Source organism: Belnapia sp. AC561, from assembly GCF_979252845.1.
Genome location: NZ_CEEDBP010000019.1, coordinates 1 through 42222, shown reverse-complemented (window position 1 = coordinate 42222; position 42222 = coordinate 1). Strand labels below are relative to the sequence as shown.

Below are 42222 nucleotides of genomic sequence, written 5' to 3'. Positions count from 1 at the left end.
CTGTTCTACCCCGTCCAGTACGAGGGCGAGGAGGAGAGCAAGAACATCTTCTACACCGGCGCCGCCGGTCCGAAGGGCATTATGAAAAAGCTCATTTCAGGGTTCCTCCTGTTGCTGCTGCTGGCCCTGCCGGCCAGGGCGCAGGATGCATTCACCGCCGCCCTGCCCGGCCTGGCCGGCGGCTTCGGCGAGGCGGCGGCAGCGGTGGAGCAGCTCGGCGCCTCGGCCGATCCGCGGGCGCTGCCGGTGCTGCGGGCGATGACCGACGGCAAGCTGCTGAAGACGCCGGAGGGGGCATTGCGCCTCCCGCAGAGCGACGGCTTCGTCGATCCCGCGACCGGCCAGCCGGCCGATGCGGCGGGCGCCGAGACGGTGCGGCTGAACAACCGGGTGCGCCAGGCGCTGCGCGGGGCGCTCGGGCAGCTGCAGATCGTCTCGCCCGATGCGGGGGAGCGCCTCGCGGCCGCCGAGGGCGTGTTCCGCAGCCGCAGCGCCGCCAACGTGCCGCTGCTGGAGGCGGCGCTGGCGAAGGAGAGCGTGCCGCGGATCCGCGAGCAGATGGAGCTGGCGCTGGCCGCCTCCCAGCTCGTCGGCACGGATGCGGAGGCCAAGCGCAGTGCCATCGCCCGGCTGGGCAGCGCGGGCACCACGGAGGCGCGGGCGCTGCTGATCGAGGCGCGCATCGCCAATCCGGAGATGGCGACGGCGATCGGCGTCTCGCTGGCGGCGATCGAGCAGAAGCTGGCGATCCGGCGGGCGGCGGAGACGCTGTTCCAGGGGCTTTCGCTCGGCTCGGTGCTGCTGCTGGCGGCGCTGGGGCTGGCGGTGACCTTCGGCGTCATGGGCGTGATCAACATGGCGCATGGCGAGTTCGTCATGCTCGGCGCCTATGCGACCTTCATGGTGCAGGAGGCCTGCCGCGGCATCCCCTGGCTGGCGCCCTGGTCCTTGCCGCTCGCGGTGCCGGCGGCCTTCCTGCTGGCGGCGGCGGCGGGCGCGATCCTGGAGCGCGGGCTGATCCGGCACCTGTACGGCCGGCCGCTCGAGACGCTGCTGATGACCTTCGGCGTGGGCATGATCCTGCAGCAGGCGGTGCGGACCATCTTCGGGGCGCAGAACCGGGAGGTGACCTCGCCGGCCTGGATGCAGGGCACGATGATGCTGCCGGGCGGGATCGCGGTGACGCAGAACCGGCTCTGGATCATCGTCTTCGGCATCGCGGTGCTGCTGCTGGTGATCGCCGCCATCCGCTACACGCGCTTCGGGCTCGAGATGCGGGCGGTGGTGCAGAACCGGCGGATCGCGGCGACCATGGGCATCCGTACCGGCCGCGTCGATGCGCTGACCTTCGCCTTCGGCTCCGGCATCGCCGGCATGGCGGGCGTCGCGCTCAGCCAGATCGACAACGTCTCCCCCAACCTCGGCACCGGCTACATCATCGACAGCTTCATGGTGGTGGTCTTCGGCGGCGTCGGCTCGCTGGCCGGGACCCTGGTGGGGGCGCTGACGCTCGGCGTGGTGAACAAGATGCTGGAGCCCTATGCGGGGGCGGTGCTCGCCAAGGTCTTCGTGCTGGTCGCCATCATGCTCTTCATCCAGCGAAGGCCGCGCGGGTTGTTCGCACTCAAGGGACGGGCCGCGGAATCATGAGCGCGACACTCGCCGCGCCGGCGCCCTCGGGTGCCGGCCGCATGACCCTGCGGCTGCTGCTGATCGCCGCGGTGCTGATCCTGGCGATGCTGCCGGTGCTGAACCGGCTGCCGCAGGACAGCGCCGTCTACGTCTCGGACTTCATCGTCAGCATCACCGGCAAGTGGATCACCTATGCCATCCTGGCCCTGGCGATCGACCTGGCCTGGGGCTATGCGGGCATCCTCTCGCTCGGGCATGGCGCCTTCTTCGCGCTCGGCGGCTACGCGATCGGCATGCATCTGATGCGGCTGATCGGGCCGCGCGGGGTCTATGGGCATCCGACCATGCCGGATTTCATGGTCTTCCTCGGCTACCAGGAGCTGCCCTGGTTCTGGCTGGGCTTCGAGCATTTCCCCTTCGCCATCCTGATGGCCGTCGCGGTGCCGGGGCTGCTGGCGGGGGTGGTCGGGTTCCTCGCCTTCCGCAGCCGGATCACCGGTGTCTATCTCTCCATCATCACCCAGGCGCTGACCTATGCGCTGATGCTGGCCTTCTTCCGCAACGACATGGGCTTCGGCGGCAACAACGGCTTCACCGACTTCAAGGAGCTGCTGGGGATGCCGCTGAACACGCCCTCGGCGCGGAGCACGCTGTTCTACGCCTCGCTGGCAGTGCTGCTGGGCTCGCTCTGGATCTGCGCGAGGGTCACGCAGTCGAAGCTCGGGCGGGTGCTGGTGGCGATCCGCGATGCGGAGAGCCGGACGCGCTTCCTCGGCTACGACGTGACGCAGCACAAGCTCTTCGTCTTCGTGCTCTCGGCGATGATCGCGGGGATCGCCGGGGCGCTCTACGTGCCGCAGGTCGGCATCATCAATCCCGGCGAGTTCAGCCCGGGCAACAGCATCGAGGCGGTGATCTGGGTGGCGGTCGGCGGGCGCGGCACGCTGGTCGGGGCGCTGCTCGGCGCCTTCTCGGTCAATGCGCTGAAGACCTGGCTGACGACGGTGGCGCCGGACCTCTGGCTGTTCGCGCTCGGCGGGCTGTTCGTCGCGGTGACGCTGTTCCTGCCGCGCGGCCTGATCGGCCTGTTCCACAAGGCGCCCAAATGAGCGACGCGGTCCTCTACCTCGATGGCGTCTCGGTGGTCTTCGACGGCTTCCGGGCGCTGAACAACCTCTCGCTCATCGTCGAGGCGGGCGAGCTGCGGGCCATCATCGGCCCGAACGGCGCGGGCAAGACGACGATGATGGATGTCATCACCGGCAAGACCCGGCCGACCGCGGGGGTGGTGCGATTCCACGACCACGATCTGACCAGGCTGGACGAGGCGACGATCGCCAATCTCGGCATCGGGCGGAAGTTCCAGAAGCCGACGATGTTCGATGCGCTGACCGTCTTCGAGAACCTGGAGCTGGCGCTGAAGGCGCCGCGCGGGCCGTTCTCCTGCCTGCGCTGGAGGCTGGACCGCACCTCCCGCCAGAAGATCGAGGCGACGATGGCGGAGGTGGGGCTGACGGCGCGGGCGCATGACCGGGCGGCCATCCTCAGCCACGGCCAGCGGCAATGGCTGGAGATCGGCATGCTGCTGATGCAGGACCCGGAGCTGCTGCTGGTGGATGAGCCGGTCGCCGGCATGACCGACCAGGAGACCGAGCATACCGCAGCGCTGCTGGTGCGGATCGCCGGCGCCCGCAGCGTCGTCGTCGTCGAGCACGACCTGGAGTTCGTCCGCGCGCTGGGCTCCAAGGTGACGGTGCTCTGCGAGGGCGCGATGCTGTCGGAGGGCAGCATCGACCATGTGCAGAACGACCCGCGGGTCATCGAAGTCTATCTGGGGCGCTGAAGCATGCTGCGGGTAGAGAACATCGACCTGTCCTATGGCGCCTCGCGCTGCCTGCGGGGCGTCTCGCTGGAAGCCGACCCGGGGCGCATCACCTGCGTGCTGGGGCGGAACGGCGTCGGCAAGTCCTCGCTGATGCGGGCGATCGTCGGGCTGGAGAAGGTGCAGTCCGGGCGCATCCTCTGGGAGGGCAAGGACATCGCCCGCATGGCGCCGGCCGAGCGGGCGCGGGCCGGGATCGGCTACGTGCCGCAGGGGCGGGAGATTTTTCCGTTTTTGACGGTGCAGGAAAACCTGGAGACGGCGCTGGCGGCGGCGCCGCGCGGGTCCAAGGTGCCGGAGGAGATCTTCGTGCTCTTCCCCATCCTGAAGCAGTTCCTGGCGCGGCGGGGCGGTGACCTTTCGGGCGGGCAGCAGCAGCAGCTGGCGATCGGCCGGGCGCTGACGGCGCGGCCGCGGCTGCTGATTTTGGATGAGCCGACCGAGGGCATCCAGCCCAACGTCATCAAGGACATCGCCCGGATCATCCGGCTGCTGGCGCGGGAGAAGACGCTGGCGGTGGTGCTGGTGGAGCAATACTACGAATTCGCCCGCGACCTGGCGGACCGCATCGCGGTGATGGTGCGGGGCGAGGTGGCCCTCGGCGGGCCGGTGGGGGAGCTGGAGGATGAGGCGGTGCGGAAGCTACTGACTGTTTAGGCCACCGCGCAGCACCACCGGGATCTTCATGTAGCGGACGCCATTGGCCTCCGCCGGCGGAAACCGCCCTGCCCGCATGTTCACCTGGATGCTCGGCAGCAGCAGCAGCGGCGGTGCCAGCTTGGCATCCTTGCCCTCCCGCATGGTGACGAATTCCTCCTCCGTCATGCCGTCCCGCACATGCGGGTTGCGGGCGCGCTGCTCCGCCACGGTGCTTTCCCAGGCGAATTCGTCGCGGCCGGGCGCCTTGTAGTCGTGGCAGGTGAAGATGCGGGTCGCGGGCGGCAGGGCCAGCAGGCGGCGGATGGAATGCCAGAGCTGGCGGGCATCGCCGCCGGGGAAGTCGCAGCGGGCGGTGCCGTAGTCCGGCATGAACAGGGTATCGCCGACGAAGACCGCATCGCCGATCAGGTAGGCGACGCAGGCGGGGGTATGGCCGGGCACGTGCAGCACCCGGACCGTCAGGCCGCCGATGGCGAACTGCTCCTCGTCGGCGAACAGATGGTCGAAGTCGCCGCCATCCGGGGCCAGGTCGGCGGCATCGAAGACCGGGCGAAATATGGCCTGCACGTCGCGGATATGCTCGCCGATGCCGATGCGGGCGCCGGTGCGGGCCTTGATATAGGGCGAGGCGGTCAGGTGGTCGGCATGGACATGGGTTTCCAGCACCCAGCGAAGGGTGATGCCCGCCGCCGCCGCAGCCTGCAGGATGGCATCGGCGCCGGCGGTATCGGCGCTGCCGCTGCGGTTGTCCCAGTCCAGCACCGGGTCGATGACCGCGCCCTCCATCGTGGCGGGGTCCCAGACCAGGTAGCTGACGGTATTGGTCGCGGCGTCGAAGAAGGCGCGGGTCTCAGGCATCGCTGGCTCCATCATCGCGGCAGGATGATGGAGCCGCGGGCCTGAAATGTCAGCCTGGGACGTCGCGATCGGCCTCGCCGATGCCGCGCTGCATGAAGACGAGGTCGACCCAGCGGCCGAACTTCAGCCCGGCCGCCCGCAGCACCCCCGCTTGGCGGAAGCCGAGCGAGAGATGCAGGCCGATGGAGCCGACGTTGTCGCTGTCCCCGATGAGGGCGAACATCTGGCGGAAGCCGGCCTCCGTCGCGCGCGCGAGCAGCGCCGCGACCAGCGCCTTGCCCACCCCCTGCCCGCGCACGTTGTCGCGGACATAGATGCTGTCCTCCGCGGTGTAGCGGAAGGCGGAGCGGTCGCGGAACTGGGCGTAATAGGCGAAGCCGATGATCCCCTGGCCTTCGTCCTCCTCCTCGGCGACCAGCCAGGCCCAGCCGCTGTCCTGCACCTTGGCGAGGCGTTCGGCCATGGCGGCCTGGTCGGGCGGCACCTCCTCGAAGGTACCGGCGCCGTGGAGGACGTGGTGGGCGTAGATGGCGGTGATTGCCGGCAGATCCTGCGGCCCGGCATCACGGATGATCATGCGGCATCCCTCGGTTGCGGCGGCTGGCGGAGGACCCGTCCTAGACGGCGGCGGCGCCGGGTACAAGCACGGCCGGCCTCAGGTGGCGCTGCCGAGCGCCGCCGCAAGCCGCCCGGCGAGCGCCAGCAGGGCGCGGTCCCGCCCGGCGGCGGCGACCAGGGAGAGGCCGACCGGCGCGCCCTCGGCCCGGCCGAGCGGCAGGGAGACCTCCGGCAGGCCGGCAAGGCCGGCGATGGCGGTGACGCCCATGGTCCGCTCCCGCACCGCATTCTGCTCCGCCATGGAGGCATCGAGCCGCGGCGCCGGCACCGGCGAGGTCGGATAGGCGAGCACCGCGCCGCCGGCCAGCAGCGCCCGCATCCGGGCCTGGAAGCCGCGGCGGAAGGCGCGGCCGGCGGCGGCCTTGGCCGGATCCATGGCGCGGGCGGCGGCGAATCGCTCGCCGACGCCGGGGCCGAAGGCGGGCCTGGTCGCCTCCACCCAGCTGCCGAGGGTGGCCCAGGCTTCCTCGGCCTGGGTGCAGCGGAAATGCTCGTACAGGGCATCGAGGCCCTCGGGCGCGATATCGACCCGCATGGCGCGGCCGAGCAGGCCTTCCAGCACCAGCATGGGCTCGGCCAGCGCGACCACGGTGGCGGGGACGGCGTTGATCCAGGCCTCGTCCACCCGCAGCAGCGGGCCAAAGGCAGAGGCGCCGGTGTCCTCGGGCAGCAGCACGGCGCCGACGCGGGCCAGGATCTCCGGGTCGCGGGCGAACCAGCCGGGGGTGTCGAAGCTGGGGCCGAGGCCGCGGGCGCCAGCGAGGCTGACGGCGCCCCAGCTCGGGCGGATGCCGAAGACGCCGCAATAGCTGGCCGGGATGCGGACCGAGCCGCCGGTATCGGAGCCGAGGGCGAAATCAACCAGCCCGGCGGCGACGGCCGCGGCCGAGCCGCAGGAGGACCCGCCGGGGAAGCGGTCCGGCGCGGCGGGGTTCAGCGGGGTGCCGTGCCAGACATTCTCCCCGGTGAGGCCATAGGCGAGCTCGACCGTTTTGGTCTTGCCGCGCAGGCCGGCGCCGGCCTGGAGCAGGGCCTGGACCACCGGGGCGGTGGCGGCGGCGGGCGGGTTGGTGCGGGCCCAGTCGGGATTGCCGTAGGTGGTCGGGTGGCCGGCGACGTCGAAGAGGTCCTTGACCGCGAAGCCGAGGCCGGCGAGCGGGCCGGCCGGCGCGCCGGCGATCTTGACCCGGGGGCCGGGGACGAAGGCGCCCGCGGTGTCGTTCCCCGCGTGGTCGGTGATGGGCTCCGGCATGGTGGCGCTCGATCCATGGCTGCTGTGCTGCGGGGCGACAGAGTAGCGCGGCGGGGCGCCGGCGCATGCCGCGGCGCGACGGCGGGCCCGGGGGTGGCGCGGACCGGCCGGCTGCGCGCCATCCCGGACAGTGACGGGTTATTTTATTGTAATGCTCGGGTTCGGCCGGATAAATCCGGTGCGGAAGCCGTCCCTGCCTGTTGCCCGGCGTGAAGCGGGAGCGGACTTCACGGAAACGTGAACATGGGTCCTGCCAGGCAGCGGCCGGTCGCGTGCGGTGCATGGCAATCCCGCGCCACAAGTGGTTGCGCTTTTCACCGCAGCGCAGCATCTAGCTGGTCCATGGACGCCCTCGCCCCCCGCCCGAAGCCGACGATTCCGCCCGCCTTCTTCGGCGAGACGGTGACCTGGATCCATCACTGGACCGACCGGCTGTTCTCCTTCCGCTGCACGCGGGACCCGAGCTTCCGCTTCGTGGCCGGCCAATTCGCCATGATCGGCCTGATGGCCGAAGGCAAGCCGCTGGTGCGCGCCTATTCGGTGGTGAGCCCGCCCTGGGACGAGGAACTCGAATTCCTCTCGATCAAGGTGCAGAACGGGCCGCTGACCTCGCGGCTCCAGCATATCCAGCTCGGCGATACCGTGCTGATCGGCAAGAAGCCGACCGGAACCCTGCTGACCGAGAACCTGCTGCCGGGCAAGACGCTGTGGCTGCTGGCGACCGGCACCGGGCTCGCCCCCTTCATGTCGCTGATCCGCGAGCCGGATGTCTATGAGCGCTACGAGCATGTCGTGGTCGCCCATACCGTGCGGGAGGTGAAGGAACTCGCCTACCGCGACGTCATCAGCAAGGAGCTGCCCGAGCACGAGTTCCTGGGCGAGATGCTGCGCGGCAAGCTGCTGTATTACCCGAGCGTGACGCGGGAGCCCTTCCCCACCCAGGGCCGCATCACCACGCTGCTCGAATCCGGCAAGGTCTGCACCGACCTCGGCCTGCCGCCGCTCTCGGTCGAGCGGGACCGGGTGATGCTCTGCGGCTCCGAGGCGATGAATGCCGATGTGAAGGCGCTGCTGGAAGCACGGGGCTTCACCGAGGGCTCCAACAACGCGCCCGGCACCTATGTCGTCGAGAAGGCCTTCGTCACCAAATAGGGGCGGCGGCGAACCGGCTCGTTACTTCGCGGCCACAGCGGGCGGCGAATTGCGGGTGGCGGCCGGAATGATGAATTCGCTGATAGAATTTGGTAATTTGCGCCGGCGCATTGTACCGCCTCGTTAACGCCTTCCCGGGCCGGATGTCCGGGGGCATGGGCGACCTGACGCTGCCGCTCCGACGGCATCCCGGGCGGCGGCGGCCTGCCTTCCGCCGGGCCGGGCGGGCCGCAGGGGTTTCCGTTGCGAAAACCGGCGCGGACCTGACCCTCGGCGAAGGTTTCTTGCGCCCAGATAAACTCGTTGTCATTTTCTTAATAGTTGAGTAGCGCTGCGACCTTCCGGAGATTGCGTTGCAGGGGGGAAACCAGATCGTCAGGGATCGCGTGATCCAGCCGGCCAAGGCCCCCCGGGATGACGTGAACCCGGTGCCATACGGCCGGGAGAAGGGCAGGAAATGAGCGCATATACTGCATCGCCGCAAGCCGCGGACAAGACGCGACCGATGACCAAGGAAGAGCGGAAGGTCATCATCGCATCTTCGCTCGGCACGGTCTTCGAATGGTACGACTTCTATCTGTTCGGCTCGCTGGCCGTGGTGATCGGGGCGAATTTCTTCAACCCGCTCGGCGCCGATGGCCAGCCGATGTTCAACGAGGCGACGCGCAACATCTTCGCGCTGCTGGCCTTCGCTGCCGGCTTCCTGGTGCGGCCCTTCGGCGCCCTGGTCTTCGGCCGGCTCGGCGACCTCGTCGGGCGTAAGTATACCTTCCTTGTCACCATCCTGATCATGGGCGGTTCGACCTTCGTCGTCGGCATCCTGCCGACCTCGGCGGATATCGGCATCTCGGCCGCGGTCATCCTCATTGTCCTGCGCATGCTGCAGGGCCTGGCGCTGGGCGGCGAATACGGCGGTGCGGCGACCTATGTGGCCGAGCATGCGCCGCATGGCCGGCGCGGCTTCTACACCAGCTTCATCCAGATCACCGCGACGGCCGGCCTGTTCCTGTCGCTGCTGGTGATCCTCTTCACCCAGCTCGCGGTCGGGCCGGATGCCTTCAAGGCCTGGGGCTGGCGCATTCCCTTCCTGCTCTCGGTGCTGCTGCTTGGCATCTCGGTCTGGATCCGTCTCCAGATGGAGGAAAGCCCGGCCTTCGTGAAGATGAAGGCGGAAGGCACCGGCTCCAAGGCGCCGATCGGCGAGGCCTTCGGCCAGTGGAAGAACGCCAAGATCGCCCTGCTGGCGCTGATCGGCCTGACCATGGGCCAGGCGGTGGTCTGGTATACCGGTCAGTTCTACGCGCTGTTCTTCATGGGCAGCGTGCTGAAGGTGGATGGCTTCACCACCAACATGCTGATCGCCTGGTCGCTGCTGCTGGGCTCGGGCGGCTTCGTGCTGTTCGGCTGGCTGTCCGACAAGATCGGCCGCAAGCCGATCATCCTCGGCGGCTGCCTGCTGGCGGCGCTGACCTACTTCCCGCTGTTCAAGCTGATGAGCGCGGAGGCCAATCCGGCGCTGCACAAGGCGCATTCCGAGATCTCGGTGCAGGTGATCGCGGACAAGTCCACCTGCTCCTTCCAGTTCAACCCGACCGGCACGGCGAAATTCACCCAGCCCTGCGACCTGGCCAAGGCGGCGCTGGCCCGCGCCTCGGTCAACTACACGGTCGAGGAGGCCCCGGCCGGGACCGTCGCCGGCGTCCGCATCCAGGGCGCCGCGCCGATCATGGCGGACTCGCCGACCTTCGCGCGGGACCTGGGCACGGCACTGACGGCGGCGGGCTATCCGGCGGCGTCCAACCCCTCGGTCGTGAAGATGGCGAGCCCCTTCGACATCTTCCGCGAGCAGCCGGCGGTGCTGATCGGCATCCTGACGATCCTGGTGATCTACGTGACCATGGTCTACGGGCCGATCGCCGCGGCGCTGGTCGAGCTGTTTCCGACCCGCATCCGCTATACCTCCATGTCGCTGCCCTACCACATTGGCAACGGCTGGTTCGGCGGGCTGCTGCCGGCGACCTCCTTCGCCATGATCGCCCAGACCGGCGATGTCTATTACGGGCTCTGGTACCCCATCGTCATTGCGCTCATCACCGTGGTGGTCGGTGCGCTCTTCGTGCCGGAGACCAAGAACGTCGACATCTTCTCCGAGGATGGCGCCGGCTCCGCCCGTCGCTGAACCGCGGCGGGTCCGAAAGGGCGCCAGGGGCAACCCTGGCGCCTTTTTTGTGTGGGGCGACGCTTGCCGCCGGCCGGCGGCCTTGCGAGCCTGCGGCCAAGAAATCACGGGGAGCGACAGCATGACGGGCTATGACGCCACCTATGCGGCCTGGCGGGCCGACCCGGAACAGTACTGGCGCGATGCGGCGAAGGGCATCGACTGGGACCGCGCGCCGGAGCGGATCTTCGATGCCGACGCCGGGGTCTATGGCCGCTGGTTCCCCGATGCCCGGCTGAACACCTGCCACAATGCGGTGGACCGGCATGTGGCGGCCGGGCGCGGCGGGCAGCCCGCCATCATCTACGACAGCCCGATCACCGGCCGGGCCGCGACGCTGACCTATGCGCAACTGCTGGAGCGGGTCTCGAAGCTGGCCGGGGCGCTGGCGGCGCTGGGCGTCGGCCCGGGCGACCGGGTGGTGATCTACCTGCCGATGGTGCCTGAGGCGCCGGTGGCGATGCTGGCCTGCGCCCGGCTCGGCGCGGCGCATTCGGTGGTCTTCGGCGGCTTCGCCGCGGCGGAGCTGGCGGCACGAATCGCCGATGCGCAGCCGAAGGTCGTCGTCAGCGCCTCCTGCGGGATCGAGCCCGGGCGCGTCGTCGCCTACAAGCCGCTGCTGGATGCGGCGATCGCGCTCTCCCCGCACAAGCCGCTGGGCTGCCTGATCCTGCAGCGGCCGGAGCTGGCCTGTGACCTGATCCCCGGGCGCGACCAGGACCTGCTGGCGGCGGAGGCGGCGGCCAAGCCGCACCCCTGCGTACCGGTCGCGGCGACGGACCCGCTGTATATCCTCTATACCAGCGGCACGACGGGCAAGCCGAAGGGCATCGTGCGCGACAACGGCGGCCATGCCGTGGCGCTGCACAACTCCATGGGCATGCTCTATGGCGTCGGGCCGGGCGAGGTGATGTTCACCGCCTCCGACGTCGGCTGGGTCGTCGGGCATTCCTACATCGTCTATGCGCCGCTGCTGATCGGGGCGACGACCGTGCTGTACGAGGGCAAGCCGGTGGGGACGCCGGATGCCGGCGCCTTCTGGCGGGTCTGCGCCGAGCACCGGGTGAAGGTCTTCTTCACCGCGCCCACCGCCATCCGCGCCATCAAGCGGGAGGATGCCGAGGGCAGGCTGTTTGCCGCCTACGACCTCTCACGGCTGGAGGCGCTGTTCCTGGCGGGAGAGCGCTGCGACCCGCCGACCGCGGAATGGGCGGCGGCGCTGCTGGGCAAGCCGGTGATCGACCACTGGTGGCAGACCGAGACGGGCTGGCCCATCACCGGCAACTTCCGCGGGATGGGGCTGTTCCCGGCGCGCTTCGGCAGCGGCGGCAAGCCCTCCCCCGGCTATGAGGTCGCGGCGCTGGACGAGGCGGGGCAGCCGCTGCCGGCCGGGCAGACCGGGACCCTGGCGATCCGCCTGCCCATGCCGCCGGGCTGCCTGCCGACCCTGTGGCATGCCGACGACCGCTGCCGGGAGGCCTATCTCGAGGCCTTTCCGGGTTGGTACAATACCTCGGACGCCGGGGTGGTGGATGCCGATGGCTATGTCTCCGTCATGTCCCGCACCGACGACATCATCAACGTCGCCGGCCACCGGCTGAGCACCGGGGCGATGGAGGAGGTGCTGGCGGCGCATCCGGATGTGGCGGAATGCGCGGTGGTGGGGGTGAAGGACAGCCTGAAGGGCCAGCTGCCGCTCGGGCTGGTGGTGGTCAAGGCGGGGATCACCAAGACCGAGGCCGAGCTGGCGCGCGAGCTGGTCGCCATGGTCCGCGAGAGGATCGGGCCGGTCGCCGCCTTCAAGGATGCCCGGATCGTCTCCCGCCTGCCGAAGACCCGCAGCGGCAAGATCCTGCGGGCGACGCTCCGGAAGATCGCCGATGGCGAGGATTACGTGGTGCCGCCGACGATCGACGACCCGACGATCCTGGAGGAGATGCAGGGGACCCTGGCGGCGGCGATGAAGTAGGGAAGGAAGGTTGGGGAGAAGGTATTCTCCCCAAGCCCCTCATCTGTCTTTCTGAGCAAGAAAAAGGGCAACCGGGATTTTGGGAGGGCGTTGGCGAGGCTGCAGCAGACAGGGCCAAGCCATGAGCGACAAGAAACCCGGCAAGCCGGCCACCGATCCGACCCCGGCGGACAACGAGGACGACCGCGCCGCGGGCACCATCGACAACCCGGTCTCCCCCGGCGAGGTCCAGCCCGGCGAGATGGGCGAAGCCGCCGCCGCCCGCGGCGGCCCCGTCGACATCACCCCGACCCGCAAGCACCCCCTGCGCGACGAATAGAAATAGATGAGGGTTTGGGAGAATACCTTCTCCCAACCTTTCTTTTTCCTAGGCCGCCGGCATCACCTGCGACAGCCGCCCGCCGAGCCGCAACGGCTCGATCCGCGTCGCCAGCCCGGTCGCGTCGTCGGTCTCGACGAAGACCCCGCAGAGCGTCGCCTCGCCCTCCGCCGGGGCCAGCTTCTCGCCCGGCATCTTGCGCCAGAAGCGCAGCGCCGCGCCGCCCTTCTGCATGCCGATGACGCTGTCGTAGTCGCCGCACATCCCGGCATCGGACTGGAAGGCGGTGCCGCCGGGCAGGATCTGGTGGTCGGCGGTGGGCACATGGGTATGGGTGCCGACGACCAGGCTCACCAGCCCGTCGAAGCTGTGGCCGAAGGCGCATTTCTCGCTGCTGGCCTCGGCATGGATGTCGAGCACGGAGGCCTGGATGGTGCCGCCGAGCCGGTGCTTCTGGATCTCGGCCTGCACCGCGCGGAAGGGGTCGTCCAGAGGGTCCATGAAGAGCCGGCCCATGACCTGCATGACCAGGGCCTTCCGGTTGCCGGGGACATCCACCACCACGGCGCCGCGGCCGGGGGTGCCGGGCGGGAAATTCGCCGGCCGCAGGATCCGCGGCTCCTGCTCCATGTAGGGGATGATCTCCTTGCGGTCCCAGCTATGGTTGCCGAGGGTGATCACATCGGCCCCGGCGGCGAGGAAGGCCCGCGCCATGTCGGGCGCCAGGCCGAAGCCATGGCTGGCATTCTCGCCGTTGACGATGACCAGGTCGGCGCGGAGCCTGGATTTCAGGCCCGGCAGGGCCGTGGTCAGCGCATCCCGGCCGGAGCGGCCGACGACATCGCCGAGGAAAAGAATTCTCAACCGATCAGGCCCCGCATGTGATCACACCCTGTTCCGTCGCCACCTGCCGCAGGCGGAAGTCCAGCGGCCCGGCCGGCACCTCGGCCGCTTCCTGGGCGGCATAGCCGACGCCCATTGCCACGGCATGGGGCAGCCTGGCCAGGGTGCGGTCGTAATAGCCGCCGCCGTAGCCGAGCCGGCGGCCGGCGCGGTCGAAGGCCAGCAGCGGGACCAGCAGCCAGTCGGGGTCCAGCTCCTCCCCGGCGGCAGGCTGGCGGGTGCCCATGGGGCCGGCCGCGAGCGGGTCGCCCCAGGCCCAGCGGCGGAAGCGCAGCGGCTGGCCGCGCTTCGGCGTCACCGGCAGCAGCAGCGGATGGCCGCGGGACTCGAGCGCCTGGAGCAGCGGGCGGATGTCGATCTCCTGGCCCATCGGCCAGAAGCCCGCGACCACGGCCCCGGGCGGCGGCGGCGCCTCGGCCAACAGGCGGGTGGCGAGTTGGGTGCCGAGCGCGGGGTCGCAGGCGGCGCGGCGGGCGAGCGCGGCACGGCGGGCCTCGGCCTTCAGCCCGGCCAGCAGCTCGGCGCAGAAGGCGGTGTCGTCTGAGTGCGGAGCCACCATGGCCGTCGGTGCCTTATCCTCCCAAGGCCTGCGTGAGCAGGTGGGCACCGGGTATCCGGACCAAGATCCGGACAGAGCCAGCTCCCGGAGGATGCTTATTGGCCCTGGGGATAAATGACCTGACGCACCGGGCAGCCCCGCGCCGCTGATATAGGGGGCGGCGAAGCCCGGGGCTAGGGGTGGAGGCCAGGGGTATGGTGGCTAGGGTGCGGCATCCAGGGACTGGGTATCCAGGGACTGGGCGAGGCCCTCGATCCGTTCGGCGATGCGGGCCAGGCGCTCGGCCAGCTGCGGGTCGACCGGCACGGCGCCGGGGTTGGCGGATCGCAGCCGGGCGACCTCGCCGCGCAGGTCGCCGCCCTCGTCGGCCAGCAGCAGCGCGACATGCAGCAGCATGCGGGCTTCGGAGAATTGCCCGCCCATCCCGCGGATGAGCTTCACCTTCTCCTCGATCTGCGCGGCCAGGGCGGAGACGTGCTGCTCCTCGCCATCCTTGCAGCCGATGGTATGGCCATAGCCATTGACCCGGACGGTAACCTGCCCCACGCGATGCTCCCTTAATCCGGTTCGCCGGGATTGGTGTCGGGGGCGCGCAATTCCTCGGACAGGGCGGCGCGCAGCCGGGCGATGGTGGCATCGAGCCGTTCCGCCATGGCGGCAACCTCGGCCCGGGGGACCGCATCGGCCTCCTCGGCCAGTGCCCGCGGGCGGGCGACCGCCGCGGCGAGGCGCTCCACCGCGGCCTCCAGCCGTGCCGCCGCCGCTGCCACAGGATCCCTTGCGCCGTCGCTCATGCCGCTCCTGCCAGATGGTGGTGGCCGGAAAGCGCGCTGGACGCCCCCGTTCCGGCATGCTGGAAGCCTTCGCATGAGCGCCGGAGCGGGTCAACGGCCAGCGGATCGAGACGGCGGAATCAGCCCGGCGGTGGTGGTGCATGCGCCGGCGGAGGCCGCGCTGGCGCTGGAACTGGCCGGGCCGGCCGGGGTGGTGCTGCTTTCCGCCTCCGGTGCGGCGGGCAGCCTGGGGCCGGCCTGGTTCCTGGCGCTGGCCGCCGCCGCGGCGGCGGCCCGGCCGGGGGTGCCGCATCTGGCGGTGCTGGATTGCGCGGATGCGCCGGGGCATGCCCTGGCGGCGATCCGGGCCGGGCTGCGGGCGGTGGTGCTGGCCCCCTGCCCCGCCTTCGCCGCCGTCGCCGGCGCCGCGGCGGAATGCGGGGCGGCGGTCTGGCCAACCCGGCCGCCGGCGCTCGACCTCGGCCGGCTCGACCTCGGCAAGCCGGGGGGGCGGGCCAAGCTGGCGGGATGGTTACGGCGGGCCGGGTGACAAGCCGCAACCCCCGCGCTACAGGACGCCATCCGCCAAGAACCGGCTGCAAAGGGCATCCCATGAAACTGTCGCGCAAGGTCAAGGAAATCCTCTCCTGGTACGAGAGCGACAATCCGGGGACCAAGGGCAACCTGTCCCGCATCCTGATGGAAGGTAAGCTGGGCGGCACCGGCCGCATGGTCATCCTGCCGGTCGACCAGGGCTTCGAGCATGGCCCGGCCCGCAGCTTCGCGCCGAATCCGGCCGCCTATGACCCGCGCTACCACTTCGAGCTGGCGATCGAGGCCGGGCTGAACGCCTATGCCGCGCCGCTCGGCATGATCGAGGCGGGTGCCAGCACCTATGCCGGCGCCATCCCGACCATCCTGAAGGTGAACAGCAGCAACAGCCTGTCCACCACCAAGGACCAGGCCGTCACCGGCACCGTCTCCGACGCGCTGCGCCTCGGCTGCGCCGCCATCGGCTTCACCATCTACCCGGGCTCCGAGTACCAGTTCGAGATGATGGAGGAGCTGCGCGAGCTCGCCGCCGAGGCCAAGGCCGCCGGCCTCGCCGTGGTGGTCTGGTCCTATCCGCGCGGCCCGAACCTCGACAAGGTCGCCGAGACCGCGCTCGATATCTGCGCCTATGCGGCGCATATGGCGGCGCTCTGCGGCGCGCATATCATCAAGGTGAAGCCGCCGACCGAGGCGATCAGCTTCGAGGCGGCGAAGAAGACCTACGAGAAGTCGCCGGTGCCGAACCTGGGCGAGCTCTCGGGCCGGATCACCCATATCGTGCAGGCCTGCTTCGGCGGCCGCCGGCTGGTGGTCTTCTCGGGCGGCGAATCCGGCACGGTCGAGAGCATGATGAACATGGCGCGCGGCATCCATGCCGGCGGCGGCAATGGCTCCATCATCGGCCGCAACACCTTCCAGCGGCCGAAGGCGGAGGCGCTGCAGCTGCTCTCCGACATCATCAACATCTACCGCGGCCCCGTGGCCTGAGACCTGGCCTGAGCCGAGGCTGATCCCGGCGCAGCCCGAAAGGGCTGCGCCGGACCTTTTTCTACCCCAGCAGCTTCGGCACGCTGGACAGCAGCAGCACCGCGCCGGAGACGGCGAGCAGCCCCAGCACGATGCGCTGGAACCCGATGTCGCCCAGCATCTGATAGGCCCGGGCGCCGAGCAGCGCCGAGGCGATGACGATCGGCACCATCAGCGGAAACAGCCAGGCCGCCTGGGCGGAGATCGTCCCGGTCAGCAGGTAGCCGGTCATCGTCGTGACATGCATGGTCAGGAAGACCAGCTGGAAGACGCTGCGCTGGGTCATCCGGTCCCAGCCGCGCAGCACGCACCACAGCGTCGGGATCGGCCCCGGCAACCCGCCGATGCCGCCCATGATGCCGCCGAGCGCGCCGGCGACGCCATCGGCCAGCTTCCCGCCATGGGAGACGCGCGGCAGCTTCGTCGCCAGCAGCATCGCCGGGCACCAGACCAGCAGCAGCAGCCCGAGCCCGGCCTGGAAGATCTGCGGATTGACCCGCGGCAGCAGCACCACGCCGAGCGGCACGCCGACCAGCCCGCCCAGGATGAAGGGGATGGCCCGGGGGATCGCCGAGAGCTTCAGCGACCGCATCCCCATGCCCTGGCCGATGATCGAGCAGAAGACCACCAGCGGCCCGGCCACCGAAGGCTCCAGCGTCCAGGACCAAAAGGCCATGGCGACCAGGCCGAAGGCGAAGCCCGACATGCCCTGGACGAAGCCGGCCACGGCGGCCCCCAGCAGGATAACCGCCATTCCCAATGTCACGCGCCCCGCCCCTGCCATGTCAGTGGCCCGGGTTTTCGCGCGAGGGGCCGCGGGATACAACCGGGGCAAGGCTGACAACGAGGAAACCCAAAGCATGTCCGAACCGCGCCGCTTCAAGGTCGGCTACCTCTCCTACGTGCCGCATCCCTCCTTCCTGGAGACGCTGGCGCGGCATCCGGAGGTGGAGGTGGTCCGCATCCCGCTCGACCAGCCGGAGGCGGCGGTGCTGGCCGGGCTGCAGGGGGTGGATGCCTATTACTGCATGGCCTCCCGCGACGAGCTGCCGAAGCCCTTCCACGTCAGCGCGGCGCTGCTGGCGAAGCTGCCGCGGCTGCTGATGGTGGGCAGCACCGGTGCCGGCTACGACCCGATCGACCCCCTCGCCTGCACCGCCGCCGGCGTGCTGCTGGTGAACCAGGCCGGCGGCAATGCCGAGGGCGTGGCGGAACATGCGGTCGGGATGATGCTGGCGCTGCTGAAGCGGATGCCGGAGGCCCAGGCGGCGATGCGGGCCGGGAAGGCGAAGGACCGCAATGCGCTGATGGGCCGGGAGCTGCGCGGGCGGACGGTCGGGCTGGTCGGCATCGGCAACGTCGGGACGCGCGTCGCGGAGATCGTCCGCCTCGCCTTCTCCTGCCCGGTGCTGGCCTGCGACCCTTACGTGGATGCGGCGACGGTCGCGGCGCGCGGCGCCCGCAAGGTGGAGATGCCGGAGCTGCTGGCCGAGAGCGACGTGGTCAGCCTGCACCTGCCGCTGGCGCCCGACAGCCGCGGGCTGATGAATGCCGGCAGCTTCGCCCGGATGCGGAAGGGCGCGATCTTCGTCACCACCGCGCGCGGCAACATCCACGAGGAGCCGGCGCTGCAGGAGGCGCTGGCCTCCGGCCATATCGCCGCCGCCGGCCTCGACGTCTGGGAACAGGAGCCGCCGCCGCCCTCGCATCCGCTGCTGAACATGGACAACGTCATCGTGACGCAGCACACCGCCGGCGTGACGCATGAGAGCCGCAGCAACATCACGACGATCGCGGCGCTGGCCTTCGTCGATGCGGCGAACGGGCGGCTGCCGCCGCGGGTGATCAATCCGGAGGTGATTGGTCGCTTCGCGGCGCGCTACGAGGCGGCCTTCGGGCGGAAGCTGGCGGTCTAGTTCAGGGCGTCATCCACGGGCCCCGGCCCGTGGATCGGGCGGCGGTGGCGCGGTTCAGGCCAGGCTGTCCCAGGCCCAGGGGCGGGCGGCGCGGTCCTTCGCCTGCCATGCCAGGATCTCCGCCTCCCGCTGCTTGGTCAGGGCGATGTCGTCCAGGCCTTCCGCCAGCGCCTGCTTCTTCCGCGCGTCGATGGCGAAGGGCACCGCCTCGCCCCAGGGGGTCACCACCTCCTGCCGCTCGAGGTCGACGGTGACGCGGGCATTGCCGGGGCTGGCCTCCATGGCCTCGGCGATGCGGCGGATCAGGTCCAGCGGCAGGCGGACCGGCAGCAGGCCGTTCTGGAAGCAGTTGTTGTGGAAGATGTCGCCGAAGCTGGGCGCGATGACGCAGCGGATGCCCATGCCCATCAGCGCCCAGACCGCGCCTTCGCGGGAGGAGCCGCAGCCGAAATTCTCGCCCGCCAGCAGGATCGGCGCGCCGGCGAAGGGCGGCTGGTCCAGCGGGAAGTCGGGCCGGCCGCGGAAGCGCTCGAAGCCGAAGGGGCCGAGGCCCTCCCGCGTCGAGCCGACCAGGCGCTGCACCGGGATGATCATGTCGGTATCGACGTTGGCCCAGATCAGCGGCGCGGCGAGGCCGGTGACGGTGGTGAAGGGCTGCATCACGGGCGCCTCGGATCGGTGATGGCGCCGGCCAGCGCCGCGGCGGCGGCCATGGCGGGGCTGGCCAGGTGGGTGCGGGCGCCGGTGCCCTGGCGGCCGACGAAGTTGCGGTTGCTGGTGGAGACGCTGCGGGCGCCGGGCGGCACCGTCTCCCCGTTGGCGGCGACGCAGAGCGAGCAGCCGGGCTCCCGCCATTCGAAGCCGGCAGCGAGGAATGCGCGGTGCAGCCCCTCGGCCTCGGCCTCGCGCTTCACCGTCTCGGAGCCCGGGACGACCCAGGCGGTGACATGCGGCGCGACCCGGCGGCCGCGCAGCATGGCGGCGGCGTCGCGCAGGTCCGACAGCCGGCTATTGGTGCAGGAGCCGATGAAGACCCAGTCGACCCTGGTGCCCTCGATCGGGCGGCCGGCTTCCAGGCCCATGTAGTCCAGCGCGGCGCGGTCGGCGGCGCTGGCGGGGGCCGGGATGCGGCCGGTGATGGGCAGCACCTGCTCCGGGCTGGTTCCCCAGGTGACCTGGGGGGCGATCTCGGCGGCCTCGATCCGATGGTCGGCGTCGAAGGCGGCGTCGGGGTCGCTGGGCAGGCGACGCCAGTCGGCCAGGGCGGCGTCCCAGGCGGCGCCCTTGGGGGCGAAGCGGCGGCCGGCGAGGTACTCGTAGGTGGTGTTGTCGGGGGCGATGAGCCCCATCTTGGCGCCCAGCTCGATCGAGAGGTTGCAGAGGGTCAGCCGTGCCTCCAGCGGCAGGGCGCGGACCGCGGCGCCGGCGTATTCCACCGCGAAGCCGGTGCCGCCGGCGGTGCCGAAGCGGCCGATGGCGTGCAGGATCATGTCCTTTGCCGTCACGCCGGGCGGCAGGGTGCCCTCGAAGCGGATGCGCATGGCGCGCGGGCGGCGCTGCATCAGGGTCTGGGTCGCCAGCACGTGGCTGAGCTCGCTGGCGCCGATGCCGAAGGCCAGCGCGCCGACGCCGCCATTGGTGCAGGTATGGCTGTCGCCGCAGACCAGCGTCGTGCCGGGCAGCACGATGGCGAGCTCGGGCGCCATGACATGGACGATGCCGCTGCCGGGCTGGCCGAGGTCGAAGAGGCGGATGCCGGTTTCGCGGGCGCGCTGCCGCAGGCCGGCGAGCGGCGCGGCGCCTACCGGAAAAGTCTCGCCGGTGCGGCCGGGGGCGGTGGAGATGGCGTGGTCGGGGGTGGCGAAGACCAGGTCGGGCCGGGCCAGGGCATGGCCGGCGGCGGCGACCTCGGCCAGCGCCCGGGCGCCGGAAAGGTCGTGCAGCAGCACGCGGTCGATGTGCAGCAGGGACCAGCCCTCGCCGAGGTCGGCGACGACATGCGGGTCCCAGAGCTTGGCGAAAAGGGTCTTGGTCATCCGACCATAATCCGCCTGCCCGGCCTTGCGAGGCAAGGCTCACGGGGGCAGCATCGCCGCAATCGCGAGGGGTTGGGGTCATGGTGGATCTGGTCATCACCGGGGATTGCGTGGTCACGCCGCATGCCATCGGGCCGGCGGATGTGGCGATCGCGGGCGGCAAGGTGGTGGCGGTCGCCGCGCCGGGCGCCTTCCCGATCTCGGCCGGGGCGCGGCTGATCGATGCCCGCGGCAAGATCGTGATGCCGGGGGGCATCGACCCGCATACCCATTGCCTCTGGCCGGTGGTGGTGCCGGACGGCACGCCGACCCTGACCCAGGGGCCCTCGGTGGTGGGCAAGGCGGCGCTGTTCGGCGGCACCACCACCATCATCGACTTCACCCGCTGGATGCATGGCAAGACCATCATGGGCGCCATCGAGGAGCGGATGGCCGACTGGACCGCCGATGGCTGCCCCTGCGACTGGGCGCTGCACACCATGGTGGAGGGCGACCTGCCGCCCGAGATTCCTGGGCAGCTCGCCGAGGCGATCGCCGCCGGGCATCCGACGGTGAAGATCTTCACCACCGACATCACGCCATCGCGGAAAGGCCGCATGGTCGATTTCGGCGACATCTGGGAGGTCTTCCAGGTGCTGGCGAAGCACGGCGGGCTCGGCGTCATCCATGCCGAGGACAACGACATCGTCATGCACATGTACGCCAAGCTGTTCCGCGAGAATCGCGCCGGCTTCGAGAACATGGCCGAGGTGCACAACACGCTGTCCGAGGACCTCTCCTTCCGCCGCGTGCTGCGACTGGCCGAGCAGGTGCCGGGCACCGCGCTCTATATGCTGCATGTCTCGGCGGCGAATGGCGTGCAGGCGATCCGCGAGGCGCGGGCGAAGAACCAGCCGGTCTATGGCGAGAGCCTGCACCAGTACATGCTGTACACGTCCGAGGACTACAAGCGGCCGAACGGGCAGATGTACCACACCTATCCCTCGCTGAAGTCGCAGGCGGACCAGGATGCACTGTGGCGCGGGGCGATGGATGGCAGCATCAACTGCGTGGCGACGGATGAGCTGTGCTGCTCCCTCGCGGTGAAGACGCAGGGCAACAGGATCGACGACACGACGGGCGGCAATTCCGGCGTCGAGCCGCGCGTGGCGGTGATGTATTCCGAGATGGTGGGCAAGCGCGGCTTCACCCTGCGGCAGTTTGTCGATGCGGTCTCGACCAATGCGGCGAAGGTGATGGGGATGTATCCGCGGAAGGGCGCCATCGCGCCTGGGGCGGATGCCGATATCTGCATCCTCGACCCGGCGCTCAAGCGCACCGTGCGGGCCGAGGTGATGCACGAGGCCGACTACAGCCCCTGGGAAGGCCGCACCGTCGATGCCTGGCCGGCGATGACCATCCTGCGCGGCAAGATCATGGTCGAGGGCGACAAGTGGCTGGGCGACGGGAAGGATGGGCAATGGATCCATCGCAACATCCCGGCCGAGATCAGGGCCGGCGCGGCGCTTTGACGCCACCGGAACTCCGCGACCTGCTGGCGGATGCGCTGGCGCTCTGGGAGGTATCGGGGCGCGTGGCGGTGGTGGATGGCGGCGTGGCGCTGCGCGCGCCGGATGGGACGCCGCTGCGGGTGGTGGCCGCGGAGGCCGTGGACCGGCCGATCCGCTGGTGGGTGGAGAAGCCGGGGCAGCGGCGGCCCTGCACCTCGGTCGTCGGGCTGCTGCGGACGCTCCGCAATGCGGTGGGCGCCGGCGACGGCGAGGCGCGGCGGCTGCGGGTGGCGATGCCGTGATCCCGGTCTCGGTGGTGACGGGCTTCCTCGGCGCGGGGAAGACCACCCTGCTGCGGCGGGTACTGGGCGACCCGGACTGGGCGAACAGCGCGGTCATCGTCAACGAGTTCGGCGAGGTGCCGCTGGACCACGAGCTGCTGGCGGCGAGCGAGGAGGTGCTGGTCAATGTCTCGACGGGCTGCCTCTGCTGCGTGGTGCGCTCCGACCTGACCGCCACCCTGATGGACCTGCTGCGGCAGCGCGCGGCGGGCACGGTGCCGCCCTATGCACGGGTGCTGATCGAGACCTCCGGCCTGGCCGATCCGGCGCCGATCCTGCACGCGCTGATGACCGACGAGGCAGTGGCGGCGACGCACCGGCTGCAATCCGTCGTCACCCTGGTGGATGCGTTGCATGGCGCGGGCACCCTGGCGCGGCACCCGGAGGCGCAGCGCCAGGCGATGCTGGCCGACCGCATCCTGCTGACCAAGCCGGACCTTGGCGGCGATACCGCGGCGCTGGAGGCGGCGCTCCGCGGCCACAACCCGGCGGCGCCGATCCGCGCCGCGGTGCAGGGCGCGGTCGAGCCGGACTGGCTCTTCGCCGCCGGCACCCTGCCGGAATTCCTCGATGCCAGCGCGAAGCACAGCGCCGGGGTCGCCGGCATCACCCTCGAGCGTGAGGCGCCGATCCCGGCCCTGGCGCTGACCTTGTGGATGCAGGCGCTGGCGGAACATGCCGGCGCCCGGCTGCTGCGGCTGAAGGGGCTGGTGGCCCTGGCCGAGGATCCCGGGCGGCCGGTGGTGGTGCATGCCATCCAGCATGTGGTGCATGCGCTGGAATGGCTGGAGGAGTGGCCCAGCGCCGATACCCGCAGCCGTATCGTGCTAATCGGCCAGGGCATCCCGCGCCACCTGCCGGCACGGCTGCTGGCGGCGATCGAGGCGGAGGTGCGGGACGCCGAGGGTCGTTCGGGGGGCGGCTAGGCCGCCGCGGTCCGGGGCGGGCTGAAGCGGATGGTGGCGCGGACGCCGCCCGGCTCGAAGCGCAGCTCCACCCCGGCGCCGGCGCCGAGGTCCCGGGCCAGGGCGCGTTCCAGCAGCCGCATGCCGAAGCCGCGCCGCGTCGGCGGCCCGGTCACCGGCGGGCCGCCGGCTTCGACCCAGTCCAGCGCCACCTCGCCCTCCGGCCCCATCCGGCATTCCACCGTGACCCGGCCCTGCGGGGTCGAGAGCGCGCCGTATTTCAGCGCATTGGTTGCCAGCTCATGCAGCGCCAGGGCCAGGGTCTGGGCCTGCGCCGGGGAGAGCGGCTGGCTCGGCGCCAGCGCCGTCAGGCTGGAAAGGTCGATGCGCGCCGCCGCGGTATCGTCGCCGCGCCAGGGGGCCAGCGCGGCCTGGACGACATCCTGCAGCGCCGCATCCTCCCAGGAGATGGCGGTCAGCATGTCATGCGCCCGGGCCAGGGCGCGGAGCCGGCCATCGAGGTCGGCGCCGATCTGCGCCGAATCGCCGCCGGGATGGCCGCGCAGGGTCTGCGCCGCCACCGCCTGGACGGTGGCCAGGACATTCTTGACCCGGTGGTTCAGCTCGGCGACGACCAGGCGGCGGTGGCGCTCGCTGCGGCTGCGCTCCTCCAGCGCGAAGGCGAAGGCGGCGGCGAGCTCGTCGGCGTCGCGCAGGCCGGTGCGCAGGCCGCTGCGGTCGGGCGGGCCCTGGCCCTCGACCAGACGGGTCAGGCTCTGGAAGGCCGCGACGGTGCGGCGTGCCACCAGCAGGGCGAGGCCGAGGGCCAGGGCGGTGACCAGGGTGCCGAAGCCGATGATGCGGAAAAGCGCGGCGCGGAGTGGCCCCTGGAATTCGGCATCCGGGATGGTCCGCACGGCGATGAAGCCGCTGTTCGCCGCATGGGTGAAGGCGACCATGGCCGGCACCCCTTCCCGCGTGGTGCTGGCGAGGAGGACGCCTTCGCGGTTGGCGGCGATGCGGTCCTGCATCTCCGGCCGCATCGGCTGGCCGGTCAGGCGGCCGTCGTTGCGGCTGCGCGCGACGATGCGGCCGGCGCGGTCGGTGATGGCGCCGGTCCAGCCGGGGCCATCGGGAATGCCCTGTTCCGCCAGCACGCGGGCGAAGCTGCTGGGCGGCAGCGCGAAGCCGATGACGGCGGTGACGCGGCGGGCAGCGGCATCGGGGCCGGGTGACGCGGGATCGGGCGGGGCGAAGACCGGTACCGCGACGGCGACCGAGGCCCGGCCGCTCGCCACGCCGAGGAAGAGGTCGCTGACCTGTGGCTGGCCGGTTCGCAGCGCAAGCTGTGCCGCCTCCACGGCGCGGGGCGGCGGCGGGCGCGCGCCGGGCGGCCAGGCGGTCAGCAGGACGATGTCGCCCGCCTGGTTCACCAGGGTGATGGCGGCGCCGTCGTACTGGGCGGAGACGGCGCGCATCTCGCGCTCGAAGCTGGCCAGGTCGCCGGCGGCCAGGGCGGAGGAAACGGCGAGGCTGGCGGAGACCGCCTTCGCCAGGTCGAATTCCCGCTCCATCGCCACCGCCAGGACCCGGGCCTGCACCAGCAGCGTCTCCTCCGCCCGGGCCCGGGCATCCGCATAGGCGAGCCAGACGATGCCGGAGGCGAGGCAGAGCAGGGGCACCGCGATGGCGGCGGCCAGCAGCAGCAGGCGCGAGGCCAGGGAGCTGGAGGGCGAGATCCGGTCCGCCGGCCGGGGCGGCGGGGTCGGGCTGCGCCCATCGGCCGGAGGGGCTGGGCTATCGCAGCGCTCTACAGACATTGGCGCCCAGTCTAGCGCGATCCGGGTCGCTTGGCATCCGGCGAAGACAGCGGTCCGAACCGCCGGGTCAGGCCAGGGCTTCGCAGCGCAATTCGAAGCGGCATTCGGGATGCCCCTGGGCGGCGCAGGCGACTTCCCGGCAGGCCGGCTGGCCCGACGGCTGGCCCGACCGGCCGGCGGCTTCCAGGATGTAGCGCATGCCGCCGGCGAAGCTGCCCTCGAACATGAAGCAGACCGGGCGGCCGGTGGCTGGCCCATAGCCGAGCGCGAAGGCGGAGTGGCGGACGGTGACGGCGGCGGTGCCGGCCGTCTCGTCGAGCGACGCGATGTCGATCTGGCCATAGCCGCGCTGCGCCAGGCGCCTCAGGTAGTGGCGGAAGGTCTCGACCGGGGCGAGGCCATGCGTCCTCGCCTCCGCCCGGCACCACTGCAGGGCCGAGAGGTCGCTGGAGGCATAGAGGATCTCGCGGTAGGCGGCGGGGCCGATGGCGGCCTCGATGCCCTTCTGCATGTTCACCAGGAAATGCCGCGGCAGGTAGATCATCGGCAGCCCATCGGTGGTCCAGATGCCGGTCTCGGGATCGACCTCGATGGGGACTTGCGGCTGGGCCATGGCATTCTCCTGCGGCAGCACGGCATGCTGGGCGGCGGCCGGGCGGGGCGCAAGCCGGCACGCCCCAGGGCGGCAGCAGGGGGGGACAGGTGCATGGAATTCTTCGGCCAGCCGGCAGCGCGGGAGGCGCGCCCCTTCAGCCGGGCGGTGAAGGCCCATGGCATGGTCTGGGTTTCCGGCCATTCGGCGCCGCATGACCCGGCCCGCGGCCTCCACCGCGGCGCGACGCCGGCCGAGGAGGTGCGGAATGCGCTGGGCTTCATCGCCGGGCTGCTGGCGGAGGCGGGCAGCGGGCTCGACCGGGTGGTGCAGGTGACGATGCTGATCAGCGACCGGGCCGACTACGCCGCCTGCAACGCCGAATACGTGAAGCACTTCCCGGGCGGGCTGCCGGCGCGGCATACCGCGCTGTTCGGCGTGCCGACCGAGGCGCGGGTCGGCTTCGCCTGCGTGGCCCTGGCGGATTAATCCGAAGGGTCCGCTGCCAGGGCTTCCCGGATGCCGCGCATCCAGGCGCCGGCGCCGGCCGAGAGCATGCCGATATCCGTCTGCGTGCTCATGAACTGCGAGCCCTGGCGGATGGCGGCGGCCTGGGCCCTGGGGTCGCGGTTGCCGCCCATGCCGAAATACCTGCCATGCCTGCGGCAGGCGTCCTGCACCCGGGCGACGGCGGCCAGCAGCTCCGGGTCGGCGTATTGGCCGGGCTGGCCCATGTCGATCAGCAGGTCGTTCAGCCCGACATAGATCACGTCGATCCCCGGCACCGCGGCGATCTCCTCGATATTCGCCACGCCTTCCCGCGCCTCGATCATGCAGACGAGGAGCGTCGCGGCATCGATCGCCGGCAGGGCTTCCCCCGGCGGCAGGCTGCGGTAGTCGAAGAAGGGATAGGCGCCGGTGACGCTGCGGCGGCCGAGCGGGGCGAAGCGCACGGTGCGCACCGCCTGCTTCGCCTCGGCGGCGGTATTCACGTCCGGGTAGATGATGCCGGTCATGCCATTGTCGAGCAGCGCCTGCACGTCCTGGTCGTGCACGCCGCGGACGCGGACCATGGGGGCGATGCCGATGGCGAGCGCCGCCTGGGCGAGATGGCCCAGGGTCTCCAGGGTGAAGAGCCCGTGCTGCACCTCAAGGAAGAGGAAGTCGTAGCCCTGCGCCTTGGCGATGCGGGCGATCTCGGCGGAGCGGACGATATGCACCGCGAGGCCGAGCGCGGCGCCGCCTTCGGCGAGCTTGCGCTTCACCGGATTGTCGAGGGTGATGGCCATGGCGTCCTCCGCGTTGCGCGGCCGGGCATAGGCGGAACGGTGTATCCCCGCAATCAGGCGGCGACCGAGAGGCCGCGGACCTGGTGCTTCTCGATCAGCCTGGCGACGAGGCCGGAGGACTTGGCCTCGGCCACGAAGTCGCGGAGGAAGGCGGCGCCGGCGGGGTTGGTGCGGGCGGTGCCGATGGCCTGCTGCACGGCGGCGAATCGGCCATCCAGGATGCGGGCACCGGGCAGCCGGGCGGCATCGGCGAGCAGCCCCGGCCGCAGCCCGGCGAAGACCTCCATCCGCTGCTCGACGAAGGCCTGGAAGGCGGGGCCGCCGCCGCCGGCGATGGGCACCAGCGTCGCCGCGCGGAGATTGCGCTCGAGCCAGAGCGCATAGGCGGCGCCGGCGCTGACGGCGATGCGGATGCCGGGCCGGTCCACCTGGTCCATCGCGGTGATGGGCGAGCCGGGCGGGACGAGATAGGTGGCCTCGATCTCGCAATAGGCCGGGCTGAAGGCGATGCGCTCGGCTCGCTGCGGCTCGGCGCCGACCAGGCCGATGTCCCAGGCGCCGGTGCCGCCGGCGGCCGCGAGCAGGGCGGGGCTGTCGTAGGGCACCAGCCGCAGCGGCACGCCGAGCCGGGCGGCGATGGCGCGGGCCATGTCGGGGGCGACGCCATCCGGTTCGCCCTGCGCGGTGCGGCCGGTGACGAGCAGGGCATTCCGCATGTTGAGCCCGGCGCGGAGGGTGCCACCGGGGGCGAGTTCGGCCCGTGCCTCGGCGGGCGTGGCGGCCATGACGCGACCCGCGGGGGCAAGGGCGGCGGTGGCCAGCAGCAAGCGTCGCGTCACCATGGTTCCGCTCCTTGGTTTCCGTGCGAGCATGCCGGCCGATGGCCCGGCACGGGAAGCCCCTGCCCCACATCCGGCGCGGCCCGTGATAGGCTGCCACCGGCTTCGAGGAGATGCACGATGTCTGAGGCAAAGCTGGCACCCAACCTGCCCGAGTGGATGGTGACCCATGCGAACCGCTACCTGGAGAGCGGGGGCACCGAGGGGCACATGTATACCGTCACCCCGCCCGGCTATGCGGAGATGGTGGTCCCTGCCCTGCTGCTGACCACCACCGGGCGGAAGTCGGGCGAGCGGTTCATCTTCCCGCTGTTCTACGGCGCGGTCGGGGATGGCTACGTCATCGTTGCCTCCAAGGGCGGCGCGCCGGATCATCCCGGCTGGTACAAGAACATCGAGGCCAACCCCGAGGTCGAGGTGCAGGTCGGCACCCGAAAGACCAAGGCGCGGGCGCGGACCGTGACCGGCGAGGAGCGCGCCCGGCTCTGGCAGCAGGCGCTGGAATTCTGGCCACCCTATGCGGATTACCAGCGGAAGACGGAGCGGGAGATCCCGGTGGTCGTGCTGGAGCCGATCGCCTGACCCCAGGGCCGGTCCAGGCGCCTGCATGGACGATGGTCGGTCGACCTGCCTAGTATTCCCTCGAAGCGAGACGCCAGAACGACGCATCGAAACGAGGGAATGATGGACGATCCGAACGATGCCCTGCGGGAATTCCAGCGGGCGGAGGAGACCCGGCGCGCCGCGGCGGCCTGGCTGCAGGCCTTCGAGGCGGCGCTCGGGTCCCGGGATGCGGGGCGGATCGCCGCGCTGTTCCAGGCGGATGCCCATTGGCGGGACGTGCTCGCCTTCACCTGGAACTTCAGCGCCGCCGCCGGCCGGGACGAGATCGCCGCGCGCCTGGCGGCGGAACAGCCGCGGGTCGGCGCGCAGGGCTTCCACCTGCCGCCGGGACGCCGGGCGCCGCGCCGGGTGAAGCGCCTCGGCATCGACAGCATCGAGGCGCTCTTCGAATTCACCACCGCGGTGGGCCGCGGCGCCGGCATCATCCGCCTCTCGCCGGCGTCGAAGGATGGGGCGGAGACGGGCGGCGAGGCGATGCAGGCCTGGCTGCTCTCGACGACGCTCGACTCCCTGGCGGGGCATGAGGAGAAGATCGGCGCCAACCGGCCGACCGGCGCCGCCTATTCGCGCAATTTCGGCGGCGACAACTGGGCGGACATGCGCGCACGCGCCAGCGCCTATGCGGACCGCGACCCGGCGGTGCTGGTGATCGGCGCGGCGCAGGCGGGGCTCTCGATCGCCGCGCGGCTCAACCAGCTCGGCGTCGATACCCTGGTGGTCGAGCAATGGCCGCGGATCGGCGACAGCTGGCGGCGCCGCTACCATTCACTGGCGCTGCACAACTCCATCCACCTGAACCACCTGCCCTACATGGAATTCCCGCCGACCTGGCCGAAGTACATCCCGAAGGACATGCTGGGGAACTGGTTCGAATTCTATGCCGACGCCATGGAGATCAACTGCTGGACGGAGACCGAATTCGTCAGCGGCGCCTGGGACGAGGCGGCGCAATGCTGGACCGCGGTGGTCCGCCGCGGCGACGGCACCGAGCGGACATTGCGGCCGCGGCACCTGGTCTTCGCCAATGGGGTCAGCAGCTATCCGATGATCCCGGAGCTGCCGGGCCTGGCCGACTTCCAGGGCACGGTGATCCATTCCGAGGGCTTCGACAGCGGCGCCGACTGGACGGGGAAGCGGGCGCTCATCCTCGGCACCGGCAGCAGCGCCAACGACATCGCCCTCGACCTGCATAGCCATGGCGTGCAGACGACGCTGATCCAGCGCGGCTCGACCACCGTCGTCTCGATCGACCCGAGCGCCCGGCTGAACGAGGCGATCTGGGACGAGGGCGGGGCGCTGGCGGATTGCGACCTGATCGTCGCCTCGGCGACGCCGCCGCTGATCCTCAAGGGCTACAAGGCGGTGGCCAAGCGCATGGTCGAGCTCGACCGGGAGATCATCGACGGCCTCAAGCGCATCGGCTTCAAGCACGACATGGGGGAGGACGAGGCCGGCCACCAGATGAAGTATTTCCGCCGCGGCGGCGGCTACAACCTCGATGCCGGCAGCTCGGCGCTGATGATCAAGGGCGAGCTGGGCCTGCTGCCCTACGAGCGGATCGAGCGCTTCGCCGCCGAGGGCGCCCTGCTCAAGGACGGCACGGTGGTGCCGGCCGACCTCATCGTGCTGGCGACCGGCTACTTCCCGCAGCAGGAGCTGGTGCGGCGGGCGCTCGGCGAGGTGGTGGCGGCGCGGGTCGGCCAGGTCTGGGGGCTGAGCGCGACGGGCGAGCTGAACAACATGTACCGGCGCACGCCGCATCCGGGCATCTGGTTCATCGCCGGCGGGCTGGCGCAGTGCCGGATCAACTCGAAGTACCTGGCGCTGCAGATCAAGGCGACCGAGCTCGGGATGCTCGGCCCACTCTGAGCAGACTGGGCGCTCGCGCTCAGGCCTCGGGGCTGGCCGTGGGCTCGTTCAGCATGAAGGCGATCTTCTTCGCCAGCATGTCGATCGCGAAGGGCTTGGTCAGCATCTGCGTGCCGGCATCCAGCAGCGCGCCCTCGATGACGGCATTCTCCGCATAGCCGGTGATGAAGATGACCTTCAGATCCGGCCGCAGCATCCGCCCGGCATCCGCCACCTGCCGGCCGTTCATGCCGCCGGGCAGGCCGACATCGGTGATCAGCAGGCTGATCTGCTTCGCGGACCGCAGGATCTTCAGCCCGGAGGGGCCATCCTCGGCCTCGATGGCGGTATAGCCGAGGTCGCGCAGCACATCCGTCACCAGCATCCGCACGGTCGGCTCGTCGTCGATGACGAGCACCGTCTCGGCCTGCCGGGCGCGCTGCAGGACCGCCTCCTCCGCCGTGATGTCGCTCGGCTCCGCCTGGCCGTCATGCCGCGGCAGGTAGAGCTTCATCATGGTGCCGACGCCGACCTTGGAGACGATGCGCACCTGGCCGCCGGACTGCCGGGTGAAGCCGTAGATCATGCTGAGCCCGAGGCCGGTGCCGACGCCCAGCGGCTTGGTGGTGAAGAAGGGGTCGAAGGCGCGCTTGACCACCTCGGGCGGCATGCCGGTGCCGGTATCGGTGACCGACAGCAGCAGGTATTCGCCCTGCGGCAGGTCCCGGTCCCAGGCGGCTTCCCCGGCCAGGCTGATGTTCCGCGTCTCGATCGTCAGCCGGCCGCCATCGGGCATCGCGTCGCGCGCATTGATGCAGAGGTTGAGCAGGGCATTCTCGAGCTGGTTCGGATCGACCAGCGTGGTCCAGAGCTGGGGCTCCTCGGTGACCTGCAACTGGATCGCCGGGCCGACGGTGCGGCCGATCAGCTCCGCCATGCCGCGGATGAGCTGGTTGATGTTGACCGGCTTGGGGTCGAGCGTCTGGCGGCGGGAGAAGGCGAGCAGCCGGTGGGTCAGGGCGGCGGCCCGCTTGGCGGCGCCATGCGCGGCGACGACGTAGCGGTCCACGTCGGCCAGCCGGCCCTGGCCGATGCGGGTGCGGATCAGCTCCAGGCTGCCGGTGATGCCGGCGAGCAGGTTGTTGAAATCATGCGCGATGCCGCCGGTGAGCTGGCCGACGGCTTCCATCTTCTGCGACTGCCGCAGCGCATCCTCGGCCTGGCGCAGTGCCTCGGCCTGGGCCTTCTCGGCGGTGATGTCGCGGCCGACGCCGCTGAGCCGCTGGCTGCCGGGCTCCGGCGCCAGGGTCCAGGCGATCCAGCGCCAGCTCTCGTTGGCGGCCGCCAGGCGGCACTGGACCCGCGCCGGCTGGCTGGTCGCGCGCATATGCGCCAGCGCCGCGGCCGCCGCCTGGCGGTCCTCCGGATGGACCAGGTCGATGAAGCGGGTGCGCAGCAGGGCGGCCTCGTCATGGCCGAGCAGGCGGCGCCAGGAGGGGCTGACCCGCTGCAGGCAACCGTCGTATTCGGCGACGACCAGCAGGTCCTCGCTGAACTCCCAGAGCCGGTCGCGTTCCGCGGTGCGCAGCACGACCTGGGTTTCCAGCGTCTCGTTCAGGGTCCGCAGCGCCGCCTCGGTGCGCTTCGCCGCGGTGACGTCGTAGATCACGCCGACGAAGCGCAGGCCGGACCATTCCGCGTCGCGGAGGAATTCGCCGCGCCGCGTCAGCCAGCGCACCTCCCCGGTATCCGGGCGGGTGATCTCGAATTCAAGCTGCTCGGCCGGGCCCGGCTTGGGCTTCGCGGCGGGGTCGATGATCAGCGGATGCGGCGGCACGACCAGGGCATTCACCGTGGCCAGCGGCAGGTCGCGCGCCGGATGCAGCCCGAGCAGCCGGCAGAATTGCGGGGAGACGGACAGGGTGGCGAAGCCATCCACGTATTCGAAGGCGCCGACGCCGCCCGCCGTCTGGGCGATGCGGAGCTGTTCCTCGACCCGCTTCTGCTCGGTGATGTCGACCAGCGCGCCGACGAAGCGGGTCGGCTGCTCCTGCTCGTCCAGCTCGCAGCGGCCGCGGGCCTGGACCCAGCGCACCGGCCCATCGGCCAGCAGCAGGCGGAATTCCTTGGCGAAGACCTCCGCCCCCCGCAGCATGCCGCCGACGGCGAGCCGGATGCGGGCCTTGTCCTGCGGATGGATGGCGGAGAAGAAGACGGCGGTCTCGACGCCCTTCACCAGCGCGTCCGGGTCCAGGCCATAGAGCGTGGCGAAGCGCGCATCGCCGAACAGCTTCCGCTCCGCGATGCGCCAGTCCCAGCCCGCGGCGGTGCCGGACATGGCGAGCGTCGCCTGCAGCCGCAGGTTGGTCTCGTCCAGCCGGCGGTAGCGCTCGTCGAGCTGCGCCTGGAAGGAGACGGCGTGATAGGCGGCGGTGACGTCGCCGAGGGTCGCCAGGAAATAGGTCAGGCCGCCCGTCTCGCCCTGCACCGGCGTGATGCTGAGGGCATTCCAGAAGGGGGTGCCATCCTTGCGGTAGTTGAGGATCTGCGCCTCGACCGGGCGGCCCTGCCGCAGGGCATGGCGGATGCGGTCCACGGTCAGCCGGTCGGTTTCCGGCCCCTGGAGGAAGCGGCAATTGCGGCCGGCCGCCTCCTCCGCGGCATAGCCGGTGAGCTGGGTGAAGGCGGCATTGGTGAAGACGATGGGGTGGTCCGGGGCATCGGCGGCGACGACCACCATGGCGAGGCCGGAGCGTTCCAGCGCCATGAACATGGCCCCGGCCAGGGGCCGCAGGTCGTCGATGCCGATGGGCCGGGCTTCAGACGTCATTGCCAAGGTCGTCGTCCATGACGCGCGCGATGAAGTCCTGGATCAGCGCCCGCAAGGTCGCCAGCGAGGGCAGATCCATGATCACTGCGATATAGCCGCGGATCTCGCGGTCGAGCAGGGAAAAGTTGATGTAGAGGAACAGCACCAGGTCGTCCTGGCCAGACGCCGGGCCGGAGGCCGGGGAGGCCTGGAACAGCCGCTCGCCGTCGCCGCGGAGCACTTCCGGCAGGGACATGCTGAGGGGCTGGCGCAGCATGTTGGCCATGGTCGCCAGGCAGCCGTTGAGGATGACGTTGCCGGTCTCGGCCAGCGCCTCCTGCTCGATCTCGCCGAGCGCATCCTCCGGCATCTCCTCCCCCACCACGGCACGGACGAGCTGCAGGCTTTTCGCCTGGGGGAAGATCAGCATCGCCTGGCCGGAAAAGACGCCGGCGAAGCCCTGCCGCACGGCGATCAGGTCCTGGCCCTCGCGCTCCCCCACCAGGGCCGCGGCGACGCGCTGGCTGATGAGCTCGATCGAGGGGACCGAGAGCAGCACCTGCTCCCCGACCATCTTGCGCAGGCCGACGGCGGCGCGGCTGACGCCGATATTGACCAGTTCGGTCAGCGCATCCCGCTCGAGCTCGGTCAGCACCTCCTCGGTCGATGTCATGTCTGGCTGACCCGGAGGCGGAGCGCGGCGCCGGACAGGAAGCCGCGCAGCCCGTCCTCGGTCAGCGGCTTGGCGACGAAGGCGGCATTCACCGCCCGGGCGCGGGCGATGATCTCGTCCTGCACATTGGCGGTGATCAGCGCCAGCGGCATGGCCGGGCGCAGGGCGCGCAGGGCGGTGGCCAGTTCCAGTCCATCCATGCCGGGCATGTTGAAATCGAGCAGGGCGATATCGACCTGCCTGGCGGCGACGATCGCCAGGGCTTCCTCGGCATTGCCGGCTTCCAGCCTTTCCCAGTCCGGCTGCAGGGCCTTGATGGTCTTTCCGGCGACGAGACGGGCGAGTTTACTATCGTCAACGATCAGAATTACTACGCTCATCACACCAGCTCCGCCGCGCCCGTCCTGGCTCATGATGGGAAACCCAACCCTGGGGCAATCTCGCAACCGGCCAAATCACACTTTGGCGCGATGGCGTTGCTATTTTGCATCAAGTTGGCTTCGCTGCCGGGTTCTTTAGAAGTATGGGCAGGAGCCAACGGTTCACGAAAGGGTCATTGGCAGGTCCCGTCACCATGGGTTGCATGACCATCAGGACCTGTACCACCGCAGCATGCAACCCCGTGGCCGCCTGCAGGTTCACCGGCGGAGGCGGATCGGCCTGCAGCAGGCCCAGCAGGACCTCGGCATCCTCCACCGCGGAAGCGCCCCGCAGGTGGATGGTCCCGGCCTCCAGCACCACGCTCATCCGACCAGGGCCCCGCCGGCCGGCCCTGCCCCGGCCAGGTCCCTGGCGACCAGTTCCGGCACGTCCAGCACGACCAGCACCTGGCCATCGCCCAGCGGGGCCGCGCCGAGCAGGCCCGGCATGCCCGCCAGCAGCCCGCCCAGCGGCCGCAGCAGCACGTCCAGCCGCTCGGCGAAGCCATCCACCTCCAGCCCGGTCGGCTGCCCGTCGCAGTCAACGATGAGGACCTGGGCATGCCGGCCGCCGCGTGGCGCGGCCGGGCGGCGCAGCAGGGTGGCGAGCCGCAGCAGCGGGATGGTGCGGCCCTCCTGCACGAAGGCCTCGCCGTGGCGGACCGGCCGGATGCGGTCGCGCGGGATGCGCGTCGTCGCCAGCACGGCCTCGATCGGCACGCCGAAAGCCTCCTCGCCGAGCCGGATGGTCAGGACCGTGGTGACGACCACCGCCCTCGGCAGGGCGATTCGCACCTCCGCCCCCAGGCCGGGACGGCTGGCGAGGGTGACGCGGCCGCCCATGCCTTCCACCGCGCTCCGCACCGCATCCATCCCGACGCCGCGGCCGGAGATCTCGGTCACCGCGGCGGCGGTGGAGAAGCCGGGGGCGAAGACGAGGTTGGCCGCGGCCTCCTCGTCCAGGGCGTCGATCGCCGCATCCGGCAGGATCCGCCGCTGCTTCGCCGCCTGGCGGACGCGGGCGGCATCGACGCCGGCGCCGTCGTCGGCGACGAGGACCAGGATGCGGTCGCCCTCCCGCCGCGCCTCCAGCCGGATGCGCCCGGTGGCGGGCTTGCCGGCGGCGGTCCGGGCTGCGGCCGGCTCGATGCCATGGTCGATGGCATTGCGCAGGACATGCAGCAGCGGCTCGAACAGCCCGTCCACCAGGGACTTGTCCGCTTCCACCGCCTCGCCCTGGATATCGAGGTCGATGGTCTTGCCCAGCCGGGCGGCGGTCTCCCGCACCAGCCGGGGAAAGCGGCGGAAGCAGCGGGACAGCGGCGTCATCCGCAGGTTCATGACCGCCCGGTGCAGCCGGCGGATGACGCGTTCCAGCTCCGCCTCGCCGGGGGCCAGCGCCTTGCGCAGCGCCGGGTCCAGGGCGGCGGCCCGGGCCGTCGCCTGGGCCATGGCGTTGCGCGCGACGATCAGCTCGCCGGCGATGTCGAGCAGGCCGTCGATGCGGTCGGCATCGACCCGCAGGCTGCGGGAGGCCGCCTCGGCATCCGGCTCCGGCTTCGGCGGCGCGCCGGCCGGGGACGCGGCGGGGGCGGCGGGCACCTCCACCAGCGCGGCCTGGTCGGCGACGAAGCGCAGCGCCTGGCGCAGGGCATCGGCGGGGGCGGTGCTCAGCGCCTCGATCACCAGGTTGCAGGTGAAGGGCTCGATCTCCGCGGCGGTCCAGGGCTCGCGCAGGCCGAGGTGCAGCGCGGCCAGCCCCGGCAGGCTGCGCAGCAGGGCGATGGGGTCGTCGCCGAGGAAGAAGCAATCGGCGGCGGGCAGGAAGCGCAGGGCGGTGAGACCCCTGCCCTGCGCCCGCGCCTCGGCCACCGCGGCGGCCTCGCGCGCCAGCAAGGCGGGCAGCCAGGCGGCCGTCGCTGGGGCAGCGACTGCGGCGGCGGCGGAATCGATCCCCGGGTCCGCCCCCGGATCCGCCTCTGGAGCCGCCTCTGGGTCCAGCAGGCGGCGCAGGGCGGCTTCCAGCCGGGCGCCCTCCGCCTCGGCCGTCTCGGCCAGGGCGCCGGTGCGGGCGATGCCGCCGATCCAGCCCTCGCTGGCGTTCAGGCAGGCGAGCAGCGCATCGGTCAGCGGCCGCTCCAGCACCCGCCTCCCCTCCCGCACCGCGCCGAGCAGATCCTCGGCGGCATGCAGCACCCGGCCCATCGGGGCGAAGCCGAAGAGCGCGACCGAGCCCTTCAGCGTGTGGAAGGCCCGGAAGGCGCTTTCCAGCCGGGCCGCATCCGCCGGGTCGCGCTCGAGCGCGAGCAGGTCGTCGGCGGCCTGTTCCACCAGCTCCGGCGCCTCGATGAGGAATTGGTCGAGCAGCTCGTCCATCACGCCTCCGCCTCCAGGGGCCGCTGGTAGACGATGGCATCCTCGAAGCGGCGCAGGGCGAAGCGGTCCGAGATGCGGGCCATGGATTCGCTGTGGCCGAGGCAGATGAAGCCGCCGGGATTGAGCGCCTCCAGCAGGTGGCGCGAGGCGGCCAGGCGTGAGGCATCGTCGAAGTAGATCAGCACGTTGCGGCAGAAGATGACGTCGAAGCGGCCCTGCGCGGCGACGCTGGCCGCATCGACCAGGTTGGCCTGGGTGAATTTCACCGATTCCCGCAGGTCCTGGATGATGCGGCGGCGGCCGTCCCGCGCCGGCTCGAAATACTGCGACAGCACCTCGGGTCCGAGCCGGGCCAGCGCCCGCTCGCCGTAGTCGCCGGCCAGCGCGGCCGCCAGTGCCTGGGTGTCGATGTCGGAGCCGACGATCTCGATGTGATAGGCATCGACCAGCGGCCAGTTCTCCAGCAGCCAGAGCGCGATGGAATAGGGCTCGTCGCCGGTGGAGCAGGGCACCGACCAGATCCGCACCAAGTCGCCGGGGCCGCGGCGGGCCACGATCTCGGGCAGCAGCGACCGGCTGAGGCATTGGAGCTGGTGCAGCTCGCGGTAGAAATAGGTCTCGTTGACGGTGAAGCTGTTGATGAGCTGCTCGAGCTCCGGCCCGCCGGCGCGCAGCAGGGCCAGGTAGGCCGCGATGGTCGGCGTTGCCGTCGCCTCCATGCGCTGGATCAGGCGGCGCTCGACGTAGTAGCGCTTGCCCTCGCCATAGGCGATGCCGGTGCTGCGGTAGACGAGCTGGCAGAGCCGCTGCATGTCCTCGGCGCTGAGGATGGTGGCCATGGCCGGCGGCGCATCCGTCATGGCAGCCAGCCCAGCAGGGTCCCGGCGATGGAATCGAGCGGGACGATGGCCTCGGCGCCGCCGGCGCGGACCAGCTCGCCCGGCATGCCCCAGACCACGGCGGTCTCCTCGGCCTCGGCGATGGTGCGGCCGCCCTCGGCGCGCAGCCGGGTCATCGCCGCGGCGCCGTCATGGCCCATGCCCGTCATCATCACGCCGATCAGCCGGGGCGCGCCGAGATGCTGGAGCGCGCTGGTCACCAGCCGGTCCACGCTGGGGTGCCAGGGATAGTTCGGCAGGGAGGGCGCGGCCTGCACCACCGGCCCGCCGGGCCGCATGGCGACGACGATATCGGCATCGCCCCGGCCGATATAGACATGGCCGGGCAGCAGCGGCACCGGGCGGATGACTTCCTGGACCGTCAGCGCGCAGAGCCGGTCCAGCCGCCGCGCCAGCGGCCCGGTGAAGACCGCCGGCATGTGCTGGGCGACCAGGATGGGCCAGGGAAAATCCGCCGGCAGCGGCGAGAGCAGCGCATCCAGCGCCGGCGGGCCGCCGGTGGAGGTGCCGACCAGCACGACGCCGTCCGGCGGCGCGGCGGGCTGCGGGCGGGGGGCCGGCATGGGATCGGCCAGGCGGGAATCGGCCAGGCGGGGTTCAGCCACCCGGGGGTCGGCCGGCAAGGCGCCGCGCACGGGCGCGATGGCATGGCGCACCCGGTCGGCCAGCCGCAGCGAGCGGCGAAGCCGGGCCCGGGCGGCGGCGCGGACCTTGCGCACCAGCAGCGGCCCCAGCTCGTCGATCGCCAGGGAAATGGCGCCATCCGGCTTGGCGATGAAATCCACCGCGCCGAGCTGCATCGCCTCCAGCGTCACATTTGCCCCGGCCTCGGTCATGGCGGAGACCATGACCACCGGGCAGGGCCGCTCCAGCATGATGCGGTCGAGGCAGGCGAGCCCATCCATGCGCGGCATGTGGATGTCGAGGGTGATCACGTCGGGCCGGAATTCGGCGAGGCAGGCCAGCGCCTCCAGCCCATCCTTGGCGAAGGCCAGGGTGAAGTCGCCCTCGCCGGCGAAGACATTCGCCAGCAGCCGGCGCATCAGCGCCGAATCATCGACGACGAGAAGCTTGATCACGCGGGCGACACGGCCGGCGGCAGGTCCGCGGCGATGCTGGCGAGCAGGTCCCGCTCCGCCCGGTCGAGCAGCGCGCGGGGCTCGATCAGCAGGACCATGCGGCCATCCTCGGCCAGGGTGGCGATGCGGTCGAAGACCTGGGCGCCGGCATCGCCCAGCTCCGGGACCGGCTCGATCTCGCTGGCGGCGATGCTGCGCAGCTCGCTGGCGGAATCGACCGCGAAGCCGGCCTGCAGGCCGTCGATGGTGACGATGACGATGCGGCCGCGGATGCCGATGCCCGCAGCGGGGCCGGCGACCTCGAAGCGCCGGCGCTGGTCGATGACCGGCACCACCCGGCCACGCAGGTTCATCACCCCGAGCAGGAAGGCCGGCGCGCGGGGGATGCGGGTCAGGCTGGGGGGGCGGCGGACGACCTCGTCGACCATGGCGACGGGCAGGCCGTAATGCTCCTCGCCCAGGCGGAAGAGGACGAATTGCCCGGCTTCCCGCTGCGCCTCGGCGGCCTTGGCCTCGGTGGTCATCGCGCGCCCTTCCTGGTCTGCGCCGGCCGAGAGCCGGCTGGCAGTCGCCGGGTCGAAGAGGCTCTCGGTCGAGAGGATGGAGACGAGCTGCCGGCCGCCGTCGAGCCGGGCGATGGCCTCGATGCGGGCCTCGCCGGTGCCGCGGGTGAGCACCGCGGGCACCGGATCCACCGCCTCGCCGGGGACGCGGAGGATGGCCTGCAAGGCGTCCACCACCAGTCCGACGCGATGGCCGCCGGCGCGGCCGGCGCCAATGCGGGTGACGACGATCCGTGCCTCCCGCCGGTCCGGCGGCGGTGCCGGCAGGCCGAGCAAGGCCCGCAGCGAGACCAGCGGCAGCAGGCCGTCGCGGAAGGGCATGACCCCGGCCATGGCCGAATCGACGGCGGGCAGGCCGGTGACATCGGCCGGCATCCGGGCGACCTCGAGCACGCCGTCGAGCGGCAGGGCATAGTGCTGGCCGGCGAGGGTGACGCCGATCAGCGCCAGGGTATCGTCCCGGCCGGCCGCCGGACCGGCCATCGGTGCGGCGGCGCGGGGCGCGGCGGTGCGGCGCATCGCCCGGCTGAAATCCCGGGCGAGCAGGGCCGCGACCTCGACCTGCCGCTGGCCGGCGGCGGGCTCGAGGCCGGTGACCGCATCGACCAGCAGCCCGACCCGCTGGCCCTGCTGCAGGACGATGATGCGGGAGGCCGGGCTGGGCGCCGCCTGCGCCAGGCCCAGCAGCCCGGCCAGCGAGACCACCGGCAGGATGCCGCCGCGCAGGTTGAGGATGCCGAGCAGGCTGGCCGGGCCCTGCGGCAGCCGGGTGACCGGGCGCAGGCGGATGATCTCGGCGACCGCGGCGGCCGGCAGCGCCCATTGCTCCGCGGCGATGCGGAAGCACAGGACCTCGGCGGCCACCGTGGCGGAGGCGCCGGCCATCGCCTCAGCCATCCGCCCCGTTCAGCTCATCGGCGAGGCTGGCGATCTCCTCGATGGCGACGGCGAGGTCCTCGGTGCCGCGGGCCTGCTGCCGGGCGGCGGCGGCGGCCTCGATCGCGGCGCTGCCGGCTTCCTCGGCGGCGGTGGCGATCTGCTGCGTCCCGGCCAGGACTTCGCGGATGGAGGCGATGATCGTGCCGGCGCCGCCGCGCAGCTCCTCGGCGCCGCTGCGGAGGTCGGCGGTATCGGCGATGGCGGCGGCCAGGCGCAGCACGATCGCCCGGCTCTTGCTCATCTCGGTGCTGGAGGCGCCGGCGATCTGCAGCAGGTCGCGCTGCACGGCGGTGACCTGGTCCTCGATAAGGCGGACGACGTCCTTCATGCGGTCGGCATTCTCGGCCGAGTCCCGGGCGAGGTTGCGGATATCGGTCGAGACGGTGGCGAAGCCGCGCCCGGCCTCCCCGGCGCGGGCGGCTTCGACCGAGCCGCTGACCGCGAGCATGTTGGTCTGCACCGCGACGAGAGCGATGCGGTCGACGATCTTGCCGATGCGGCGGCCGGAGCCTTCGACCGAGGCGATCAGGGCGCCGACCGCATCGGCGTCGCGCAGGGCGGCCTCGATGCTGCCGTTGAGCTGGGCGACCGCGTCGCGGCCCTGGACCAGCAGTGGCTCGACCTTCGCCATGCGTTCGCCGGCGCCGGTCGCGGCGGCATTGGTGGATTTCGCGGCGGCCTCGATCTGGGCCATGGCCGTGGTCGAATCCTGGGTGGTGCCGGCCTGGACCTGGGCGCCGCGGCTGACCTGGTCGATGGCGACCATGATCTCGCCGGCGGCGCTGGAGAGTTCCTGCACCGTTGCCGAAAGCTCCTCGGCGGCGGAGGCGATATGCTCGATGCGGGAGGCGCTGGCGGTGCCGGACTGCATCTCGCCGGCGAGCCCGGCCAGGGCCTGGGCGGCCTGCTGGCTCTGATCGAGGGCGGTGCGCTGCTGCTGCACGGCGCGCTGCGCCTCGGCCGCGGCGGAGGCCTGCTGCTCGGCGGCGCTGGCCACCTTCTCGGCGCTGCGCTGGGCCTCGCGGGCACCGGCATCGGCCTCGACCGCGGCGAGCAGGACAGCCTGGGCGACCTCGGTGATGACGTCCATCTCGCGGCGGACGGTCTCCAGCGTGGAGATCACGCCGCGGCCGTTGAGTGCATCCGCCTGGGCCTGGGAGGCCATGGATTTGATTCGCGCGGCGATCGCCAGGACCCCGTCACGGATGGCATTGGTGATGCCCTGGACCTCGCCGGCGCTGCGCTCGGAGGTCTCGGCGAAGGCGCGGACCTCATCGGCGACGACGGCGAAGCCGCGCCCCTGGTCGCCGGCACGGGCGGCCTCGATGGCGGCATTGAGGGCGAGGAGATTGGTCTGGTCGGCGATGTCGCCGATGGTGGTGGTGATCTCGTCGATATTGCCGACCTGGCGCTCGAGGGTGGTGACGACCTCGACCGAGCGGATCTGGCGGGCGGCATTGTCCTGGAACCAGGTGATGGAGGCGTCGATCTCGACGCCGACCTCGGTCAGCAGGGTCTGCAGCGCATCGGCCTTGCGGCGGGACTGGTCGGCGCGGCCGCGGGCCTGGGAGAAGGCGGCGACGAGGCTGTCGATGGCGGCCTGCGACTGCTGCGAGGCACCGGCGGTCTCCTCCGCTGCGGCGGCGATCTGTTCGAGCGCCTGGCGGAGCTGCTCCGCTGCGGCACCGGCCTCGGTGATGCCGGCGGCCAGTTCTTCGGTCGCGCTGCCGATGCGTTCGGCGGCCTTTTCCCGGCGGGCGCGGGCGCGGTCCTGGGTCCGGCGCTGGGCGAGATTGGCTTTGGGTTCGGCTGGCGCGGCGGGTTTGGCCGAGGATGCGGCCCCGAGACGGGCGATGTCGGCGGTCTTGACCAAAGCCATTGCAATCTCCGCGGCGGGTACGGAGGCGTAGCATGGGCAGCCTGGGCGCGCATCCTGTGGCGCGTTTTTGGTAATATGCGGGTGGAGTGGAATTGAATGTGCCCCCGAGGCTCGGGCCGTCGGGGGTTGGTTTAGGTTTCGGATGTATTGAGGGAGATGCGGGGACCCGCAACCGACGATGCCAATACGTTACGGTGTCCATCTAATCACGGGGCACCGTCGACCCCTGTGGGTTGGGGCCGACAGTTCGAATCCCTTTCCCTGCAGCGGTAGGAACTGGGGAACGAAATTCTCTGCGGCGTCGGCCGCGCTACAAACTTCTTCAACAGCCTGTTAGGCGATCCGACGGCGTCAGCGCGGCCGGGCCGCGGGGCGCGACTGACCCACCAGACCGCAGATTCCGGCACCCGCCGATAGCCGCAGACGCCAATGCACGCTAGTGTCCTGATCGCAAAGTTCCTACGATCACATGGCTGATCGTAGGAGGCGGTGGTGGGCAAGCCTGCGGTGTCG

The 42222-nt window shown here is 71.3% G+C and carries 40 protein-coding genes and 1 other RNA gene; 17 read left to right on the top strand and 24 right to left on the bottom strand.

Features of this window, described 5'->3' with window-relative positions; all coding sequences use genetic code 11:
* The 4 genes from urtB to urtE all read left to right on the top strand — a co-directional run.
* The coding region (gene urtB, locus AC0IW9_RS16525; RefSeq protein ID WP_471649376.1) for an urea ABC transporter permease subunit UrtB at positions 1-1650 on the top strand (1650 nt) is incomplete at its 5' end.
* Positions 1647-2741 (top strand): urea ABC transporter permease subunit UrtC, encoded by a 1095-nt coding sequence (gene urtC, locus AC0IW9_RS16520; protein WP_471649375.1) that lies wholly within the window; start codon positions 1647-1649, stop codon positions 2739-2741. The genes urtB and urtC, both read left to right, overlap by 4 nt.
* Positions 2738-3475, top strand: coding sequence for an urea ABC transporter ATP-binding protein UrtD (gene urtD / locus AC0IW9_RS16515; protein ID WP_471649374.1), 738 nt, complete (start codon positions 2738-2740; stop codon positions 3473-3475). The genes urtC and urtD overlap by 4 nt, the downstream gene beginning before the upstream one ends.
* 3 nt (positions 3476-3478) lie before the next feature.
* The gene (urtE, locus tag AC0IW9_RS16510; protein WP_471649373.1) at positions 3479-4171 is read left to right on the top strand and encodes an urea ABC transporter ATP-binding subunit UrtE; all 693 of its coding nucleotides are present in this window, start codon (positions 3479-3481) and stop codon (positions 4169-4171) included.
* Here urtE and AC0IW9_RS16505 read toward each other — a convergent pair.
* From AC0IW9_RS16505 to AC0IW9_RS16495, 3 genes are all read right to left on the bottom strand, one after another.
* Positions 4157-5032: an MBL fold metallo-hydrolase gene (locus AC0IW9_RS16505; protein ID WP_471649372.1), complete on the bottom strand. Its 876-nt coding sequence runs from the start codon at positions 5030-5032 to the stop codon at positions 4157-4159. The two genes, urtE and AC0IW9_RS16505, sit on opposite strands and share 15 nt — an antisense overlap.
* A 49-nt stretch (positions 5033-5081) precedes the next feature.
* Positions 5082-5609 carry a GNAT family N-acetyltransferase gene (locus tag AC0IW9_RS16500; protein ID WP_471649371.1) on the bottom strand — a complete coding sequence of 176 codons (528 nt, stop codon included), beginning with the start codon at positions 5607-5609 and terminating at the stop codon, positions 5082-5084.
* Positions 5610-5687: 78 nt separating this feature from the next.
* Positions 5688-6902 carry an amidase gene (locus tag AC0IW9_RS16495; protein WP_471649370.1) on the bottom strand — a complete coding sequence of 405 codons (1215 nt, stop codon included), beginning with the start codon at positions 6900-6902 and terminating at the stop codon, positions 5688-5690.
* Positions 6903-7244: 342 nt separating this feature from the next.
* Between AC0IW9_RS16495 and AC0IW9_RS16490 the strand changes: the two genes are divergently transcribed.
* The 4 genes from AC0IW9_RS16490 (at position 7245) to AC0IW9_RS16475 (ending at position 12560) form a co-directional block, all read left to right on the top strand.
* Positions 7245-8054 (top strand): ferredoxin--NADP reductase, encoded by an 810-nt coding sequence (locus tag AC0IW9_RS16490; protein WP_471649369.1) that lies wholly within the window; start codon positions 7245-7247, stop codon positions 8052-8054.
* Between the two features lie 505 nt (positions 8055-8559).
* Positions 8560-10233, top strand: coding sequence for an MFS transporter (locus AC0IW9_RS16485; RefSeq protein WP_471649368.1), 1674 nt, complete (start codon positions 8560-8562; stop codon positions 10231-10233).
* Positions 10234-10354: 121 nt separating this feature from the next.
* The gene (locus AC0IW9_RS16480; RefSeq protein WP_471649367.1) at positions 10355-12241 is read left to right on the top strand and encodes an AMP-binding protein; all 1887 of its coding nucleotides are present in this window, start codon (positions 10355-10357) and stop codon (positions 12239-12241) included.
* Positions 12242-12362: 121 nt separating this feature from the next.
* Positions 12363-12560 (top strand): hypothetical protein, encoded by a 198-nt coding sequence (locus AC0IW9_RS16475; protein ID WP_471649366.1) that lies wholly within the window; start codon positions 12363-12365, stop codon positions 12558-12560.
* A 48-nt stretch (positions 12561-12608) separates the two neighbouring features.
* Here AC0IW9_RS16475 and AC0IW9_RS16470 read toward each other — a convergent pair whose 3' ends face one another.
* From AC0IW9_RS16470 to AC0IW9_RS16450, 5 genes are all read right to left on the bottom strand, one after another.
* Positions 12609-13424, bottom strand: coding sequence for a TIGR00282 family metallophosphoesterase (locus tag AC0IW9_RS16470; RefSeq protein WP_471649365.1), 816 nt, complete (start codon positions 13422-13424; stop codon positions 12609-12611).
* Between the two features lie 4 nt (positions 13425-13428).
* Positions 13429-14022, bottom strand: a complete 594-nt coding sequence (locus AC0IW9_RS16465; RefSeq protein WP_471649364.1) for a 5-formyltetrahydrofolate cyclo-ligase — start codon at positions 14020-14022, stop codon at positions 13429-13431.
* A non-coding RNA gene (ssrS, locus tag AC0IW9_RS16460) (6S RNA) lies at positions 14009-14163 on the bottom strand. Before ssrS ends, AC0IW9_RS16465 begins: the two co-directional genes overlap by 14 nt.
* Positions 14164-14223: 60 nt before the next feature.
* A complete protein-coding gene (locus AC0IW9_RS16455; RefSeq protein ID WP_471649363.1) occupies positions 14224-14568 on the bottom strand; it encodes a cell division protein ZapA in 345 nt (114 codons plus the stop codon).
* An 11-nt stretch (positions 14569-14579) separates the two neighbouring features.
* A complete protein-coding gene (locus AC0IW9_RS16450) occupies positions 14580-14816 on the bottom strand; it encodes a hypothetical protein (protein WP_471649362.1) in 237 nt (78 codons plus the stop codon).
* 73 nt (positions 14817-14889) lie between these two features.
* Here AC0IW9_RS16450 and AC0IW9_RS16445 point away from each other — a divergent pair, with 73 nt between their 5' ends.
* Both AC0IW9_RS16445 and AC0IW9_RS16440 read left to right on the top strand, forming a co-directional pair.
* Positions 14890-15345, top strand: a complete 456-nt coding sequence (locus AC0IW9_RS16445) for a hypothetical protein (protein WP_471649361.1) — start codon at positions 14890-14892, stop codon at positions 15343-15345.
* Between the two features lie 62 nt (positions 15346-15407).
* A complete protein-coding gene (locus AC0IW9_RS16440; protein ID WP_471649360.1) occupies positions 15408-16334 on the top strand; it encodes a class I fructose-bisphosphate aldolase in 927 nt (308 codons plus the stop codon).
* 61 nt (positions 16335-16395) lie between these two features.
* On the opposite strand, the gene AC0IW9_RS16435 is transcribed toward AC0IW9_RS16440, so the two are convergent.
* Positions 16396-17127 (bottom strand): sulfite exporter TauE/SafE family protein, encoded by a 732-nt coding sequence (locus AC0IW9_RS16435; protein WP_471649359.1) that lies wholly within the window; start codon positions 17125-17127, stop codon positions 16396-16398.
* 106 nt (positions 17128-17233) lie between these two features.
* Between AC0IW9_RS16435 and AC0IW9_RS16430 the strand changes: the two genes are divergently transcribed.
* Positions 17234-18289, top strand: a complete 1056-nt coding sequence (locus tag AC0IW9_RS16430) for a hydroxyacid dehydrogenase (RefSeq protein WP_471649358.1) — start codon at positions 17234-17236, stop codon at positions 18287-18289.
* Between the two features lie 54 nt (positions 18290-18343).
* Here AC0IW9_RS16430 and leuD read toward each other — a convergent pair whose 3' ends face one another.
* The gene (leuD, locus tag AC0IW9_RS16425) at positions 18344-18949 is read right to left on the bottom strand and encodes a 3-isopropylmalate dehydratase small subunit (protein ID WP_471649357.1); all 606 of its coding nucleotides are present in this window, start codon (positions 18947-18949) and stop codon (positions 18344-18346) included.
* Positions 18949-20325: a 3-isopropylmalate dehydratase large subunit gene (gene leuC, locus AC0IW9_RS16420; RefSeq protein WP_471649356.1), complete on the bottom strand. Its 1377-nt coding sequence runs from the start codon at positions 20323-20325 to the stop codon at positions 18949-18951. Before leuC ends, leuD begins: the two co-directional genes overlap by 1 nt.
* Before the next feature lie 80 nt (positions 20326-20405).
* On the opposite strand from leuC, the gene AC0IW9_RS16415 reads away from it, so the two are divergent.
* The 3 genes from AC0IW9_RS16415 to AC0IW9_RS16405 are packed head-to-tail and all read left to right on the top strand — an operon-like array spanning position 20406 to position 23082.
* Positions 20406-21836, top strand: coding sequence for an amidohydrolase family protein (locus tag AC0IW9_RS16415; RefSeq protein ID WP_471649355.1), 1431 nt, complete (start codon positions 20406-20408; stop codon positions 21834-21836).
* A complete protein-coding gene (locus AC0IW9_RS16410) occupies positions 21833-22117 on the top strand; it encodes a hypothetical protein (RefSeq protein WP_471649354.1) in 285 nt (94 codons plus the stop codon). Before AC0IW9_RS16415 ends, AC0IW9_RS16410 begins: the two co-directional genes overlap by 4 nt.
* Positions 22114-23082, top strand: a complete 969-nt coding sequence (locus tag AC0IW9_RS16405; RefSeq protein ID WP_471649353.1) for a CobW family GTP-binding protein — start codon at positions 22114-22116, stop codon at positions 23080-23082. Before AC0IW9_RS16410 ends, AC0IW9_RS16405 begins: the two co-directional genes overlap by 4 nt.
* Here the strand turns inward: AC0IW9_RS16405 and AC0IW9_RS16400 are convergent.
* Together AC0IW9_RS16400 and AC0IW9_RS16395 are read right to left on the bottom strand one after the other, a co-directional pair.
* Positions 23079-24881, bottom strand: coding sequence for a sensor histidine kinase (locus tag AC0IW9_RS16400; RefSeq protein WP_471649352.1), 1803 nt, complete (start codon positions 24879-24881; stop codon positions 23079-23081). The two genes, AC0IW9_RS16405 and AC0IW9_RS16400, sit on opposite strands and share 4 nt — an antisense overlap.
* Positions 24882-24948: 67 nt before the next feature.
* On the bottom strand, positions 24949-25494 hold the full coding sequence (locus AC0IW9_RS16395) for a DUF5943 domain-containing protein (RefSeq protein ID WP_471649351.1): 546 nt from the start codon (positions 25492-25494) through the stop codon (positions 24949-24951).
* A gap of 93 nt (positions 25495-25587) precedes the next feature.
* Between AC0IW9_RS16395 and AC0IW9_RS16390 the strand changes: the two genes are divergently transcribed.
* Positions 25588-25962, top strand: a complete 375-nt coding sequence (locus tag AC0IW9_RS16390) for a RidA family protein (RefSeq protein ID WP_471649350.1) — start codon at positions 25588-25590, stop codon at positions 25960-25962.
* Here AC0IW9_RS16390 and AC0IW9_RS16385 read toward each other — a convergent pair.
* Both AC0IW9_RS16385 and AC0IW9_RS16380 read right to left on the bottom strand, forming a co-directional pair.
* Entirely contained in the window at positions 25959-26762 is an 804-nt protein-coding gene (locus tag AC0IW9_RS16385; protein ID WP_471649349.1) for an HpcH/HpaI aldolase family protein, read from the bottom strand. The genes AC0IW9_RS16390 and AC0IW9_RS16385 overlap by 4 nt on opposite strands.
* Before the next feature lie 53 nt (positions 26763-26815).
* Positions 26816-27604, bottom strand: a complete 789-nt coding sequence (locus tag AC0IW9_RS16380; RefSeq protein WP_471649348.1) for a transporter substrate-binding domain-containing protein — start codon at positions 27602-27604, stop codon at positions 26816-26818.
* Positions 27605-27721: 117 nt separating this feature from the next.
* Here AC0IW9_RS16380 and AC0IW9_RS16375 point away from each other — a divergent pair, with 117 nt between their 5' ends.
* Entirely contained in the window at positions 27722-28183 is a 462-nt protein-coding gene (locus AC0IW9_RS16375) for a nitroreductase family deazaflavin-dependent oxidoreductase (RefSeq protein ID WP_471649347.1), read from the top strand.
* Positions 28184-28282: 99 nt separating this feature from the next.
* The gene (locus tag AC0IW9_RS16370) at positions 28283-30094 is read left to right on the top strand and encodes a flavin-containing monooxygenase (protein WP_471649346.1); all 1812 of its coding nucleotides are present in this window, start codon (positions 28283-28285) and stop codon (positions 30092-30094) included.
* A gap of 19 nt (positions 30095-30113) precedes the next feature.
* On the opposite strand, the gene AC0IW9_RS16365 is transcribed toward AC0IW9_RS16370, so the two are convergent.
* From AC0IW9_RS16365 to AC0IW9_RS16325, 9 genes are all read right to left on the bottom strand, one after another.
* Positions 30114-32903, bottom strand: coding sequence for a PAS domain-containing protein (locus AC0IW9_RS16365; protein ID WP_471649345.1), 2790 nt, complete (start codon positions 32901-32903; stop codon positions 30114-30116).
* Positions 32893-33555, bottom strand: coding sequence for a chemotaxis protein CheX (locus AC0IW9_RS16360; RefSeq protein WP_471649344.1), 663 nt, complete (start codon positions 33553-33555; stop codon positions 32893-32895). The genes AC0IW9_RS16365 and AC0IW9_RS16360 overlap by 11 nt, the downstream gene beginning before the upstream one ends.
* Positions 33552-33935: a response regulator transcription factor gene (locus tag AC0IW9_RS16355; RefSeq protein ID WP_471649343.1), complete on the bottom strand. Its 384-nt coding sequence runs from the start codon at positions 33933-33935 to the stop codon at positions 33552-33554. The genes AC0IW9_RS16360 and AC0IW9_RS16355 overlap by 4 nt, the downstream gene beginning before the upstream one ends.
* A gap of 109 nt (positions 33936-34044) precedes the next feature.
* On the bottom strand, positions 34045-34302 hold the full coding sequence (locus AC0IW9_RS16350) for a hypothetical protein (protein WP_471649342.1): 258 nt from the start codon (positions 34300-34302) through the stop codon (positions 34045-34047).
* Positions 34299-36350, bottom strand: coding sequence for a chemotaxis protein CheA (locus tag AC0IW9_RS16345; RefSeq protein WP_471649341.1), 2052 nt, complete (start codon positions 36348-36350; stop codon positions 34299-34301). Before AC0IW9_RS16345 ends, AC0IW9_RS16350 begins: the two co-directional genes overlap by 4 nt.
* Positions 36350-37210, bottom strand: a complete 861-nt coding sequence (locus AC0IW9_RS16340) for a CheR family methyltransferase (protein WP_471649340.1) — start codon at positions 37208-37210, stop codon at positions 36350-36352. Before AC0IW9_RS16340 ends, AC0IW9_RS16345 begins: the two co-directional genes overlap by 1 nt.
* Complete coding sequence (gene cheB, locus AC0IW9_RS16335; protein ID WP_471649339.1) at positions 37207-38328, bottom strand: chemotaxis-specific protein-glutamate methyltransferase CheB; 1122 nt, start codon at positions 38326-38328, stop codon at positions 37207-37209. Before cheB ends, AC0IW9_RS16340 begins: the two co-directional genes overlap by 4 nt.
* A complete protein-coding gene (locus AC0IW9_RS16330) occupies positions 38325-39788 on the bottom strand; it encodes a chemotaxis protein CheW (protein WP_471649338.1) in 1464 nt (487 codons plus the stop codon). The genes cheB and AC0IW9_RS16330 overlap by 4 nt, the downstream gene beginning before the upstream one ends.
* Complete coding sequence (locus AC0IW9_RS16325) at positions 39781-41709, bottom strand: methyl-accepting chemotaxis protein (protein WP_471649337.1); 1929 nt, start codon at positions 41707-41709, stop codon at positions 39781-39783. The genes AC0IW9_RS16330 and AC0IW9_RS16325 overlap by 8 nt, the downstream gene beginning before the upstream one ends.
* Between the last annotated feature and the right edge of the window lie 513 nt (positions 41710-42222).

Bases quoted from the DNA above. Each gene is read 5' to 3' on its own strand.
- urtC (WP_471649375.1), top strand. From the start codon at position 1,647: ATGAGCGCGACACTCGCCGCGCCGGCGCCCTCGGGTGCCGGCCGCATG.
- urtD (WP_471649374.1), top strand. From the start codon at position 2,738: ATGAGCGACGCGGTCCTCTACCTCGATGGCGTCTCGGTGGTCTTCGAC.
- urtE (WP_471649373.1), top strand. From the start codon at position 3,479: ATGCTGCGGGTAGAGAACATCGACCTGTCCTATGGCGCCTCGCGCTGC.
- AC0IW9_RS16505 (WP_471649372.1), bottom strand. From the start codon at position 5,032: ATGCCTGAGACCCGCGCCTTCTTCGACGCCGCGACCAATACCGTCAGC.
- AC0IW9_RS16500 (WP_471649371.1), bottom strand. From the start codon at position 5,609: ATGATCATCCGTGATGCCGGGCCGCAGGATCTGCCGGCAATCACCGCC.
- AC0IW9_RS16495 (WP_471649370.1), bottom strand. From the start codon at position 6,902: ATGCCGGAGCCCATCACCGACCACGCGGGGAACGACACCGCGGGCGCC.
- AC0IW9_RS16490 (WP_471649369.1), top strand. From the start codon at position 7,245: ATGGACGCCCTCGCCCCCCGCCCGAAGCCGACGATTCCGCCCGCCTTC.
- AC0IW9_RS16485 (WP_471649368.1), top strand. From the start codon at position 8,560: ATGACCAAGGAAGAGCGGAAGGTCATCATCGCATCTTCGCTCGGCACG.
- AC0IW9_RS16480 (WP_471649367.1), top strand. From the start codon at position 10,355: ATGACGGGCTATGACGCCACCTATGCGGCCTGGCGGGCCGACCCGGAA.
- AC0IW9_RS16475 (WP_471649366.1), top strand. From the start codon at position 12,363: ATGAGCGACAAGAAACCCGGCAAGCCGGCCACCGATCCGACCCCGGCG.
- AC0IW9_RS16465 (WP_471649364.1), bottom strand. From the start codon at position 14,022: ATGGTGGCTCCGCACTCAGACGACACCGCCTTCTGCGCCGAGCTGCTG.
- AC0IW9_RS16450 (WP_471649362.1), bottom strand. From the start codon at position 14,816: ATGAGCGACGGCGCAAGGGATCCTGTGGCAGCGGCGGCGGCACGGCTG.
- AC0IW9_RS16445 (WP_471649361.1), top strand. From the start codon at position 14,890: ATGAGCGCCGGAGCGGGTCAACGGCCAGCGGATCGAGACGGCGGAATC.
- AC0IW9_RS16440 (WP_471649360.1), top strand. From the start codon at position 15,408: ATGAAACTGTCGCGCAAGGTCAAGGAAATCCTCTCCTGGTACGAGAGC.
- AC0IW9_RS16435 (WP_471649359.1), bottom strand. From the start codon at position 17,127: ATGGCGGTTATCCTGCTGGGGGCCGCCGTGGCCGGCTTCGTCCAGGGC.
- AC0IW9_RS16430 (WP_471649358.1), top strand. From the start codon at position 17,234: ATGTCCGAACCGCGCCGCTTCAAGGTCGGCTACCTCTCCTACGTGCCG.
- leuD (WP_471649357.1), bottom strand. From the start codon at position 18,949: ATGCAGCCCTTCACCACCGTCACCGGCCTCGCCGCGCCGCTGATCTGG.
- leuC (WP_471649356.1), bottom strand. From the start codon at position 20,325: ATGACCAAGACCCTTTTCGCCAAGCTCTGGGACCCGCATGTCGTCGCC.
- AC0IW9_RS16415 (WP_471649355.1), top strand. From the start codon at position 20,406: ATGGTGGATCTGGTCATCACCGGGGATTGCGTGGTCACGCCGCATGCC.
- AC0IW9_RS16400 (WP_471649352.1), bottom strand. From the start codon at position 24,881: ATGTCTGTAGAGCGCTGCGATAGCCCAGCCCCTCCGGCCGATGGGCGC.
- AC0IW9_RS16395 (WP_471649351.1), bottom strand. From the start codon at position 25,494: ATGGCCCAGCCGCAAGTCCCCATCGAGGTCGATCCCGAGACCGGCATC.
- AC0IW9_RS16390 (WP_471649350.1), top strand. From the start codon at position 25,588: ATGGAATTCTTCGGCCAGCCGGCAGCGCGGGAGGCGCGCCCCTTCAGC.
- AC0IW9_RS16385 (WP_471649349.1), bottom strand. From the start codon at position 26,762: ATGGCCATCACCCTCGACAATCCGGTGAAGCGCAAGCTCGCCGAAGGC.
- AC0IW9_RS16380 (WP_471649348.1), bottom strand. From the start codon at position 27,604: ATGGTGACGCGACGCTTGCTGCTGGCCACCGCCGCCCTTGCCCCCGCG.
- AC0IW9_RS16375 (WP_471649347.1), top strand. From the start codon at position 27,722: ATGTCTGAGGCAAAGCTGGCACCCAACCTGCCCGAGTGGATGGTGACC.
- AC0IW9_RS16370 (WP_471649346.1), top strand. From the start codon at position 28,283: ATGATGGACGATCCGAACGATGCCCTGCGGGAATTCCAGCGGGCGGAG.
- AC0IW9_RS16365 (WP_471649345.1), bottom strand. From the start codon at position 32,903: ATGACGTCTGAAGCCCGGCCCATCGGCATCGACGACCTGCGGCCCCTG.
- AC0IW9_RS16360 (WP_471649344.1), bottom strand. From the start codon at position 33,555: ATGACATCGACCGAGGAGGTGCTGACCGAGCTCGAGCGGGATGCGCTG.
- AC0IW9_RS16355 (WP_471649343.1), bottom strand. From the start codon at position 33,935: ATGAGCGTAGTAATTCTGATCGTTGACGATAGTAAACTCGCCCGTCTC.
- AC0IW9_RS16350 (WP_471649342.1), bottom strand. From the start codon at position 34,302: ATGAGCGTGGTGCTGGAGGCCGGGACCATCCACCTGCGGGGCGCTTCC.
- AC0IW9_RS16345 (WP_471649341.1), bottom strand. From the start codon at position 36,350: ATGGACGAGCTGCTCGACCAATTCCTCATCGAGGCGCCGGAGCTGGTG.
- AC0IW9_RS16340 (WP_471649340.1), bottom strand. From the start codon at position 37,210: ATGACGGATGCGCCGCCGGCCATGGCCACCATCCTCAGCGCCGAGGAC.
- AC0IW9_RS16330 (WP_471649338.1), bottom strand. From the start codon at position 39,788: ATGGCTGAGGCGATGGCCGGCGCCTCCGCCACGGTGGCCGCCGAGGTC.
- AC0IW9_RS16325 (WP_471649337.1), bottom strand. From the start codon at position 41,709: ATGGCTTTGGTCAAGACCGCCGACATCGCCCGTCTCGGGGCCGCATCC.